The 56,991-nt window shown below is 71.8% G+C and carries 48 protein-coding genes and 1 rRNA gene (1 of these 49 only partly in view); 16 read left to right on the top strand and 33 right to left on the bottom strand.

What is annotated here, in order from left to right; all coding sequences use genetic code 11:
- A 16S ribosomal RNA gene (locus tag AB0J42_RS14330) occupies nt 1–1,243 on the bottom strand; the annotation flags it as partial.
- Between the two features lie 454 nt (nt 1,244–1,697).
- On the opposite strand from AB0J42_RS14330, the gene AB0J42_RS14335 reads away from it, so the two are divergent.
- Nucleotides 1,698–2,759 (top strand): AI-2E family transporter, encoded by a 1,062-nt coding sequence (locus tag AB0J42_RS14335; protein WP_364293361.1) that lies wholly within the window; start codon nt 1,698–1,700, stop codon nt 2,757–2,759.
- On the opposite strand, the gene AB0J42_RS14340 is transcribed toward AB0J42_RS14335, so the two are convergent.
- The 8 genes from AB0J42_RS14340 to AB0J42_RS14375 form a co-directional block, all read right to left on the bottom strand.
- The gene (locus AB0J42_RS14340) at nt 2,716–3,390 is read right to left on the bottom strand and encodes a helix-turn-helix transcriptional regulator (RefSeq protein ID WP_364293364.1); all 675 of its coding nucleotides are present in this window, start codon (nt 3,388–3,390) and stop codon (nt 2,716–2,718) included. The two genes, AB0J42_RS14335 and AB0J42_RS14340, sit on opposite strands and share 44 nt — an antisense overlap.
- A gap of 269 nt (nt 3,391–3,659) precedes the next feature.
- On the bottom strand, nt 3,660–4,514 hold the full coding sequence (locus tag AB0J42_RS14345) for a prenyltransferase/squalene oxidase repeat-containing protein (RefSeq protein WP_364293367.1): 855 nt from the start codon (nt 4,512–4,514) through the stop codon (nt 3,660–3,662).
- 136 nt (nt 4,515–4,650) lie between these two features.
- Entirely contained in the window at nt 4,651–5,859 is a 1,209-nt protein-coding gene (locus tag AB0J42_RS14350; RefSeq protein WP_364293370.1) for an ABC transporter permease, read from the bottom strand.
- The gene (locus tag AB0J42_RS14355; protein ID WP_364294033.1) at nt 5,856–6,518 is read right to left on the bottom strand and encodes an ABC transporter ATP-binding protein; all 663 of its coding nucleotides are present in this window, start codon (nt 6,516–6,518) and stop codon (nt 5,856–5,858) included. The genes AB0J42_RS14350 and AB0J42_RS14355 overlap by 4 nt, the downstream gene beginning before the upstream one ends.
- Nucleotides 6,518–7,552, bottom strand: coding sequence for a peptidoglycan-binding protein (locus AB0J42_RS14360; RefSeq protein ID WP_364293373.1), 1,035 nt, complete (start codon nt 7,550–7,552; stop codon nt 6,518–6,520). The genes AB0J42_RS14355 and AB0J42_RS14360 overlap by 1 nt, the downstream gene beginning before the upstream one ends.
- Nucleotides 7,549–8,058 carry a hypothetical protein gene (locus AB0J42_RS14365; protein WP_364293376.1) on the bottom strand — a complete coding sequence of 170 codons (510 nt, stop codon included), beginning with the start codon at nt 8,056–8,058 and terminating at the stop codon, nt 7,549–7,551. Before AB0J42_RS14365 ends, AB0J42_RS14360 begins: the two co-directional genes overlap by 4 nt.
- 45 nt (nt 8,059–8,103) lie before the next feature.
- Nucleotides 8,104–9,483: a HAMP domain-containing sensor histidine kinase gene (locus AB0J42_RS14370; protein WP_364293379.1), complete on the bottom strand. Its 1,380-nt coding sequence runs from the start codon at nt 9,481–9,483 to the stop codon at nt 8,104–8,106.
- Nucleotides 9,480–10,160: a response regulator transcription factor gene (locus tag AB0J42_RS14375; protein ID WP_364293382.1), complete on the bottom strand. Its 681-nt coding sequence runs from the start codon at nt 10,158–10,160 to the stop codon at nt 9,480–9,482. Before AB0J42_RS14375 ends, AB0J42_RS14370 begins: the two co-directional genes overlap by 4 nt.
- Before the next feature lie 366 nt (nt 10,161–10,526).
- Between AB0J42_RS14375 and erm the strand changes: the two genes are divergently transcribed.
- On the top strand, nt 10,527–11,348 hold the full coding sequence (erm, locus tag AB0J42_RS14380) for an ErmE/ErmH/ErmO/ErmR family 23S rRNA (adenine(2058)-N(6))-methyltransferase (protein WP_364293385.1): 822 nt from the start codon (nt 10,527–10,529) through the stop codon (nt 11,346–11,348).
- A gap of 82 nt (nt 11,349–11,430) precedes the next feature.
- Here erm and AB0J42_RS14385 read toward each other — a convergent pair whose 3' ends face one another.
- The gene (locus tag AB0J42_RS14385; RefSeq protein ID WP_364293388.1) at nt 11,431–12,798 is read right to left on the bottom strand and encodes a hypothetical protein; all 1,368 of its coding nucleotides are present in this window, start codon (nt 12,796–12,798) and stop codon (nt 11,431–11,433) included.
- Nucleotides 12,799–12,940: 142 nt separating this feature from the next.
- On the opposite strand from AB0J42_RS14385, the gene AB0J42_RS14390 reads away from it, so the two are divergent.
- The gene (locus AB0J42_RS14390) at nt 12,941–14,533 is read left to right on the top strand and encodes a molybdopterin-dependent oxidoreductase (RefSeq protein ID WP_364293391.1); all 1,593 of its coding nucleotides are present in this window, start codon (nt 12,941–12,943) and stop codon (nt 14,531–14,533) included.
- A gap of 36 nt (nt 14,534–14,569) precedes the next feature.
- Here the strand turns inward: AB0J42_RS14390 and AB0J42_RS14395 are convergent, their stop codons facing one another.
- The 3 genes from AB0J42_RS14395 to AB0J42_RS14405 all read right to left on the bottom strand — a co-directional run bounded on the left by AB0J42_RS14395 (nt 14,570) and on the right by AB0J42_RS14405 (nt 18,552).
- Nucleotides 14,570–15,997, bottom strand: coding sequence for a carbohydrate-binding protein (locus AB0J42_RS14395; protein WP_364293394.1), 1,428 nt, complete (start codon nt 15,995–15,997; stop codon nt 14,570–14,572).
- Between the two features lie 11 nt (nt 15,998–16,008).
- A complete protein-coding gene (locus AB0J42_RS14400; RefSeq protein ID WP_364293397.1) occupies nt 16,009–17,589 on the bottom strand; it encodes a cellulose binding domain-containing protein in 1,581 nt (526 codons plus the stop codon).
- Nucleotides 17,590–17,802: 213 nt separating this feature from the next.
- Nucleotides 17,803–18,552, bottom strand: a complete 750-nt coding sequence (locus tag AB0J42_RS14405; RefSeq protein WP_364293400.1) for a M14 family zinc carboxypeptidase — start codon at nt 18,550–18,552, stop codon at nt 17,803–17,805.
- Nucleotides 18,553–18,712: 160 nt separating this feature from the next.
- Between AB0J42_RS14405 and leuE the strand changes: the two genes are divergently transcribed.
- Nucleotides 18,713–19,372, top strand: coding sequence for a leucine efflux protein LeuE (gene leuE / locus AB0J42_RS14410; RefSeq protein ID WP_364293403.1), 660 nt, complete (start codon nt 18,713–18,715; stop codon nt 19,370–19,372).
- 208 nt (nt 19,373–19,580) lie between these two features.
- Nucleotides 19,581–20,222, top strand: coding sequence for a VC0807 family protein (locus AB0J42_RS14415; RefSeq protein ID WP_364293406.1), 642 nt, complete (start codon nt 19,581–19,583; stop codon nt 20,220–20,222).
- Here the strand turns inward: AB0J42_RS14415 and AB0J42_RS14420 are convergent.
- Nucleotides 20,130–21,131 (bottom strand): hypothetical protein, encoded by a 1,002-nt coding sequence (locus AB0J42_RS14420; RefSeq protein WP_364293409.1) that lies wholly within the window; start codon nt 21,129–21,131, stop codon nt 20,130–20,132. The two genes, AB0J42_RS14415 and AB0J42_RS14420, sit on opposite strands and share 93 nt — an antisense overlap.
- Before the next feature lie 75 nt (nt 21,132–21,206).
- Entirely contained in the window at nt 21,207–22,703 is a 1,497-nt protein-coding gene (locus AB0J42_RS14425; protein ID WP_364293412.1) for a histidine kinase, read from the bottom strand.
- 502 nt (nt 22,704–23,205) lie between these two features.
- On the opposite strand from AB0J42_RS14425, the gene AB0J42_RS14430 reads away from it, so the two are divergent.
- The 8 genes from AB0J42_RS14430 to AB0J42_RS14465 all read left to right on the top strand — a co-directional run bounded on the left by AB0J42_RS14430 (nt 23,206) and on the right by AB0J42_RS14465 (nt 32,652).
- A complete protein-coding gene (locus AB0J42_RS14430) occupies nt 23,206–23,823 on the top strand; it encodes a DedA family protein (protein WP_364293415.1) in 618 nt (205 codons plus the stop codon).
- A 37-nt stretch (nt 23,824–23,860) separates the two neighbouring features.
- Nucleotides 23,861–24,685, top strand: coding sequence for a DMT family transporter (locus tag AB0J42_RS14435; RefSeq protein WP_364293418.1), 825 nt, complete (start codon nt 23,861–23,863; stop codon nt 24,683–24,685).
- A 29-nt stretch (nt 24,686–24,714) separates the two neighbouring features.
- A complete protein-coding gene (locus tag AB0J42_RS14440; RefSeq protein WP_364294036.1) occupies nt 24,715–25,923 on the top strand; it encodes a glycosyltransferase in 1,209 nt (402 codons plus the stop codon).
- A complete protein-coding gene (locus AB0J42_RS14445; RefSeq protein WP_364293421.1) occupies nt 25,920–26,570 on the top strand; it encodes a DUF998 domain-containing protein in 651 nt (216 codons plus the stop codon). Before AB0J42_RS14440 ends, AB0J42_RS14445 begins: the two co-directional genes overlap by 4 nt.
- A 160-nt stretch (nt 26,571–26,730) precedes the next feature.
- A complete protein-coding gene (locus AB0J42_RS14450; protein ID WP_364293424.1) occupies nt 26,731–27,516 on the top strand; it encodes a hypothetical protein in 786 nt (261 codons plus the stop codon).
- Nucleotides 27,513–28,265, top strand: a complete 753-nt coding sequence (locus tag AB0J42_RS14455) for an isocitrate lyase/phosphoenolpyruvate mutase family protein (protein ID WP_364293427.1) — start codon at nt 27,513–27,515, stop codon at nt 28,263–28,265. Before AB0J42_RS14450 ends, AB0J42_RS14455 begins: the two co-directional genes overlap by 4 nt.
- An 8-nt stretch (nt 28,266–28,273) precedes the next feature.
- The gene (locus AB0J42_RS14460; protein ID WP_364293430.1) at nt 28,274–31,111 is read left to right on the top strand and encodes a BTAD domain-containing putative transcriptional regulator; all 2,838 of its coding nucleotides are present in this window, start codon (nt 28,274–28,276) and stop codon (nt 31,109–31,111) included.
- Between the two features lie 35 nt (nt 31,112–31,146).
- Entirely contained in the window at nt 31,147–32,652 is a 1,506-nt protein-coding gene (locus tag AB0J42_RS14465; protein ID WP_364293433.1) for an MFS transporter, read from the top strand.
- Nucleotides 32,653–32,656: 4 nt separating this feature from the next.
- Here the strand turns inward: AB0J42_RS14465 and AB0J42_RS14470 are convergent, their stop codons facing one another.
- The 7 genes from AB0J42_RS14470 to AB0J42_RS14500 all read right to left on the bottom strand — a co-directional run bounded on the left by AB0J42_RS14470 (nt 32,657) and on the right by AB0J42_RS14500 (nt 40,510).
- The gene (locus AB0J42_RS14470; protein WP_364293436.1) at nt 32,657–33,532 is read right to left on the bottom strand and encodes an alpha/beta hydrolase; all 876 of its coding nucleotides are present in this window, start codon (nt 33,530–33,532) and stop codon (nt 32,657–32,659) included.
- A gap of 61 nt (nt 33,533–33,593) precedes the next feature.
- Nucleotides 33,594–34,988, bottom strand: a complete 1,395-nt coding sequence (locus AB0J42_RS14475) for an FAD-dependent oxidoreductase (RefSeq protein ID WP_364293439.1) — start codon at nt 34,986–34,988, stop codon at nt 33,594–33,596.
- Nucleotides 34,989–35,070: 82 nt separating this feature from the next.
- Nucleotides 35,071–35,862: an ABC transporter permease gene (locus tag AB0J42_RS14480; protein WP_364293442.1), complete on the bottom strand. Its 792-nt coding sequence runs from the start codon at nt 35,860–35,862 to the stop codon at nt 35,071–35,073.
- Nucleotides 35,859–36,710 (bottom strand): ABC transporter permease, encoded by an 852-nt coding sequence (locus AB0J42_RS14485; RefSeq protein WP_364293445.1) that lies wholly within the window; start codon nt 36,708–36,710, stop codon nt 35,859–35,861. Before AB0J42_RS14485 ends, AB0J42_RS14480 begins: the two co-directional genes overlap by 4 nt.
- Before the next feature lie 3 nt (nt 36,711–36,713).
- Nucleotides 36,714–37,943 (bottom strand): spermidine/putrescine ABC transporter substrate-binding protein, encoded by a 1,230-nt coding sequence (locus AB0J42_RS14490; protein WP_364293448.1) that lies wholly within the window; start codon nt 37,941–37,943, stop codon nt 36,714–36,716.
- 6 nt (nt 37,944–37,949) lie between these two features.
- On the bottom strand, nt 37,950–39,032 hold the full coding sequence (locus AB0J42_RS14495; RefSeq protein ID WP_364293451.1) for an ABC transporter ATP-binding protein: 1,083 nt from the start codon (nt 39,030–39,032) through the stop codon (nt 37,950–37,952).
- Nucleotides 39,033–39,076: 44 nt separating this feature from the next.
- Nucleotides 39,077–40,510 carry a gamma-aminobutyraldehyde dehydrogenase gene (locus AB0J42_RS14500; RefSeq protein WP_364293454.1) on the bottom strand — a complete coding sequence of 478 codons (1,434 nt, stop codon included), beginning with the start codon at nt 40,508–40,510 and terminating at the stop codon, nt 39,077–39,079.
- A gap of 223 nt (nt 40,511–40,733) precedes the next feature.
- On the opposite strand from AB0J42_RS14500, the gene AB0J42_RS14505 reads away from it, so the two are divergent.
- Complete coding sequence (locus tag AB0J42_RS14505) at nt 40,734–41,228, top strand: Lrp/AsnC family transcriptional regulator (RefSeq protein ID WP_364293457.1); 495 nt, start codon at nt 40,734–40,736, stop codon at nt 41,226–41,228.
- On the opposite strand, the gene AB0J42_RS14510 is transcribed toward AB0J42_RS14505, so the two are convergent.
- From AB0J42_RS14510 to speB, 3 genes are read right to left on the bottom strand one after another with little or no spacing between them, the layout of a single operon-like run.
- Nucleotides 41,211–41,858 carry a cyclase family protein gene (locus AB0J42_RS14510; protein WP_364293460.1) on the bottom strand — a complete coding sequence of 216 codons (648 nt, stop codon included), beginning with the start codon at nt 41,856–41,858 and terminating at the stop codon, nt 41,211–41,213. The genes AB0J42_RS14505 and AB0J42_RS14510 overlap by 18 nt on opposite strands.
- Nucleotides 41,859–41,869: 11 nt before the next feature.
- On the bottom strand, nt 41,870–43,408 hold the full coding sequence (locus AB0J42_RS14515) for a cytosine permease (RefSeq protein WP_364293463.1): 1,539 nt from the start codon (nt 43,406–43,408) through the stop codon (nt 41,870–41,872).
- Nucleotides 43,405–44,340, bottom strand: coding sequence for an agmatinase (speB, locus tag AB0J42_RS14520; protein WP_364293466.1), 936 nt, complete (start codon nt 44,338–44,340; stop codon nt 43,405–43,407). Before speB ends, AB0J42_RS14515 begins: the two co-directional genes overlap by 4 nt.
- A gap of 69 nt (nt 44,341–44,409) precedes the next feature.
- On the opposite strand from speB, the gene AB0J42_RS14525 reads away from it, so the two are divergent.
- Entirely contained in the window at nt 44,410–45,879 is a 1,470-nt protein-coding gene (locus tag AB0J42_RS14525; protein WP_364293469.1) for a PucR family transcriptional regulator, read from the top strand.
- A gap of 20 nt (nt 45,880–45,899) precedes the next feature.
- Here the strand turns inward: AB0J42_RS14525 and AB0J42_RS14530 are convergent, their stop codons facing one another.
- From AB0J42_RS14530 to AB0J42_RS14565, 8 genes are read right to left on the bottom strand one after another with little or no spacing between them, the layout of a single operon-like run.
- A complete protein-coding gene (locus tag AB0J42_RS14530; RefSeq protein ID WP_364293472.1) occupies nt 45,900–48,596 on the bottom strand; it encodes a glycoside hydrolase family 38 C-terminal domain-containing protein in 2,697 nt (898 codons plus the stop codon).
- Nucleotides 48,593–49,672, bottom strand: a complete 1,080-nt coding sequence (locus tag AB0J42_RS14535; RefSeq protein WP_364293475.1) for a Gfo/Idh/MocA family oxidoreductase — start codon at nt 49,670–49,672, stop codon at nt 48,593–48,595. The genes AB0J42_RS14530 and AB0J42_RS14535 overlap by 4 nt, the downstream gene beginning before the upstream one ends.
- A gap of 22 nt (nt 49,673–49,694) precedes the next feature.
- Nucleotides 49,695–50,588 (bottom strand): TIM barrel protein, encoded by an 894-nt coding sequence (locus AB0J42_RS14540; protein WP_364293478.1) that lies wholly within the window; start codon nt 50,586–50,588, stop codon nt 49,695–49,697.
- A complete protein-coding gene (locus tag AB0J42_RS14545; protein ID WP_364293481.1) occupies nt 50,579–51,769 on the bottom strand; it encodes a CehA/McbA family metallohydrolase in 1,191 nt (396 codons plus the stop codon). Before AB0J42_RS14545 ends, AB0J42_RS14540 begins: the two co-directional genes overlap by 10 nt.
- Entirely contained in the window at nt 51,766–52,836 is a 1,071-nt protein-coding gene (locus AB0J42_RS14550; RefSeq protein WP_364293484.1) for an ABC transporter ATP-binding protein, read from the bottom strand. The genes AB0J42_RS14545 and AB0J42_RS14550 overlap by 4 nt, the downstream gene beginning before the upstream one ends.
- Entirely contained in the window at nt 52,837–53,655 is an 819-nt protein-coding gene (locus tag AB0J42_RS14555; RefSeq protein WP_364293487.1) for a carbohydrate ABC transporter permease, read from the bottom strand.
- A complete protein-coding gene (locus tag AB0J42_RS14560; protein ID WP_364293490.1) occupies nt 53,652–54,584 on the bottom strand; it encodes a sugar ABC transporter permease in 933 nt (310 codons plus the stop codon). Before AB0J42_RS14560 ends, AB0J42_RS14555 begins: the two co-directional genes overlap by 4 nt.
- On the bottom strand, nt 54,559–55,953 hold the full coding sequence (locus AB0J42_RS14565; protein WP_364293493.1) for an extracellular solute-binding protein: 1,395 nt from the start codon (nt 55,951–55,953) through the stop codon (nt 54,559–54,561). Before AB0J42_RS14565 ends, AB0J42_RS14560 begins: the two co-directional genes overlap by 26 nt.
- A 207-nt stretch (nt 55,954–56,160) precedes the next feature.
- On the opposite strand from AB0J42_RS14565, the gene iolC reads away from it, so the two are divergent.
- Nucleotides 56,161–56,991, top strand: the 5' portion of a protein-coding gene (gene iolC / locus AB0J42_RS14570) for a 5-dehydro-2-deoxygluconokinase (protein WP_364293496.1). 165 nt of this gene lie beyond the right edge of the window; 831 of the gene's 996 nt are visible here — the first part of the coding sequence; the start codon lies at nt 56,161–56,163; the stop codon falls past the right edge of the window.

Genomic DNA, 56,991 nt, shown 5'->3' on the forward strand with positions numbered 1-56,991 from the left:
CGGTTTAGCAGCCCTCTGTACCGGCCATTGTAGCATGTTTGCAGCCCAAGACATAAGGGGCATGATGACTTGACGTCATCCCCACCTTCCTCCGAGTTGACCCCGGCAGTCTCCCATGAGTCCCCACCACCCCCGAAGGAGCGTGCTGGCAACATGGAACAAGGGTTGCGCTCGTTGCGGGACTTAACCCAACATCTCACGACACGAGCTGACGACAGCCATGCACCACCTGTCACCCAGTCCGAAGAACACCACATCTCTGCGGCTGTCCGGGTGATGTCAAACCTTGGTAAGGTTCTTCGCGTTGCGTCGAATTAAGCAACATGCTCCGCCGCTTGTGCGGGCCCCCGTCAATTCCTTTGAGTTTTAGCCTTGCGGCCGTACTCCCCAGGCGGGGCGCTTAATGCGTTAGCTCCGGCACGGAACCCGTGGAAGGATCCCACACCTAGCGCCCAACGTTTACGGCGTGGACTACCAGGGTATCTAATCCTGTTCGCTCCCCACGCTTTCGCTCCTCAGCGTCAGGTAAGGCCCAGCAAGCCGCCTTCGCCACCGGTGTTCCTCCTGATATCTGCGCATTTCACCGCTACACCAGGAATTCCACTTGCCCCTGCCTACCTCTAGCCGGCCCGTATCCACCGCAGACCCGCAGTTAAGCTGCGGGCTTTCACGGCAGACGCGACCGGCCACCTACGAGCTCTTTACGCCCAATGATTCCGGACAACGCTTGCGCCCTACGTATTACCGCGGCTGCTGGCACGTAGTTAGCCGGCGCTTCTTCTGCAGGTACACGTCAACTTCGTCCCTGCTGAAAGAGGTTTACAACCCGAAGGCCGTCATCCCCCACGCGGCGTCGCTGCGTCAGGCTTTCGCCCATTGCGCAAGATTCCCCACTGCTGCCTCCCGTAGGAGTCTGGGCCGTGTCTCAGTCCCAGTGTGGCCGGTCGCCCTCTCAGGCCGGCTACCCGTCGTCGCCTTGGTAGGCCACTACCCCACCAACAAGCTGATAGGCCGCGAGCCCATCCCCAACCGATGAATCTTTCCACCACCAGGCCATGCGGCCGGTGGTCGTATCCGGTATTAGACCCGGTTTCCCAGGCTTATCCCAGAGTCAGGGGCAGGTTACTCACGTGTTACTCACCCGTTCGCCGCTCGAGTACCCCGAAGGGCCTTTCCGCTCGACTTGCATGTGTTAAGCACGCCGCCAGCGTTCGTCCTGAGCCAGGATCAAACTCTCCATAAAAGGATCTGTTGAATCCCAACCATAAGAATCCGTCACATACATGACGGGGTTGTGCATCATGCACTGGCTTTTAACACACTGTTGAGTTCTCAAGAAACGGACGCGTACATCCCGCTCGGACAGTAGGACACTGCCCGCGCCGGAAGGCGCTCATTTCGTCTTTGTGTTACCAATCTTCCCCGCGGCCCGAGTTTGTGTCAAATTGACGCTAACCCCGCCAAGCCGCTGGAATCGGCAACCGCCCCGCTTCCGAGGCAACCCCTCTACCTTACTCCGAACTTCAGCCAGTGTCCAACCAGACACTGATCAAGAACGGAGAGGAGAGGCGGAGCCGGTACGAGACCAGCCCACGAGCAGTGAATGCTACGAACGCCTCCCCCGCTCGTCAAATCGGCCCACCCAGGCGATGTCGCTGTGAGCACAGGGGTACGTACCGTCCGTGCACCAGCCATCCGTGCCGAGAGCGCTCATCGTCCTGGTCGGCATCGCCGGGGCGCTGATCGTGCTGTACGGCCTGCGCGAGGTGTCGTCCGTAGCCGGGCCGTTCGTGCTGGCACTGGTGCTGGTCATCGCCGTGTCCCCGGTGCGCGGGTGGCTGGCCGGGCAGGGCGCGCCCCGATGGCTGCAGGTCGCGGTGCCGTTCGTCATCCTGCTGCTCGTCCTGCTCAGCTTGTTCGCCGTGCTGACGCTGGCGGCGGTGCAGCTCAGCCTGCTCACGCCCGCGTACGCCGCCCAGTTCCAGGAGTTGGTCGCCGAGGCGCGAGCGTTCGCCACCGGCCTGGGCGTCAGCGGCGAGCAGCTCGACCGGGCCATCGGCAGCTTCGACGCGGAGCGGATCATCGGGATCGCGCAGAGCCTGCTCGGCGGGGTGATCGGCGTCTTCTCCGCGCTGTTCCTCATCGTGGTCCTGCTCCTGGCGATGTGCCTGGACGCGCCCATCACGTCCCGGATCCTCGATTCCGGGGAGGGCCGGAAGGTCGCGCTGGTGGAGGCGCTGAGCCGGTTCGCCAGCAAGACGCGCCGCTACCTGGTCGTCTCGACCGTGTTCGGGCTGATCAACGCCGTCCTGGACGTGATCGCGCTCTACCTCATCGGGGTGCCGCTGCCGCTGCTGTGGGGAGTGCTCGCCCTGATCGCGAACTACATCCCCAACATCGGCTTCGTCATCGCCCTGCTCCCGCCCGCGACCCTGGCGCTGCTCGACGGCGGGGTGAACGCCCTGCTGCTGGTCGTCGTGGCCTACGTGGCGATCAACGTGGTGATCCAGTCGCTCATCCTGCCGAAGTTCCTCGGCGACGCGGTGGGGCTGTCGACGACGATGACGTTCCTGTCGCTCATCATCTGGACGTTCGTGCTCGGGCCGCTGGGGGCGATCCTGGCCATCCCGCTGAGCCTGCTGGCCAAGGCGCTGCTCATCGACAGCGACCCGGCGGCGGCGTGGGCGGGGGCGCTGATCTCCAACGAACCGCCGGTCATCCCAGGAGCCGGCTCAGCGTCACCCCGCTCAGGCGCTTGACGTCGCGGGCCAGGTGAGCCTGGTCGGCATAGCCGGCGACGGCCGCCACCTCGGCGGGCCGGACCCCGGAACGGGCCAGGCGCAGGGCGCGCTGGAACCGGACCACGCGCTGCAAGGTCTTGGGACCGTACCCGAAACCGGCGACGCATCTGCGGTGGAGCTGGCGCTCGCTCAGCCCCAGCTCGCGCGCGACCTCCTGGACCCTGCGGCCCCGCAGGAGCGCGGCGGCGGCGGCCGGGGCTGCCGGGTCGGGCGGCGGGGTACGGCGCAGGCGGTCGTGGAGTGCGGCTTGCATGGCGGGCAGAGGGTCGGGGGCGTCGTCCAGCGGCGGGAACGCGTCGAGGGCGGTCAGCGGGACGCGCTGGTCGCGCAGCTCGGACAGGGGGACGCCGAACACCTCGCCGGCGGCTCCCGGCTTGAAGCGGATGCCGGTGAAGGTGTCGCCAGGGGCCAGCCGGGTGGGAGCTGGGCCGGTGTCGGGGCCTGCCACGAACGGGCCGGACGGGCCCCAGATGAGGTCGACGCATCCGTCGGGGACGACGAGCTGGTGCCCGGCGTCCTCGCTCACCCGCCGCCACAGGCAGGCGATCCGCCCGGCGAGTGCGGGCTCCGGCGGCCACTCGACGTACATACCTCCACGTTATGCCGCCCCACCGACAGAACCCCTCGGGGTGCAGCCCTGCCACCAGAACCCCTCGGAAACTCGCTCTCAGAAGGGGGGAGACCCGCGAGAAAGTGGTACTCACTGTTCCCGCGAGAAAGTGGTCCTCACTGTTAAGGACGGGGAAGGTCCCGGCGAGGAAGTGGCCGCCACTCTCAAGACCGGCGGGAACTCCCCGCGAGGATGTGATCCTCACTGTCAGGCCGGGGAACCTCTGGGCGGGAAAGTGGGCGTGGTTCTCAGGTGGGGAGGCGGTCGTACGAGCGCAGGGTTTTGAGGCGTTCGACCGTGATGAAGCCGCCCCATTCGTGTTCGACCAGGGGTGTCCACATCGGCCAGTTGCCGTTCCAGCCGCCTTCCTCCGACTGGGAGGCGGCCAGCGCGTCCAGGTGGCGGGCGAGCACGTCGGGCGGGAACAGGGGCAGCCGCAGCGGGGCGGGGGCGAAGTCCAGAGGGAAGTGAGCCTCGCCGGTGGCGGCGGGGTCGAGGGTGACGGTGGCGAGGATGGCGTCCTTGAGCCGGTGGAACTCCGCCTCCGCCCGTTCCCTGTCGTCCACGAGGCTGAGGAAGGTGACGATGGCGCGGGCCTCGTACGGGGTCGTCTTCTCGACGGCGGCGATGGTCCGCCAGCAGAAGTCGGTGGCCGGGCCGCGCCACGGGTGGTCGACGCCGTGCGCGTGCAGGAGGCCGGCGATGGAGGCGGTGGGGATGAGGTTGCCGGGCGGGTCGTCGGGCGTCTCCCACCAGGGCGCCCGCGGGGTCTCGCGCACGCTCGGCAGGCAGAAGGGGACGCCGCCGTCGGGCGTGGTGATGGACGCCAGGTAGTCGCAGGCGGCGTGGACCATGGGGTCGCCGAAGGCGTCCAGTTCGTCCAGGATCCAGAAGGCGACCTCGACCGGTTCGGGCTGGCTGGCGGCGCCGCGCAGGTCGGGTTCGAGGGCGTGACCGAAGCCGCCGTCCGGGTTCTGGTAGCAGCGCAGCGCGTCGAGGACGCGCTCGCGGGAGCCGCCGGCGAACAGGGCCGCGAAGCGGAGCCGGTCCAGCAGTCTGGCGTGGCTCAGCAGGTAGCGCTCCGCACGTCGGAGTGTGTCCATGTGCGGGACGCTACCCGCGCCTCGCGGCCCGGTTCTTGTACGAATCGGACGTACGAACGCGCACGAACCCCAGCTCTTGTACGAATCGGGCGTACGAACGCACACAAAGGGCGTACGAACTCGTACGAATCGGATGTCACGGGGTGGCGAGGGCCTCGGTCGGGGACATGCGGGAGGCCCGCACGGCCGGGTAGAAGCCCGCGATACCGCCGATGACGAGGGTGGCGGCCAGGCCGCCAGCCGTCGCCCACACCGGCACGATCGCCGGCCAGCCTTGGAAGCCCGCGTAGGCGGCGGTGACGGCGATGCCGAGCGCCACCCCGCCCACGCCGCCGATGGCCGACAGCAGCAGCGACTCGGCGAGGAACTGCAGCCTGATCTGCCCCCTGGTCGCGCCGAGCGAGCGGCGCAGCCCGATCTCGGCGCGGCGTTCCAGCACGGAGATCACCATGGTGTTGGCGACGCCGACCCCGCCGACGACCAGGGCGACGCCGCCGAGGCCGAGCAGGAGGGCGTTGAGCGTGGCGTCGGTGGCCTGTTTGGCGGCCAGCACGTCGGACGGCCTGGACACCTCGACCTCGTTCGGAGCCTGCGGGTTGGCGGTGGCGGCGAGCACGTCGCGTACGGCGGTGACGTGCTCCTCGTGGGCCCGTGTGTAGACGGTGGTGGGGTAGCCGTCGAAGCCGAGCCGTTCCTCCGCGACCGGCCAGCCGACCAGGGCGGTGGTGTCCAGTTCGGGCGCGAGCGGCACGGGGGCGAGCACGCCGACCACGGTGAACCACTGCCCGCCGAGCCAGACCCGCTGGCCGGGGCCCGCGTGGACGACGCCGAGCCGGTCGGCGGCCTTGGCGCCGAGGACGGTGGCCGGGTAGCGGTGGGTGGCGGCGTTCAGCCAGGTGCCGCTCGCCAGGCTGGCGCCGACGCCGGCGGGCAGGCCGAGCCGGGCGGCGGCGACGCGGATGCCGCCGGTCTCGCCCGCGGGGATGTGCCGGTTGCGGTAGACGCGGGCGGAGGTGGTCCCGGTGGCGGTGACGGAGGTCACCGGGGCGATCTGGCCGATCATGTCCTCGGCCTCGGCCGGCAGGTGCGCGGTGTCGCCGAACAGGGTCTGGCCGGGGGCGACGGTGAGCAGGTTGGTGCCGAGCGCGGACAGCTGCCGGTTCAGGTCCTCCTGGCTGGAGGCGGAGATGCCGACGACGCCGAGCATGGCGGCGATGCCGATGGCGATGCCGAGCGCCGACAGGAACACCCGCAGCGGCCTGGCGCGCAGTCCGGCGCCGCCGGTGCGGAGGACGTCGCGGGGGCGCAGGCGGGCGGGCGCGAGCACGGTTGCCTGGGGTGTCACAGCCGCGCCCCCTCGACGACGCGGCCGTCGAGCATCTCCACCCGGCGGGGCAGCCCGGCGGCGAGTTCGCGGTCGTGGGTGATGACGACGACGGCGGTGCCGGCGGCGTTGAGCTCGCGCAGCAGTTCCATGACGCCGGCGCCGGAGACGGAGTCGAGGTTGCCGGTGGGTTCGTCGGCCAGCAGGAGCAGCGGGTCGCCGACGACGGCGCGGGCGATGGCCACCCGCTGCCGTTCGCCGCCGGACAGTTCGTGCGGGCGGTGGCCGAGCCGGTGGCCGAGGCCGACCCGGGCCAGCGCCTCGGCGGCCCGTTCGCGCCGCTCACGCAGCGGCGGTCCCGCGTACAGCAGGCCGTCGGCCACGTTGTCCAGCGCGGACACCCCGGCGGCCAGGTGGAACTGCTGGAAGACGAAGCCGATGACCTGTGCGCGCAGCGCCGAGAGCCGGCGGTCGGAGAGCGCGCGCACGTCGTGTCCCGCGACGCGCACGGTGCCGCTGGACGGCCGGTCCAGGGTGCCGATCAGGTGGAGCATGGTCGACTTGCCGGAGCCGGAGGGCCCGACGATGCCGGCCAGTTCGCCGTGCCGGATGCCGAGGGTGACGCCGCGCAGCGCGGTGACGTCGCCGTACGACTTGCTGACGTCTTCGAGTTCGGCGATCACTTCGGCACCGCCACGGTGGTGCCTTCGGGGAGGCCGGTGATCTCGACCTGGCCGTCGGCGAACATGCCGGTCTTCACGGCGGCGTACCGGGTGGTGCCGCCTTCGACGACCTGGACGCCGTGGCCGCCCTCGGCCAGGGCGAGCAGGGCGCCGACGGGCACGGCGAGCACGTCCTCGCGGCGGGCGGAGACGAAGGTGACCTGGACGGGGGCGGCGTCGAAGGTCTTCTTCAGGCCGGGCACCGCCACCTCGACCTCGATCGTGGTGCTGGTGCCGCCGTTCTCTCCGCCGGTCTGGCGGGCGACCCGGCCGACCCTGCTCACCTTCCCGTCGGCCCGGGTGCCGTCGGGGAGTTCGACGGTGGCTTTCAGGCCCTTGCGGACCAGGTGGCCGTCGGCGGCGTCCAGGTCGACGAGGACGCGGCGGGCGGTGCCGGTCACGGTGAGCACCGGGCCGGACGCGGCGGCGCCGGGTGTGGTTTTGAGTTCGGCGACCCGGACGCGGCCGGGGGCGATCACCACGTCGCCGGGCTCGACCTTGCCGGTGACCGGGAGGCCGAGGTCTTCCTGCCAGCGTTCGACGGCCCGGCGGGTGGCCCAGGTGTAGGTGTCGTCCACGTCGAAGCCGTCGTAGCCGAGCTTGGCCAGGTTGCGTTCGAGCAGCGCGACGTCCTTGCCCTCGGCGCCGTCCTGGAGGGTGCGGTAGAGCGGCGTCGTCCCGTACAGCAGGACGCGGCGGTCGGCGTCGACGCTGTAGACGGCCTTGCCGCGGGTGATGACGGCGCCCTCGCGGGGGAGCCAGGTGATGGTGCCCGGGGTCTTGGCGGTCACGGTGGTGGGGTCGCCGTGGCCGAGGGTGCCGTCCACGGTCTTGGTCTCGGTGAGCGTGGTCCTGGTGACCTGGGCGGTGGCGGGCGGGGTGCGCACCGCCGCGGCGTCGCCGGTGCCGTCGCCGCCGAAGCCGACGGCGGCCGCGGTCACGGCGGCGGCGAGCATGGCCGCGCCGCCGGTCCACGCCAGGCGGCGGGTCATGGGCGCCTCCTGTTTCCGGGCAGCAGGTCTTCGCAGGCTTCGCGGGCCTTCTTGAATTGCGGGCTGTCGGGGCGGACTTTCCTGATCATGGCGCCGCCGCCGTCGGGGTCCGGGTCGGGCATGTCGACGCCGTTCTCGCGCATGCACTTGGCGAAGGCGCGCATCCGCTCCCGGTCCTCCTCGCTGATCTCGGCGCGGTCCTTGACGGGGGCGTACTGGCGGCAGGACTCCATCGCCTCCTCGACCTTCTTGATGTCGCCGGAGCCCTTGCGGAAGACGCGGACGCCGCCGTCGCCGCCCGGGTCCTCCATGTCGACGCCGTTCTCGCGCATGCAGGCGGCGAACTTCCGGCCCTGCTCCTCCGGGTCGGCGGAGGCGACGGGCGAGACTGAGCCGACGGGGGCGGCGGGGGCGGTCGCCACGGAGGCGACGCCGGCGGGCGGCGCGGCGGATCCGCAGGCCGGGACCAGCGCGAGCAGGCCCGCGGCGAGGAGTGTTCGTCTCATGGGCCCGAATCTGGCGGGCGTTGATCGGAGCGAGCTGGGAGCGGGCTAGGAGGCGGGTAGGAGAACCCGGAAGGTGGCGCCCTCTCCCGGCGCGGTGTCGACCTCGACGGTGCCGCCGTGGGCGCCGGCGATCGCGGCCACGATGGCCAGGCCGAGCCCGGCGCCGCCTCTGGTGCGGCCGGCGCCGACCCGGTAGAGCCGGTCGAACAGGTGCGGCACGTGTTCGGCCGCGATGCCGGGCCCGGTGTCGGCGACCTCCAGCACGGCCAGGCCGTCGCGCCTGCCGACGCGTACCGTGATCGAGGCGCCGGGCGGGGTGTGCGTGAGCGCGTTGCCGACCAGGTTGGCGGCGACCTGGCGGAGCCGGGCCTCGTCGCCGGGCGCGGTGACCGGGGTGAGGGGGCCGTCGAGCCCGGCCAGCCGCACCTGCCTGCCGGGGACGCGGGCGCGGGCGTCGCGGATCGTGTCCGCCGCCACCTCCAGCAGGTCGACGGGCGTACGGTCGAGCGGGCGTTCCTCGTCGAGCTGGGCGAGCGTGAGCAGGTCGTTGACCAGGACGCCCATCCGGTCGGCCTCCTCCTCGATGCGGCCCATCATCTCGTCGGTGCAGCGTCCTCCCCTGCGGTACAGCTCGGCGAAGCCGCGCACGGAGGTGAGCGGGGTGCGCAGCTCGTGCGAGGCGTCGGCGAGGAAGCGGCGCATGCGCTCCTCGGAGGCGGTCCTGGCGGCGATCTCCGACTCGACCCGGTCGAGCATGACGTTCATCGCGGTGCCGAGCCGCCCGGTCTCGGTGTGCGGGTCGGGCGCGGGCACCCGGCTGGCGAAGTCGCCTCGGGCGATCTTCCCCGCGGTGCGCTCCATCCTCGTCAGCGGGCGCAGGCCGAGCCGTACCACCGCGTCGGCGGTCAGCCCGAGCAGGAGCAGCACGAGCGCGCTGACGGAGGCGGCGATGGCGATGTTGGAGGTCTGGGTCTGCTCGACCTCGGCCAGCGACTGGGCGAACACCCAGATGTCGTGGCCGGGGCGGGGGACGGCGAGGATCCGCCAGGACGAGCCGTCGGTGCCGGGCACCGTGTACGGCGCGCCGAAACGGAGGTCGCCGATGACGGGGCCCGGTTCCTCGCCGCCGGGCAGGGTGCCGAGGAGGCGTCCGTCGGCGGAGTAGACGTTGATGCGGATGACGGAGGCGACGCGGCGCCGCAGGACGTCGGGCATGCCGCCCTCGCCCACGGGGAACGGCCGGGTGGCGGCGATCCGCTCGGCGCCGGCCCGGGCGAACGAGGTGAGCTGGGCGTCGACCCGGCGGACCATGTTCTCGCGCAGCAGCGCGATGCCGAACACGTTGGCCAGCGCGAGCGCCAGCGCGGTCAGGGCGAGGACGGCCACCACCAGGCGGCGGCGGAGCGTCCAGGTGGCGGGTCTCACCGGTGGGTCCTGAGCGTGTAGCCGAAGCCCCGCACGGTGTGGATGAGCTGCGGCTCCCACCTGTCGATCTTCTTGCGCAGGTAGTAGATGTACGACTCGACGATGCTGGAGTCGCCGTCGAAGTCGTAGCGCCAGACGCTGTCCAGGATCTGCGCCTTGCTGACGACCCGGCCGGCGTTCGTCAGCAGGTACTCCAGCAGGTTGAACTCGGTGGGCGACAGCTCGACCGGCACCCCGGCCCGGCACACCCGGTGGGCGTCCACGTCCATCTCCAGGTCGGCGTAGCGCAGCACCTCGGCGGGGCGCGCGTCGCCGCGGCTGCGGCGCAGGATCGCGCGGATGCGCAGCACGACCTCCTCCAGGCTGAACGGCTTGGCCACGTAGTCGTCGGCGCCTAGCGTGAGCCCCCGGACCCGGTCCTCGACGGCGTCGCGGGCGGTGAGGAACAGGACGGGGACCCGCTCGCCGAGCCGCCTGGCCACCTCGAACCCGTCGAAGTCGTCCAGCATCACGTCCAGCACGACGATGTCGGGGGCGAACTCCGTGGCCGCCCTGACCGCCTCGGTCCCGGTCGCCGCCGTGCGCACCTCGAACGACACCAGCCGCAGCGTCTGCGACAGCAGGGCGCGGATGTTCGGCTCGTCGTCCACGACGAGCACCCTGGCCGGTCGGTCCATGGCCCCAGCATTACCGGCGCCACATCAAAGCCAGATCAAAGCGGATTTATCCGGTGGTTGCCGCAGGGGAGTGCTCGTACATACGGCGGATTTATCGGTGAGTGAGTGCTCGTACGTACGGCGGATTTATTCGGTGGCTGCCGCAAGTGAGTGCTCGTACGTACGGTCGGCGGATTTATTCGGTTGCCGCAGGTGAGCGCTCGTGCGTACGGTCGGTCGCATGTCTTGTGTCGACTTCTACGCGATCCGCATCCGCAGCAGCCGGCCTCTGGCCCGCTAGCGGACGGCATCTTCATGTAGCGCGTCCGCGGCGCGCCCGGGGCCCTTCGAGATCCCCATCGACCTCGAGGACCCGGAAGGGCAGCTGTGGCGCAGAACTTCGCGCACGGAAATCATTCACACACGCAGAAGAAGGCCAGGATCTCGGGCGGCCGCACGCCCAGAGACAGGGCGAGACGCGTGCTCTCCCAGAACTTCCTGGCCGACAGGCATGCCCTGGAGCTGGTGGTCAAGGCCGCCGCTCCCGAGGGCCTGGTGCTGGAGCCCGGGGCGGGCGAAGGCGTGCTGACCGTGGCGCTCGCCGAGGCGGGCGCGCGGGTGGTCGGCTACGAGATCGACCCGCGGCTCGCGGGCCGGCTCCGCTCCCGGCTCCGCGACGACCCGCGTATCGAGGTGGTACGCGGCGACTTCGCCGCCGCGCGGCCGCCCGGCGAGCCGTTCGCGGTGGCCGGCAACATCCCGTACTCGGCGACGTCGCGGATCGTGGGCTGGTGCCTGCGGGCGCGCTCGCTCACCTCGGCGACGCTGGTCACCCAGTTGGAGTACGCCCGCAAGCGGACGGGCGGCTACGGCCGGTGGAGCCTGGTCACGGTGGAGTCGTGGCCGTGGTTCTCCTGGCGGATGGGCGACCGGATCGGCCGGGAGTGCTTCCGGCCGGTGCCGTCGGTCGACTCGGCGATCCTGCGCATCGAGCGCAGGCCCGAGCCGCTGGTGGGCTCCGGCCGGAGCTGGCGGGAGCTGGTGGAGCTGGGCTTCAGCGGTCTGGGCGGGTCGGTGCGCGCCTCGCTCAGGACCCGCTACGACGGGGTGGACGCCGCCCTGGCAGCGGCCGGGGTGGCCCGCGACGCGGTCGTGGGCCACGTCCATCCCGACCAGTGGCTCACCCTGTACGACCGGCTACACCGGTGACATCCGGGCCGGACTCGGGCCGGGCGGGGTGCCGGCTACACCGGGGACATCGGGGCCGGGCTCGGGCCGGGCAGGGTGCCGGCTACACCGGTGACATGCGGGCCGGGCTCGTCGGAGCGGCGGGCCCGGCCTGTTCGGGGCCGGGCGGGGTGCGGCGCCCCCACGGCATCGCGGCCAGCAGGACCGGCAGCAGCACGATCGACGCCCTCGACCAGTCGCGGTGCAGGAGCCACCAGGCGGTGTCGGTGTACTGGGTCATGTAGAGGTAGCCGTAGCCCGCCCAGACCGACACCCCGATGATCACCGGCCAGGCGAACCGGGTGGGCCGGGCGACCAGGAACGGCATGAACCAGAGGAGGTACTGCGCGCCCAGCCGGGGCGTGACCACCATGAAGATCAGCAGGATGGCGAGCGTCATGTCGATCGGGTCGGCCCGCCACCACAGGAAGATCGCCGCCACCACGCAGGCGTAGATGAGGTAGGTGCCGAAGGTCGCCAGGTCGTCGCGGAGCGCCCAGTCGCCGCCGGTGAAGTGCGGGGTCCAGCCCCACTCGCCGACGATCGGGCGGATGGCCCGGATGGTGTCGATGACCTCGGGGATCTGCTGGATCGAGGTGCCGGCGAAGACCGGCAGCGTCACCAGGAAGAAGACCGGCACCGCGCCCGTGCAGAACAGGGCGGTGATCCGGTACCGGAGCCGCGGCAGGAGCAGCAGCATGCCCGGGACCAGCCAGATGGGCCAGCTCTTCGCGCAGAGCGCCAGCCCCATGAGCACGCCCGCCCAGGCGCTCCGCCTGAGCTCGGCCCGGTCGCCGGGGCCCGGCCGCAGCGACTGCCCGAGCGTGCGCAGCCCCCACCGGGGCAGGCCGGACCAGCCGTGCTCGGCCACCGCCTGGCCGACCGTGGCGCGCACGTCCATCCGGGCGGGTGTGGCGGGACTGCGGGCCACCACGAACGCGGCCACGCCGAACACCAGCGCCACCGGCTCGACCTGGCCATGGAGGCAGGCGACCATCAGGGCGAGCGGGTTGAGCGCGTACTGGAAGGCGCGGAGCGAGGCCTTCGGCCCGCCGGCGAGCTTGGCCACCAGCGGGATGAGCACGATGTCGGACGCGACGGTGACGATGCGGCCCGTCCACTCCCAGGGGATGCCCAGCCAGAGCAGGATGCCGTACACGTAGGGGATCGTCGGCAGGAAGTGCCAGCCGCCGTTGCTGGCCAGGACCGGGTCCTGGCCGTTGAGCACGGCCTCGCCGGCCGGCTTGAAGCTGTTGACGAAGTCGACCGGCTGGTGGGAGTCGCCGGCGGCGAAGAACATCAGGACGACGCGGACGACCACCCCGGCGGCCAGGGCGGCCCAGAGCGGCGGCCGCCAGTCACGCCACTGGGCGACGATCGCGAGCACCAGGCCGGTGACGAGGATGATCCCGATGGGGAGTGCAGTTTCCATGGCGGGACCTAGACTGCCCTACCCCCTTCCCCGCTGCCACACGACCCGGCGTCCGCGCATCGCGAGGTGGCTTTCCTGACGGATCTCCGACATGCGGGGTCGTAAGGCGTCAGAACATGACCGTCTGTGCTGAACTTTTCGCATGGGGGGATCCGAAGTCAACCAGGCGCTGGTCAGGCTCTATTTCGAGGTGCGCGAAGAGATACGGGACCCGGTCGCCGCGTGGGCGAGGCTCGCCGCCGACTCCGCGGCCTACCGCCAGGCGCGGGGCGGCCGCCGGGTTCCTCTTGACGACGCGTCGGCGGCCGAGCTGGCCGCCGCGGCGATCGTGCACACCGCGTCCGAGCACGGCCCCGACCAGGTGGCGGCGCTGGCGACCTCGCCGCTGGCCGGGCTGGTGCGCGGGCTGGGCGGCGCGATCCTGACCGAGGAGTCGACCGCGCCCGGCCAGCTGCTCGGCCCGGGGTTCCGCGGGCCGCGGCAGGAGGACTGGGCGGACGCGGCGTACGTGCTGCTCTGGGGTGAGAACAACCGGAACGTCCGCGCGCCCGGCTCGCCCTGGGTGATCGCCGGGCGCTACAAGGGGCAGAAGGTGGTGGCCGTCGGCCCGCACCCCACGCGCCTGTCGGACGAGACGCTGGTGGTACGGCCCGGCACCGACGGGGCGCTGGCCATGGCGGTCGGGCACGTGCTGCTCAAGGAGTTCTACCTGGACCGGCCCGCCTTCGCCGCGCACGCGATGGCCTCCACCGACCTGCCGGCGCTGGTGCGGCTGCGCGAGCTGGAGGAGGGGCTGGTGCCCGCCGGGCTGCTCGGCCGGGCCGCCGGCCGGCTCAGCCTGTACGGGGGCGACGGGGCCACGGCTACGGAGGTGCTGCTGCCGCGGTTCGACGTGGGGCCGGGCGTGCTGCGCCGGGGCGTGCCCGCGATGCGTGACGGCGACGACCTGGTGACGACCGTCTTCGACCTGCTGCTCGCCGTGTACGGGCTGGCCCGGCCGGGGCTGCCGGGCAGCTGGCCGGGCGGTTACGACGACCGGAACGCCCCGTACACGCCGGGCTGGCAGGAGGCGCACACGGGGGTGGCGGCGTCGCGGGCGCTGAAGCTGGCCAGGGAGCTGGGGGTGACGGCCGAGAAGACGGGCGGGCGGTGCCTGGTGGTGCCGGGCTGGCTGGACACGCCGCACGCCGACACCGCCTACCGGGCGATGCTGACGCTGCTGGTGCTGACCGGCTGCCGCCGGGGGTGGGCGCAGGCGTCGGGCGGCGCCGGGGTGCCGCTCGTGCCGTACCTGGTGCTGCACGCGTGCGGCGAGGACCGGTCGGATCTGGGGGCGCTGAGCTGGGCGCTGGCGGGCGGCACGTTCGACCGGCGGTCGTCGCGGGCTGTGCTGCTGGACGCGGTGCGCGGCGGGCTGCCGATGGCGCCGCCGCCGCGGGTGCTGGCCCTGCCGCGGTGGATCTATCCGCTGCCGCCGCAGGTGGATCTGCTCATCGGGCCGGACGAGCGGTGCGACCTGGCCGCGCCGGACGCGCGGCTGGTGGCCGACATGGTGGCGAAGCTGTCGGACGGGCAGGTGGAGCCCGCCGCCGAGGAGCCGCGGGCTGACGGGCACGCGATGCGGACGGTGGTGGACCACGCCTGGATGTACGAGTACGGGGAGGCGCTGCCGGTCTACCGGCCGCCGGGGGTGGGGGTGCCGCTCAAGCCCACCCAGCTGGTGCGGGTGCCGTGAGCCCGGGGCGAGGGCGCCGCCCCGGGCCCGGTCCGGTCAGAACCCGGCGGTGATGCGGGTGAACTCCCACTCGCCCTGGGAGATGCCGCTGCAGTGGGCGACCACGCCGCCGCCCGGGCAGGAGCGGTCACGGTTGACGCCCCAGTAGGCGAGCCGGGTCAGGCCCTTGGACGTGGCCCAGTCGCGGATCTGGGTCCAGGTCTGCGGGGTGGTCATCTCGTGCTGGTCGGACAGGCCGTTCATGCCGGAGATGCCCATCCGGGCGTAGGCCTGCGCGTCGGTGTAGCCGTAGGCGTTCTTGAGTGCGTTCTTCAGGCCCTCGGCCGCGTTGATCGTGTCCTGGTAGATGTTCGGGCTGCCGAAGTCGAACGGCATGATCGTGAAGTTGTCGATCGGCACGTTCAGGGCCCTGGCCTGGTTGATCAGGCGGACGCCGTGCGCGTTCGGGCCGGTCCTGGAGGTGCCGAAGGTGACGACGACCTTGACGTTCGGGTTGTTCTGCTTGACGATCTTGAGGCCGTTCAGGATGCGGTCCTGCACGGTGTGGTTCTCGAACTCGTCGTAGTTCTCGATGTCGAAGTCGACCACGGCCGGGCCGACGGCGTTGATGACCTGCTGCACGGCGCCGGCGAAGGCCTGCGGGGTGGCGCAGTTCGGGCCGAGCTTGTTGCCCTGCCAGCCGCCGAAGGAGATCTGGACGCTGCCGCCCTTCGACTTGATCGTGTTGATGGCCTGCTGGTCGGGGCCTCCGGTGAGCGGACGCTGGCCGTCCCAGGCCGGGTTGCAGCCGCCGCTGGACAGGATGAACGCCATGGTGAACGACTTGACGCCGGTGGCGTCCATGACGGTGCCCGGGTTGGGCGGGTTGCCCCAGCCCATCCAGAGGTAGGGGGCGCCGGGCATGCGGCCCGGGTTCGGGCCGGGGTTGGTGCCGCCGCTGGAGGTGCGGGCGGTGGCGGAGCCGCTGTGGCCGGACAGGTTGCCGGCGGCGTCGCGGGCCCGGACGGTGTAGCTGTAGCTCGTGTTCGCGGCCAGGCCGGTGTCGGTGTACGAGGTGCCGCTGACGGTCGTCACCAGGTTGCCGCCCCGGTAGACCTGGTAGCCGGTGACGCCGACGTTGTCGGTGGAGGCGTTCCAGGCCAGCGAGACGCTGCTGGAGGTGACGCCGGTCGAGCGGAGGTTGCCCGGCACGGACGGGGCCTGGGTGTCACCGCCGCCGCCTCCGCCGCTGACGGGCTTCCACAGGGCGGGCACGATGTCGGGCTCCCAGCCCGGCAGCGAGGTGTGGGCCTGGATGCACTCGTAGTCGACGCCCTTGTGGGTGACGCGGGCGCCTGCGGCGTAGGCGGTGTAGGTCGCCCAGGCCGGGTGGGCGGCGGTGGTCGCGCCGTAGGCGGCGGGGGCCGTCACCGTGGCCAGGCCGGAGAGCGTCATGGCCAGGGAGGCGAGTAACGCAAGGAACATGCGCCGAAATTTCATGACATTCCTTGGAGGTGCGGCTTGACGGTCTTGGAGAAGTTCCAGTTGTGGGTGGCGTCCCAGTTGATGGACCAGGTCATCGCGCCCCTGATGTCGGGGTAGGCGCGCGGCGGCACGAACGAGCCGCAGCGGGTCCGGGTGGCCAGGCAGTCGAGCGCCTGGTTGACGACGGCGGGTGAGACCACGCCGCCGCCCGCGGCGCCCGGCCCGGCGGGCAGGCCCAGCGCCACCTGGTCGGGCCGGAGCCCGTTCTCCAGCTGGATGCAGGCGAGCGCCGTCAGGAAGTCGACCGAGCCCTGGGGGTAGGCCCACGCCTGGTCGCAGCCGAGCATCGCGCCGGAGTTGTAGTACTGCATGTGGACGACGGTGAGGATGTCCTTGATCGACAGGGCGAGCTTGAAGTACTCCATCCCGGTCGACTGCATGTCGATGGTCTGCGGCGCCATCGTGATGATCAGGTCCGGGCCGGTCCTGGCGTGCAGCGACCTGAGGGCCTGGGCCATGTAGGTGGCGTTGAGCCCGTTCTCCAGGTCGATGTCCACGCCGTCGAACCCGTACTCGTTCATGATCGCGTACACCGAGTCGGAGAACCTGGCCGCGGCGGCGGCGCTCGCGACCTGCACCCGCCCGGTCTCGCCGCCGACAGAGAGGATCACCTTCTTGCCGCGCTGCTGGAGCGCCCGCACGTCGGCCTTGAACTGGGCGTCGGTGTAGCCGCCGAGCGCCGCGGACAGGCCCGGGTCGACGCCGAAGACGACCTCGCCGGGGTTCGCGGTGGCCTCGCCGAACGCGATCGCGACCAGGTCGTACTCATCGGGTACGGCCGACAGCCGCAGTTCCTCGGCCGGGTTGACGAAGTTGTGCCAGTAGCCGGTGAGGAAGTGCTTGGGCAGCCCTTCCCCCGGCTGGCCGGGCTGGCAGCCGGCCGTGGTGGCGGTGGCCGGGTCGCTGGGCGCCGACTCGCCCGCATCGTTGTGGGCCCGGACGGTGTAGGTGCGGGTCGCGCAGTCGCCGAGGCCGGTGATGGTGGCGGTGGTGCCGCTGACAGCGGCCTTGACAGCGGTGCCCTCGTAGACGCGGTAGCCGTCGACGGAGCCGCTCGCGGCGGTCCAGGTCAGGGTGATGGAGCCGGTGCCGCCGGTGGCGGAGAGCCCGCCGGGCTTGCCGGGGACTCCGGGCCCGGGGCCGCCGTCGCCGTCGCAGGGGGCGCCGTTGAGGGTGCAGCCGGTGATGCCGGGGAGGTTGCCGGGGCTGCCGGTGAAGCCGAAGCTCGCGCTCGCTCCGGGGGCGAGGGCAGGCGCCCAGGAGGGGTTGGTGAAGGTGTAGTGCTGGCCGTTCCTGGACTGGACGGCGTCCCACGCGGAGGCGATGGAGAAGCCGGCCGGGAGGTCGAACTGGACGTTCCACCCGTTCATCGGGCTGGACGTGCCGTTGGTGACGGTGATCTTGGCTTCGAAGCCGGTGCCCCAGTCGGACACCTTGGTGAAGGCGGCGGTCGCCGAGGCCGCCTGGGCGGGGGATGCGGTGAGTCCGAGTGCGAGGGTCGCGAGCGCGACCAGGATCACGCGTAGTTTCACATCGTCGTCCTTGTCGGTGGCGTACCGTGCGGCCCGTGCCCGGGGGGTGAGGGCACGGGCCGCGCGGCACGGCCCGCGGAGGCAGGCGCAGGCCGTCAGGGGGTCCCGAACTGTTAGGAAAGTTTCCTAAGAGTTGACGCGATCGTAGCCTTGACATCCACCGCTTACAAGACCCAATGTGCAGCCCCGCCGCCCGGGAGCGGCGGGGACCGTTCAGCTCTGCCGCGTGATCCGCACGTCGTCGACCGCCGCCTCCACCAGCGAGGCGCCGGCCGCGTCCGCGGCGTCGATCAGGATGCGCACCGTCTGCCCGGCGAACGGGCTCAGATCGGCGGTGGCCACGCTCCACGCCCCGTCCCGGTCGGACGCGGCGCCCGCCTGCTGGAACACCGTCGCCGTGCTGTTCCCCACGACCCTGACCCGGAAGTAGTCGGCGCCGCTCGCGTTCGACCCGTGCGCCAGGTACCAGGAGAACGACAGGGCGGTGGTGCCGCCGGCGGGCAGCGTGATCGGCGGCGACTGGATCGAGGTGACGCCGCCGTCGATGTCGTACGCCAGGAACCGCAGCACCGCCTCCCTGTTGCGGGTGGTCTGCGGCCCGATCTGCTCGTCCGGCGGGTAGAAGCCGGGCATGATCCAGATCTCGCGGGAGTTCACCAGCGAGGTGATCCGGGAGTCGGCGCCGTACCAGTCGGTGAGCAGGTCCATGATGTACAGCGCCATCTCGACGGTGAGGTGCTCGCGGGCGTGCTGGTGGGCGGTGAACAGCACCCCCGGCTCCGCCTCGTCCGTCCCGACGTTGTCGCTGATCTTGAGGCCGACCAGCTGACGCCCTTCGTACGAGGTCCCGTACGAGAACTTGCTCGCGATGGCGGGATGGTCGGCGACCAGCCCGTCGATGAACGCGATCATCTCGGCGTAGGTGTGGTAGCCGGAGTCCGACGGCGGACGCGGTGATGACAATCGGCGATGCACCTCGTCCTCCTCGGCGCGCGGGCTCGGGTGGACGCGCGCCTGACCTGAGCGTGAGGACGCGCCCCTCCCGGGGAAGGCCCAATCTCGGCCGCGCGTCCAGGGCCGGTAGCCTGGACTGTCACCACGGCTGGCCTGGAGCGAGGGCGGGATGTTCTTCGGCATCACGGATATCTGGACGTACGTCATCGGCGCGTTTCTGATCATTCTCCTGCCGGGCCCGAACTCGCTGTTCGTGCTCGCCCAGGCCGCGCAGCACGGCGTGCGGCAGGGCTACCGGGCGGCGGGCGGGGTGTTCGTCGGCGACTGCGTCCTGATGCTGTTCTCCGCCGCCGGCGCCGCGTCGCTGATGCGCTCGGCGCCGCTGGTGTTCACCGTCGTGAAGTACGCGGGCGCGGTCTATCTGGCCTGGCTGGGGCTCCAGATGATCCGGGGAGCCAGGCGGGCGTGGCGGAACAACGACGTCGCGGCGGCCGTGTCGAGCGGCCCCGAGCGGGTGGCGCGCGACCCCCGCCCGTTCGGCAAGGCCCTGGCGATCAGCCTGCTCAACCCGAAGGCGATTCTGTTCTTCGTGTCGTTCTTCGTCCAGTTCGTCGACCCGGGATACGCGACGCCCGCGCTGTCGTTCCTCATCCTGGGGGCGATCATCCAGGTGTTCAGCGCGCTCTATCTCACCGCGCTGATTTTCGGCGGCTCCTTCCTGGCCGACCAGTTCCGCGCCCGGCGGCGGCTCAGTGCGGGCCTGACCTCGGGTGTGGGCGCGGTCTTCCTCGCTTTCGGGGCGTCGCTGGCGGCCTCATCGCTCAGCTGATCGTCATTCTCAACGTGTCAAAAGTGGCAGTCGCCCTCAGAGGGGTCAGGTACGGTAAGCCACCGGAAAGCTCCCGGCAACCCCCGGATGCGAGGGTCGGAGTGTGCCAGGGTGGCCGCGAGGTGACGTTCAGCGGTCCGCCCGGCAAGGCTGCCGGCCCGGCGCCTGGGTAGTCCCCTGCCCGTCGGCCCCAACTGCGGAGCGAGCGTTGAACCACCCTCCCGTCACCCTGCCCCGTCTGACCTTGCTCGCATGGCAGGCAGCCCCCCGGCTGCTCGAAGCGGTCGTCGCCCCGCTGGTGGTGTTCTACGCCGCGATGACGCTGCTCGGCCTCAACTGGGCGCTCGTCCTGACCTGCGCGTGGGTGTACGTGGGCGTCGGCTGGCGGCTCATCAGGCGGATCCCGGTCCCGGCCACGATGTACCTGGCCGCCGCCGCGATCACCCTGCGCACGGTCATCGGGCTGTGGACCGGCACCTGGGTGTGGTACTTCATCCAGCCCGAACTCGGCACCATCTGCATCAGCATGGCCTTCCTGGCGTCCGTCCGGCTGAACCGGCCGCTCGTGGAGAAGCTCACCCTCGACTACATCCACCTGCCCAACGCGGTGCTCAAGCACGAGCGGGTCCGCAGGTTCTTCGCCCGGATCACACTGCTGTGGGCGTTCGTCCTGCTGATGAACTCGGGCGTGAGCATCGCGCTGGCGATCTACGAGTATCTGGCGGGCTCGCTCGGCGGCTACATCCTGCTCCGCACGTCAGCGGTGGCCGTGATGAGCGGGCTGGCGATCACCGTGTCGATCTTCGCTTTCAAGCGGCTGCTGCGGCGGCTGCACATCACCCACGCCTGACCGTTCGGCCAGCAGGAACGCCCCGTACATCGCCATGACCAGCCCGGTCAGCATGCCGAACAGCAGCACCAGATCGGGCAGCGCGCCGCCGCCCCCGCCGAGCGGCCCCGCCGACACCCGGACGATCATGCCGTAGAGCCCCCACCCGAACAGCGCCCCCGACCCCAGCCAGGCCACCACCAGCGGCTGCCAGAACGGCCTCCTCCCGCGCGCCCGCACCAGGACCACCAGCGCCACCCCCGCGCTCAACGCCAGCAGCCCCTGCGTGCCCTGCTGCAGCGCGCCTGCCGGGGTCATCGCCTCGGCGGCCCCCGGCGGCAGCCCTCCGGCGCCGCCCAGCGCCCAGTAACAGCGGACCCCGGCGATGACGGCCGTCACCGCCAGCGAACCCCACGCCACCACCCGCTGGAACGGTCTCGTGAACGACCGGTACGGGTGACCGGTCAGGGTGGTGAAGACGGCGGGCCAGCGGTCGCGGGCGTAGAGCACGAACGCCGCCATGAGGCCGACGCCCTGCCCGATGAAACCGCCGTAGACCATCAGGTAAACCCACGGCTCGATCGGGCCGCCGAAGGCGAACAGGGACTCCCCCTGGATCAGCAGCCCCAGCGGGGTCGTGATCACGATCACGCCGAGCAGGCCGGTGCCGACCCAGAGCGGCAGCAGCACCACCCAGGCGGGCAGCCGCATCCCCCACCGCATGGTGAACCCGAGCGCCAGGATCAGCGCGACGGCGTCCATCCCGAACGTCAGCAGGTTCATCCCGTACATCGTCGGGTCGTCCATGAGCGCCGGGTCGGTGACGCCGACCGAGCTGCCGGTCAGCCAGAGGACCTTGAGCGTGAGATAGGGCAGCATGGCGGCGATGGCCACGACCGCCGCGATGATCCGGCCGGGTGTCGTCTTCATACCGCCGAGCCTGCTCTTCCGGCCTGCCTCGGCGCCTCACGCTGTCAGGTGATCTCCCTCCCCCGTACGGGTGACTCACGGCAGCTCGACGACCACCTCGAAACCCCCGTCCACAGCTCCGGCCCGCAGAGTGCCACCTGTTCGGCGCGCCCTCTCACTCAGCCCCACCAGCCCGAACCCACCAGTCGGCGCATTCAACGGAGCGTAGGCAGGCGGCCCATTACGGACCACCACCCGCTTCGGAGTCACCGCGACCTCGACCTCGGCACCCGGCGCATGCTTGGCGGCGTTCGTCAGCCCTTCCCGCACCACCGCATACGCCACCCCGGGCACCGGCTCCTCAACCCGGAAACTGATCGCCATCCCGGAATCCCGCGCCCTCTCCACCAGCCCTGCCACATCCGCATGCACGCCCTGAGCGGGGTCGAAGTCCACACGCCCGGCCTGCGTAGATGCAGGGTCAACGTCTCCGTGCGCGCCTGATGAGTGCATGACGGAGAGGTCCACCCCGGACGACGTGGTGGCGAGGCCCTCAGGAGTGAAGGCCGGGTCCTCCGACGGAGAGGGGCTGGGGCGCTCGGACGGACTGGGGGCAATGTCCTCGGACGGAGTAGGGCTGGGGCGCTCGGACGGAGGGGAGGCGGAGTCCTCAGACGCAGTAGGGCTGAGGTGCTGGGGCGGAGAGGGGGCGGGGCGCTCGGACGGAGTGAGGGCAAAGTCCTCGGACGGAGAGGGGGCGGGGTGCTGGGGCGGAGTGCGGGCGGGGGCTTGGGGTGCGGGCTGTGGTGCTGCGGGGTCGGGGTCTTCGCGGAGGACGCCGATGATCTGGTGGAGGCGTTCGATGGCGTCGGCGGTGGCGGCGCGTAGTTCGCCTGCCGCTTTGGCGTGGGCGGGTTCCAGGGTGGGTGAGAGTTCGAGGCCGGCGGCGCGGACGGCGATGAGGGCGAGTTCGTGGCCGAGCGAGTCGTGCATGTCTCGGGCGATCCGTGCGCGTTCGCGGAGGCGCGCCTGGGCCTCGGCGGCCTGCCGTGCCTGGTCTCGCTGGTGCAGGAGGCGGCGGCGGAGGAGGCCCAGGAGGTAGGGGATCAGGTAGGTGCCCAGGAGCCAGCTGACCAGGGTGATCCAGGGGCCGACCGTGGTGCCTCTGGTGAGGGTGGGGGCGACGCCGACGGCGGTGATCAGGGCGCCGACGCCCAGGGCGGGCAGGGCGCGGGGGACGCGGCGTCCGGCGAGGTAGGCGTACCAGATCACGAACGGCGAGACCGGGCCCAACGGGAAGATCTTCACCTCGGTGGCGCCGGGCTGGAACCAGGAGACGTCGGACGTGGCCAGGCCGTAGGAGAAGTCCAGCGGCGCGAGCGGCAGCAGCAGCGCCACCGCCGCCAGTGGCCACGGGCGGCCGACGAGCACGACGAGCCCGGTGAGCACCAGCCGGGGCACCGTGACGGCGCCGAACGCGCCGAGGTCCCGCAGCGGGTCGGGGCCCATGGCGGTGACCGAGATGGCCAGCAGCACCCAGAGGATCAGGTCTTTGACCACCTGACGGCGGTCGTCTCGGCGCAGTCGGTTCACGCCCTCGAACGTATCCGCCACCCGGCGCTGACCGCTGCCCCCGAAGGTCTATCCCCGACCCTGACGAAAGTCAGGTGACCCGCCGACTCGGGTGAGCGCTCCGGCCGAAGGTCGCACTGCCGAACTCGATGAGAGTCGAGTGGCCCGCCGACTCAGATGACCACAACGGTCCACTGTCAGCCGCAGGTCATAACGCCGAACCTGACGAAAGTCAGGCGACCCGCCGACTCCGGCCGGCGCCCCCAGGATTCGGGTGGCCCGGCGGCTCCCGTGAGCGCGCCCTCGTCACCCGAAGGTCGTACCCGCAACCCTGACGAAAGTGGGGGGTACCCCGTACCGATCGTCCGATGTGGGATGACCTGCGAGGATTCTAGGTTCGGAAGGCGCGGCCCTGATCCCGCTAAGGGAAGAGCCCGCGTTCCACCCGGGACATCCCCGATGTCCGCAGGTATCCGGCACCGCCAGAGTGAAGGTGCCCACCGATCGATCGGAGTTCTCGCTGATGTCACATGCCGTCCTGGAGTTAGTCCAGCAGGTGATGTCGTCTCCCTGGCTCTACCTGGCGCTGTTCGCGCTCGCGCTGCTCGACGGGTTCTTCCCGATCGTGCCCGCGGAGACCTCGGTGATCACCGCGGGGGTGTTCGCGGCGACCGGCGAGCCGAACCTGGCGCTGGTGATCCTGGTGGCGGCGCTCGGCGCGTTCGCCGGTGACCACATCTCCTACCTGCTCGGATACAAGGGCGGCCGACGGCTGAGGGAGCGCAAGGCGATGGTGTGGGCGCGCCAGGCGCTCGCCGAGCGCGGTGGCCTGGTGCTGGTGGTGGCCCGGTACATCCCCGGAGGCAGGACGGCGGTCACGCTCACGATGGGCGCGGTCCGCTACCCGCGGCGCTCGTTCGCGTTCTTCGACGCGATCGCGGCGGTCTCGTGGGCGCTGTACTCGGCGTTGATCGGTTTCTTCGGCGGGATGGCGTTCGAGCAGGACCCGATCAAGGGGCTGCTGCTCGGGCTGGGCGTCGCGGTGTCGATCACGTTCCTGGTGGAGGCGGTCCGCTGGGTGCGGAAGCGGCGCGCCATCAACGCTTCCCCGGAGCGCCTTCCCTCGGACACGTCGGTTTGACCCTGCCGGGCGACCATCCAGCTGAAAGGAGTGGGGCATGACCGTGCCGGCCGCGCTGATCGCTCTGGTCGGCTCCCTGTTCTTCGCGCTGGGGGCCGCGCTGCAGCAGTTCGAGGCGGCGGGCACGGACCAGCCCGGGATGGTGGCGCTGCTCCGCAGGCCGCGCTGGCTGTTAGGAGGGGTGTCCATCGTGGCGGGCGGCGGGCTGCACGTCGTGGCGCTCGGGCTCGGCCCGCTCACCGTGGTCCAGCCGATGGGGGTGGCCAGTCTGCTGTTCGCGCTGCCGATCGCGGCGACCCTGCACGGCCGCCGCCCGGCCACGTCCGAGCTGGCCGCGGCGTCCTTGGTCGCGGCGGGGCTGGTCGGGCTGGTCCTGCTGGTGCCGGAGTCGCACGGGCCGGTGCGGCTCGACCCGGCGGAGCTGTTCACCCTGCTCGGCGTCTCCGGCGCGGCGGCGCTGCTGCTGTGGGCGGGGGCGCGGGCGGCGGCCCCGGCGGGCCGGGCGGCGCTGCTGGCGACCGCCGCCGGGGTGCTGTACGGGGCGACGGCGACGCTGGTGCGGGTGCTGATGGACGGCGGCTGGAACTGGGCCTACCTGGTGGCCCTGCCGGTCCCGGTGCTGCTGGCGCTGGTGATGCTGCAGCGCGCCTACGCCGTCGGCCACTTCGGCGTCTCGTTCGCGGCGCTGCAGATCGCCGACCCGATCACGGCGGTGGCATTCGGCGCGCTGCTGCTCGGCGAGCCGCTCCCCACCGGTCTCGCCCCGGTCGTGGCCGCGGCGGTGGCCGCCGCCGGAACGGTCGCGCTCGCGCGTACGACCCCGCTGGAAACCCGGTCTCCCCGGGCCGGAACGCATGTCTAGAAACCCTGAGGAGTTCACCCATCATGGCGATGCCCCTGCACAAGACCCGTCCCGACGCCGGACTCTCCCCCGTTCCCGTGCGGGCCCGGCGCATCATGATCTCGACTGATACGTACCCACCGGACGTGAACGGGACGGCCTATTTCGCGCACCGTCTCGCCACCGGGCTGGCGGCCCGCGGCAACGAGGTGCACGTGGTGTGCCAGTCGGACGCGGGCCCGGCCGGCACCGGCGTGGAAGACGGCGTGGTCGTGCACCGGCTGCGGTCGGCGCCGCTGCTCGTCCACCCGACGATGCGGGTCACCGTGCCCACCCGGCTGGACCGGCTGATGGCGGAGGTCGACCCGGACGTGCTGCACACCCAGGGTCACTTCGTGGTGGGCCGGGCCGCGCTGGCCGCCGCGCGCCGCCGCGGGGTGCCGGTCGTGGCCACCAACCACTTCATGCCGGACAACCTCTTCCAGTTCGGTCACATCCCGGACCGGCTGCGGGAGGGCGTGGGCAAGCTCGCCTGGCGCGACTTCGGGCGCGTGTTCCGCAAGGCCGACCGCGTCACCACGCCCACCCCGCTGGCCGCCGCGCTCCTGGCCGAGCAGGGCTTCGACCGCCCGGTCGAGCCCGTCTCCTGCGGCATCGACCTGGCCCGCTTCCACCCGCACGCCGAGCCGAAGGCGTGGGCGCGCAAGCTGTTCGGCCTGCCGGACCGGCCGACTGTGCTGTTCGTGGGCCGGTTGGACGAGGAGAAGCGGCTCTCCGACCTCGTCCGGGCGATGCCGTACGTGCTGAACGAGACCGACGCCCAGCTCGCGATCGTCGGCCGCGGGCACCAGCGCGAGCCGCTGGAGAAGCTCGCCGCCCGGATCGGGGTGGGCGAGCGGGTGTCGTTCCTCGGGTTCGTGCCGGACGAGAGCATGCCGCAGGCGTACGCCACCGCCGACGTGTTCGCCATGCCGAGCGTGGCCGAGCTGCAGAGCATCGCCACCCTGGAGGCGATGGCGACCGGCCTGCCCGTCGTGGTGGCCGACGCGATGGCGCTGCCGCACCTGGTCAACGGCGGCAACGGCTACCTGTTCCCGCCCGGTGACGTGCAGGCCCTGGCCGGTCACCTCACCCGGATCCTCACCGACGACGCGCTGCGCGAGCAGCTCGGCCAGGCCAGCCGCGAGCTCGCGCTCACCCACGACCACCAGGCCTCGCTCGCCCGGTTCGAGCAGATCTACGACGAGGTGACGCGATGACCCGTGCCGCGACCGTCACCACCGTCACGGCGACGCTCGCGTCCGCCGGCGCGCTCGGTTACGCCGAGCTGGCGCTGCCCGCCCAGCCGCTGCTCAGCCACTACGCGGTGGTGCCGGGCGGGCTGCCGCCGACGCTGCTGGGCATGCTCGCGCTGGCGGTGGCGTGCGTGTCGCTCGCGTACGGGCTGGCCACGGCGGATCCGCGGGCCACGGCGGCGACCCGGGTGCTGCTGCTGGCCGCGGCGGCCGGGCTGATGCTGAGCGCGCTCTTCCCGACTGACCCGCCCGGGACCGAGCTGAAGTCGCTGGCCGGGGAGATCCACCGGTGGTCGGCGGCCGTCGTCTTCACCACCCTGCCGGTGGCGGGCTGGACGCTGGCGCGGGGGCGGGCCCGGATGGCCGGGTGGACCGCGGTCCGGGCGCTGGCGGTGACCGCCGCGCTGGTGCTGGCGCTGTATCTGGCGGCGCATCCGGTCTCGTTCACCTCGGCGTGGATCGGCGGGGCGGGCTACTACGGGCTGCTGGAGCGTGCCCTGGTGGTGGCGGAGATGGCGCTGCTGATGGCGATGGCGCTCGCCGCGCCGCGACGGCCCGCCGCCGTGACGGCCCCCGCCGACGAGCCCGGAACGCACCGGCTGGCCGCCTGACTCGACCCCGCCGTCCTGCCCCCTCTCACCACCCGCCCTCCTCCCCCTCTCATCACCGGCCGTCCTGCCCCCCTCTCATTGATGGGCTGCGACGCTCGGACACTTCGGGCGCTCGGACATTTCGATCGGCGACGAAAGGATGCCGATCTAGCGTGGACGCATGGTCATCACCCGCCGTGCCGGCGCTCTCGCCGTGCTCGCCGACACCCGTTACATCCCGCCTCCGGTCCGGCAGGACGCGCCGGAGGGCACGCTCGCCTGGCTGCGCGCCCGCGTCTCCCGGTTCAGCGCCGGGGAGGTGCACGCGCGGCGGCGGCGCCTGCTGGAGGACCTGCTCTCCGGCCTCGACCCGGACGCGCTGCGGGACGCCGCCAGAGACCTGACGCTGGAGCGCGGCGGCCGGTGGGAGGGAGTTCCGGTGACGGTGCTCGGCCGGGCGCTCGGTTTCCGGGACAGCGGGCTCGCCGACGCCGTGCGCGCCGCCGCCTCCGGATATCTGTCCGGTGAGGAGACTCCGGAGGCCGACGCGGCAGTCCGCACCCTGCTCTCCCTCGCCGCTTCTCCAGTCACGCCGCCACGGAACGACCCCGTACAGGAAGCGGTGGCGCGGGTCACGCTGCTGCTGCAGGCGCACGACGCCACCGAAGGGCTGGTACGGAACGCGCTCCGGCATGCGGAGAGCGACCTCGTACCGGAACCACCCCCCGCACACGGCGCGGACCTCGTACCGGAGGTCCTGGAACGGACGCTCAGGCTCGACCCGCCGGTCAAGGTGATGCGGCGGGTGGATCGGGAGACCGGGGGCGAGGTGCGGATCGAGCTGGCCGAGGTGAATCTGGACGGGGAGGGGCATCTGACGTTCGGGGCGGGGGTGCGGCCCTGTCCTGCCGGAAGGCATGCGAGGGCGCTGGCGGCCGGGGTCGTGGCGGGGGTGCTGGGGCGATGAGCGAGGAGTTCCGGGCGCTGCACCGGCCCGGTGATCCGCTGCTGCTGCCGAACGCGTGGGACTACGGGTCGGCGGCGGTGCTGGCCGGGGAGGGGTTCGCGGCGATCGGCACCACCAGCCTCGGGGTGTCGGCCGTGCACGGCAAGCCCGACGCCGCCGGGGCCACCAAGGCGGAGACCGTGGCGCTGGCCGGGGCGATCACCGGTCTGAGGGTGATGGTCAGCGTGGACGTGGAGGGCGGGTTCAGCGACGACCCGGCCGAGGTGTCGGAGCTGGTCGCCCGGCTCGCCGCGTTGGGGGTGGTGGGTGTCAACCTGGAGGACGGGCGCGCAGACGGGTCGCTGCGGCCGATCCGCCTGCACCAGGAGATCATCGAGGCGGCGAAGGGCCACGGCGTGTTCGTGAACGCCCGTACCGACACGTGCTGGCTCAAGACGGGCGACCCGATCGAGCGGGTGCGGGCGTACGGGCACGCGGACGGGATCTTCGTGCCGGGGCTGAGCGACCTGGGCGCCGTCGCCGAGCTGGTGGAGGCCACTCCCCTGCCGGTCAACGTCCTCTATCAGCCGGGCGGGCCGTCTCTCGCCGCGCTGGCGCTGGCCGGGGTGGCGCGGGTCAGCACGGGGTCGCTGCTGTACCGGGCGAGCCTGCGGGGTGCGCTGTCGGCGCTCGCGTCCGTACGGGGGTCGGAAGCGCCGCCGCTGCCTGGCTATGCGGACATCGTCGCCATGCTGCCGGAACCCCGATAATCGGAGGCATGCGCTTCGAGATCCTCGGCCCCACCGAGGTGCTGGGTGACGACGGGACCGGCATCCCGGTCGGTGGTCCCCGGGTGCGGGCGCTGCTGGCTCTGCTCGCGCTGGAGCCGGGGCGGGTGATCGGAGCCGGCCGGCTCGTCAGCGGGCTGTACGGGGCGGAGCCGCCCGACGGGGTGGCCAACGCGCTGCAGTCGCAGGTGTCGCGGCTGCGCAGGGCGCTGGGGCGGGACCGGGTCGAGTTCCATCCGGCGGGGTATCGGCTGGTGGCCGATCCGATGGACGTGGACGCGAGCCGGTTCGAGCGGCTGGCCGCGGAGGGGCGGCGGGCTCTGGGCTCCGGCGACGCGGCCCGGGCGGCGGAGCTGCTGCGCGAGGGGCTGCGGCTGTGGCGGGGGGCGCCGCTGGCCGACGCGCCGCACGCCCGCGCGGCGGCGGCCCGGCTGTCGGAGCTGCGGCTCGCGGCGCTGGAGGACCGGGTGCAGGCGGATCTGGAGCTGGGCCGGCATCGCGAGCTGGTCGCCGAGCTGCGCCAGCTCGTCGCCGACCATCCGCTCCGGGAGCGGCTGCGCGCCCAGCTCATGCGCGCCCTGTACGGGAGCGGTCGTCAGGCGGAGGCGCTGGCCGCCTACGCCGAGGCCCGGCGCATCCTGGACGACGAGCTCGGCATCGAGCCGGGTCCCGAGCTGACGTCCGCCCACCTGGCCGTCCTCCGCGCCACGGCGAGCTCCCCTGATCCGTACGCGCCCCGCGCCAACGGAACACCGGGCGGGACCGTGCCGGATGGCGGGGTGAAGGCCGGGCTCCGGGCGCAGCTGACCAGCTTCGTCGGGCGTGAGGCGGAGCTGCGGCAGGTCGGGGCCGAGCTGGCCGCCGCCAGGCTGGTGACGCTCGTCGGGCCCGGGGGTGCGGGGAAGACGAGGCTCGCGCTGGAGGTGGCCGCGCGGGCCGCGGGCGAGGTGTGCGTGGTGCAGCTCGATCCGGTGAGCGGGGACGCCGGGGTGGCGGCGGCGCTGCTGGGGGCGCTGGGCATCCGGGACCGGCACGGGCCGGATGTGCCTCCGGTGGAGCCGGTCGAGCGGCTGGTCGCCGCGCTGGCGGGCCGCGAGCTGCTGCTGGTGCTGGACAACTGCGAGCACGTGGTCGAGGCGGCCGCCCGGCTGGCCGACACGCTGCTGGGGTCGTGCCCGGGGCTGCGGGTGCTGTCCACCAGCCGGGAGGCGCTGGGCATCACCGGCGAGTCGCTGGTGCCGGTGGCGCCGCTGCGGCTGCCCCCTCCGGACGCGCCCGACCCGCTGGGCTATCCGGCGGTACGGCTGTTCGCCGACCGGGCGGCGGCGGTGCGGCCCGCGTTCGCGGTCACCGGGGAGAACGCCGGGCTGGTGACCCGGATCTGCCACGCTCTCGACGGCCTGCCGCTGGCGATCGAGCTGGCGGCGGCCCGGCTGCGGACGCTGTCGGTGGCGGAGGTCGCGTCAAGGCTGGACGACCGGTTCCGGCTGCTGGCGCGCGGCAGCCGGACGGCGCTGCCGCGCCATCAGACGCTCCGCGCGGTGGTGGCGTGGAGCTGGGACCTGCTGGACGACGACGAGCAGCGGATGGCCAGGCGGCTGACGGTGTTCGCGGGCGGCGCGACGGCGGAGGCGGCCGAGCGGGTCTGCGGGCTGCCCGAGGAGGTGCTGTTCTCGCTGGCGGAGAAGTCGCTGGTGGAGAACGTCGACGGCCGTTACCGGATGCTGCGGACGATCCACGCGTTCTGCGCCGAGCGGCTGGAGGAGGCGGGCGAGACCGAGGCGATGCGGGACGCGCACGCCGCCTTCTACCTGGATCTCGCGATCACCGCCGACGGTCACCTGCGCCGGGCCGAGCAGCTGGAGTGGCTGGCCCGGCTGGACGCGGAGAGCGACGACCTCGACGAAGCCGTGCGCTGGTCGACCGGGTCGGGGCGGCTGGAGACGGCGCTGCGGCTGCTGGGCTACTGCGCCTGCTACTGGTGGATGCGCGGCCACCGGACGACCAGCGCCACCCTCGCCCGGGAGCTGCTGGAACGGCTCGGCGACGCCGCGCCGGAGGGCCTGGAGGAGGAGTACGCGATGTGCGTGCTCGTCGCGGCGTGGACCGGCGTGCGCGACGACCGGCTGGCCGCACGCCTCGACGAGCTGCGCGGCGCGCCGCCCGAGGCTTTCCTGCCGTCCAGGCTGGAACTCCTGACCCTGCTGCTCGCCATGTACACCGGCCCGCCGGACGGCGTGGGCGTGCCGACGGAGCTGCGGCGGAGGACGGACGCGCTGGAGCTGTCTCCCTGGTCGGCGGCGCTCACCGGCTGCGGCTACGGATTCATGCTGCAGATCGAGGGCGAGGCCGACCAGGCCCGGGCGGAGTTCGAGCGGTCGCTGGCCTCCTTCCGCGAGATGGGCGAGCGCTGGGGCACCATGCTGGCGCTGGCCGCGCTCGCCGATCTCGCCTCCGAGCAGGAGGATCACGCGACCGCGATGGCGATGGCGGACGAGGCGCTGCAGGTCGCGCGGGAGCTGGGCGCGCCGGCGGACGTCGCGGAGAATATGTGCCGCCGCGCCGACACGCTGGCCCGGACCGGCGAGCCGGCGCGGGCGCGGGCCGACTACGAGGCGGCGGCGGAGCTGTCCCGCCGCGTCGGCTCGCCCGACATGCTGGCCAGGGCGCACTGCGGGCTGGGCGAGGTGGCGCTGGCGACGGGCGACCCGGCCGCCGCCCGCGGGTGGCTGGAGCAGGCCCGCGAGGAGTGCCCCGCGGCGTGGTACAGCGCGAACGAGCTGCGGGAGCGGATCAGCGCCGGGCTGGCGGCGGTCAGCGGACGGTAGGCCCGCGGTCAGCGGCGGGCGCGACCGTGGAGCCCATGACCAAGAAATGGGCCTCTCTGGCGCTCTGCTGCCTGGCCGCCCTCCTGCTCTCCGTGGACCTTACGGTCCTGCATCTGGCTCTGCCGCATCTGGTCGCCGACCTGGGCGCGTCCTCGACGCAGCTGCTGTGGATCGGCGACGTCTACGGGTTCGCGCTGGCGGGCCTGCTCATCACGATGGGGAACGTCGGGGACCGGATCGGCCGCAAACGGCTGCTGCTGATCGGCTCGGCGGCGTTCGCCGCGGCCTCGGCGGTGACCGCGTACGCGCCGAACCCGGAGCTGCTGATCGCGGCGCGGGCGCTGCTGGGCGTGGCGGGCGCGACGATCATGCCGTCCACCCTTTCGATCATCAGGAACGTGTTCACCGAGCCCGCGGAGCGGACCACCGCGATCGGCGTGTGGAGCGGGATGAGCGCGGCGGGGTTCGCGCTCGGCCCGGTGGTGGGCGGGCTGCTGCTGGACCACTTCTGGTGGGGTTCGGTGTTCCTGATCAACCTGCCGATCATGGTGGTGATCGTCATCGCCGGGATCCGGGTGCTGCCGGAGTCGCGCGACCCGCGGCCGGGGCGGATCGACCTGCTGAGCGTGGCGCTGTCGTTCAGCGGCATCGTGGCCGTCATCTACGCGGTCAAGGAGGCCGCCGACAAGGGCCTGGCGCAGCTGGACGTGCAGGTGACCGGGGCGCTGGGGCTGGCCGCGCTGCTGGTGTTCGTGGTGCGGCAGACCCGGCTGGCGGAGCCGCTGATCGACGTGCGGCTGTTCAGGCGGCGGGCGTTCTCCGCGTCCATCGGCACCAGCCTGCTGGCCATCTTCACGATGATGGCGATGTCGATGTTCTTCGCGTGGTACTTCCAGCTCGTGCTGGGCTGGTCGCCGCTGATGGCGGGGCTGGCGGGCCTGCCCGGCGGGCTGAGCGGCGCGATCGGCGGGGTGCTGGCCGCGCCGCTGGTGAACCGGATCGGCAGGAACGCGGTGGTGGCACTGGGCCTGCTGCTGAACGCGGTGTCGTTCTTCTACTACTCGACGCTCGGCCTGGAGGTCAGCTATCCGGTCATGGTCTGCTTCATGATGCTGGGCGGCATGGGCATCGGGCTGGCGTTCACCGTCAACAACGACAACGTGCTGGCCACCGCGCCCAGGGACCGGGCGGGCGCGGCGGCGGCGGTGTCGGAGACCTCGTTCGAGCTGGGCGGCGCGCTCGGCATCGCGATCCTGGGCACGGTGCTGAACAGCACGTACGCCGCCCGCCTGGAGGTGCCCGCCGGGGTGCCGGCCGAGCCGGTGCGCGAGTCGATCGCCGGGGCGCTGGCCGTGGCCGAGTCGCTGCCCGCCGCCCCGGCCGGTGAGCTGGTGCTGGCGGCGCGGGAGGCGTTCGTGCAGGCCATCCAGGTCACCGCCGCCACCACGTCGGTGATGCTCGTGGTGGTGGCGGCGCTCGCCCTGGTCGGGCTCCGCGGGGTGCCCAAGGTCATCCCTGAAGAGGTTCTCGTCCGTACCTGAAGGCCTACAGGTGCTCGCGGAGGAACTGCGCCGTCGTCTCGGCGGCCTGGGTGACGTACGGCTCCTGGTCGTACAGGTCGATGTGGCGTTTCGCGTCCAGCCAGACCAGCTTCTTGGGCTCGTCGAGGCGTTTGAACGCCTCCTCGGCGCCTTCGGGCGAGGAGAAGCGGTCGACCACGCCGTGCACGATGAGCGCCGGGGTGGGCGACAGGAAGTCGGCGCCCATCATGTTGTCCAGGGTGAGCAGTTCGCGCAGGCTGGCGCGGGTCACGCGGTTGTCCCAGTGGGGGGAGGCGGCGCGGCCGGTGCCGTAGTAGGCGTGCGGCTCCTCGCCCGGCATGGCGGCCTCGCCCTCCGGCGCCACCGCCGGGAGGTACGCGACGGGCCCGCCCTGGTCCTGCCGTTCCACCGCCTCGGTGAGGGAGGCGAGGGCGGACTGGTAGTCCGTGCCGGTCCGCGCCGTGTAGGGGTTGTGGTACGCGCCCGCGATCCCGGCGAACGCCTTCACCCGGGGGTCGAAGGCGGCGAACCTGAGCGCGTAGCCGCCGCCCAGGCCGATGCCGACGGCGCCGATCCGCTCCCCGTCCACCTCGGGCCGGGAGCGCAGGAACGACACCGCCGCCCGCAGGTCGTGCAGCTTGCCCTGCGGGTCCTCGTGGCAGCGGGGCTCACCGCCCGACTCGCCCCAGTTGCGGTGGTCGAAGGCGAGGGTGACGAACCCGTGCGCGGCCAGCCGCTCCGCGTAGCGCCCGGTCGCCTGGTCACGCACCCCGGTGAACGGGCCGGTGAAGACCAGGGCCGGGCGCGGGCCCGTACTCGGCTCGGGCACCCGCAGCTCGCCCACCAGCGTCACGCCGTCGACGGCGAATTCGATCCTCATCGTTCAAGTGTGGGGGAAGAATCGGCGGCGCCGTGCCGCGGGTCCCTGCCACCAGGAGCCGCTAGGAGTCGAAGCCGAGCCCCATCCGGTCCAGGGTGCGCAGCCACAGGTTGCGCTTGCCCTGCCGCTCGTCGGCCCTGGCGATCGACCAGCGGGTGAACTGGATGACGCCCGAGCGGACCGGCTCGGGCGGGAACGGCACCGGCTTCTCCCGTACCATGCGCAGCTCGGTGCGCTCGGTCCGCTCGCCGGAGAGCAGGTCGAGCATGACGTTCGCGCCGAACCGGGTGGCGCCGACGCCGTTGCCGGTGTAGCCGACCGCGTAGGCCAGGCGCCCGCCGTGCGCCTGCCCGTAGAAGGCGCTGAACCTGCTGCAGGTGTCGATCAGGCCGCCCCACCGGTGGGTGAAGCGCAGGCCGTCGAGCTGCGGGAAGGTCTCGAAGAAGTGCCCGGCCAGCTTGACGAAGGTCTCGTCGCGCTGCTCGTACTCCCGTTTGACCAGGCCGCCGTTGTAGTAGACCGCGTCGTAGCCGCCCCACAGGATGCGGTTGTCGTCGGTGAGCCGGTAGTAGTGGAACTGGTTGGCGCCGTCGGCCACGCCCTGCCGGTTGCGCCACCCGATCTCGGCGAGCTGGGCGTCGCTGAGGGGCTCGGTCATCAGCGCGTAGTCGTACACCGGCACCAGGTAGTGCTTGAGCCGGCGCAGCAGCGGCGGGAAGACGCCGGTGCCGAGCGCGACCCTGGCCCCGGTGACCGAGCCGTGCGGGGTGCGCAGGGTGATCGCGGTGCCGTCGTCGTCGAGGGCGCGTACGGGGCTGCGTTCGTGTACCCGTACCCCGAGGCGGACGCACGCGTCGCGCAGCCCCCACGCCAGCCGGGCCGGGTCGAGCATGGCGCAGCCGCCGCGGTCCCAGACGCCGCCCAGGTAGGTCGGCGAGTCGAGCTGGGCGCGGACCTGGGCGCGGTCCAGCGGCACGTGGTCCAGGCCGAGTTCCCCGACGACGTCCAGGTGCTCGTGGAGGGCGTCGAGCTGCCACTGCTCGGTGGCGACGATCAGCTCGCCGGTGCGTTCGAAGGAGCAGTCGATGCCGTGGCGGCGGATGGTCCGCTCGATCTCGTCGAGGTTCCGCGCGCCCATGCGTTCGATGCGGTCGATCTCGTCCGGCCAGCGCTCCAGCCCGTTGGCCAGGCCGTGGGTGAGGGTCGCCAGGCAGAACCCGCCGTTGCGGCCGGAGGCGGCCCAGCCGATCCTGCGCCCCTCCAGCAGCACCACCTCGCGCGAGGGGTCGCGTTCCTTGGCCATCAGGGCCGTCCACAGGCCCGAGAAGCCGCCGCCGACGACGACCAGGTCGGCGGCGGTGTGTCCGACGAGCCTCGGGAGCGGCTCGGGTCTGGCCGGGTTGTCCAGCCAGTATGGCGTGCGCTCCGCGTCAGCCAGCGCCTTCAGCGGATCCACAGATCCCACTTCCCTTACGAATGTCCGTATTTATTTGGCGGGAGCGCCGGAGCCCCCGCACCCGGCGGGGACCCCGAGGGTTCTAGGCGCGGCGCCTGGACGCGATCGTGTTGATGATCGCGATCAGCACGCCGACCGAGAAGATGAGCGTGCCCATGACGTTCACCTGGGGCGGGATGCCGGTCTTCACCGAGCCGACGATCCACAGCGGGAAGGTGAGCGTGGAGCCGTTGACGAAGCTCGTCACCACATAGTCGTCGATCGACAGCGCGAACGCCAGCATCGCCCCGGCCAGCACGCCGGGCATGATGGCGGGCAGGGTGACCTGGCGGAACGTGGCCCACGGCCCCGCCCCGAGGTCCCGGGCCGCCTCCTCCAGCGACGGGTCGAGGGTGCCGACCCGGGCCCGCACGGTCACGGTCACGAACGACAGCGAGAACAGCACGTGCGCGATGGTGATCGTGACGGCGTCGCGCGGCAGGTTCGCCGAGACGAACAGCGACAGCAGCGAGGCGCCCATGACCAGCTCGGGCGTGGAGATCGCGGCGAAGACCAGGAAGTTCGTCGCGCCGTGCGCGCGGAAGCGGTGGCGTCCGAGCGCCAGGCCGAGCATGGTGCCGATGACGACGGTGACGACGGTGCTGACGATCGCGATGGCCAGCGAGTTGACCAGCGCCTGGGTCAGGTCGGTGAGCGCGAACAGCTCCCCGTACCACTTGAACGTGAAACCCTGCCAGGTGGCGTTCGACTTGCTCTTCTTGTCGTTGAAGCCGAACATGATCATCACGGCGATCGGCGAGACCAGCCAGAGGATCACCAGCCAGGTGTAGGCGTGCAGCAGCCGGTCGCCGATCCGGGTCCGGGCGTCCCTCATCGCGCCGCCGCCTCCAGCACGTTCTCGGTGCCGAGCACCCTGGCGTAGGCGAAGATGCCCACGAGCAGCACCGCCATCAGCGTGAACGACAGCGCCGAGGCCGTCGGATAGTCGTTGTTGATCAGGTACTCGGTCTGGATGATGTTGCCGATCATCGTGTTGCTCGTGCCGCCGAGCACCTGGGCGTTGACCGGATCGGCCGTGGCGGGCACGAACGTCATCAGCACCCCGGCGAACACCCCCGGCAGCGACAGCGGCAGCACCACCTTGCGGAAGGCCGTGCCGCGTCCCGCGTACAGATCCTGGGCCGCCTCCACCAGCCGCGGGTCGACCCGTTCCAGCGCCACGTAGATCGGCAGGATCATGAACGGCAGGAAGTTGTAGGTCAGCCCGGCGACCACCGCGAACGAGGTGGCCAGCACGCGGAAGTCAGGGTGCAGCAGCCCCCAGCTCTTCAGCGTGCCCAGCAGGATGCCGTCGTCGGCCAGCAGGAATCCCCAGGAGATCGTGCGCAGCACGAACGACACGAAGAACGGCAGCAGCAGCAGGAACAGGTAGACGGACTTGTGCCTGCCGCCTTTGAACGCGATCCAGTAGGCGACCGGGTAGCCGATCACCAGCATGGCCAGCGTCGCCACGCCGCCGTACACCAGGGAACGCACGAGCTGGATGCTGTAGCCGCCGATGGCGTCGGAGTAGTTGGAGACGCTGAACGTCATGACGAAGCCGTCGATGGCGTTCCCCGTCTGCAACGACACCGACGCCATGGCGCCCAGCGGCACCACCAGGAAGATCGCCATCCACATCCAGCCCGGCAGCGCGAGCAGGTAGGGGGTGAGACGTCTCATACCTCAGGCCTGGGTGATCGACTGGAAGATCGGGTTGAACACCTGCTGCTGCGCGGTGGTGAGCGGGGTGTAGCTGCGGAGCTTGGCGTAGTCGGCCTCGGTCGGGAACATCAGCGGGCTGTCGGCCATCTCCAGCAGCGACTCCTTCTCCTCGCCCGACGCGCTCTCGGCCTTCTGGCGGAGCATGTCCTGGACGGCGGGGACCGGGGTGACGTACTGGATGAACTCGTCCAGCTCGGTGGCGATCTCCGGCTTGTAGAGGTAGTCCATCAGCATCATGGCGTCGACCGGGTTGGCGGCGCCCTTGGGGATGAGCAGGTTGTCGGTCCAGATCGTGCCGCCCTCCTCGGGGACCACGAAGTCGACCGGCTCGCCCGCGAGCTGGCGCTGGAAGATGTCGCCCGACCAGGCCATGGTGATCCAGATGTCGCCCCGGGAGACGGCGTCGATGTAGTCCTGGGCGTAGTACTTGCGGACGATCCCGGCGTCGCGCTGGGCCTTCAGCTTCTCGCCGGCCTTGCGCCAGTCGTCCTCGGTCGACTTCTCGGGGTCGATGCCGAGGGCGAACATGCCGAAGTTGCCGATCTCCTGCGCGTCGGCCATCATGCCGACCCGGCCCTTGTACTTGGGGTCGAACAGGGCCTCGATGCTGGTGATCTTCTCCTTGACGTACTTGGTGTTCCACGCGATCCCGGTGAAGCCGGAGGCGTAGGGCACCGAGTACTTGTTGCCCGGGTCGTAGGCCCGGTTCTTGTAGGACTCACCGGCGTTGGCGTTGAAGTTCGGCAGCCGCGACTGGTCGAGCGGGATGGCGTGGCCCAGCTCGATCATGTGCTGGAACTGGATGCCGTTGGTGATGACGACGATGTCGTAGCCGAGCGGCTGGCCGGCGCGGAGCACCGGGTCGATCTTGCCGAAGAACTCGGCGGTCTCCTGGATGACCTCCTTGTACTCGTAGGAGATCCCGGTTTCCTGCTGGAACTTCTTCAGCGGGCCGTGGTCGGTGGGCATGTAGTCGGGCCAGTTGGCGAAGACGACGTGGCCGTTCTGCTTCTGGTCGGCCCAGAAGTCCTTCATCTCGTCTTCCTTGGGCGGCGCCGCCTTCTGGCCCTGCACGCCGCAGGCGGCCAGCGCCAGACCGGCCGCGGACAGGCCGGCGATCTTGAAGACGTCGCGACGGGTACGGGGCTGGGTCATGCCGCGCAGGAGGGCGGGGGGGTGCAAGGGGTTCATGACGTGCTATCTGCCTTCGATTACGTACGAGTACTGCGCCTGCCAGGAAAGCCACACGGAGTCGCCCCGCTCGGCGGTGACCGTGGCGTCGTGGGAGTTCTGCTGGAACACCGTCATCTCGGTGTCGTCGGAGAGGCGGACGGTGTAGCTGTTGGCGGTGCCCAGGTACACCACCTCGGCGACGGTGCCGGGCAGCGCGCTCAGCTCGCCTTCCGGCTCCTCGGCGGAGAGGACGATCTTCTCCGGCCGTACGGTCACGGTGACCTCGCCGTCGTGCCCCGGCACCAGGACCCGGCCGCCGCCGACCTTCAGCACTCCTCCGGCGGCGGTGCCGGTGAGGAGGTTGGAGGTGCCGATGAAGCCGGCGACGAAGGTGGTGGCCGGCTTCTCGTAGATCTCGTGCGGCGTGGCCAGCTGCTCGACCAGGCCGTCCTTCATGACGGCGATCCGGTCGCTCATGGTCAGCGCCTCGCTCTGGTCGTGCGTCACGTACACGAACGTGATGCCGACCTCGCGCTGGATGCGTTTGAGCTCCAGTTGCATCGCCTGGCGGAGTTTGAGGTCGAGGGCGCCGAGCGGCTCGTCGAGCAGCAGCGCCCTGGGCCGGTTGACCAGCGCCCGGGCCAGGGCGACGCGCTGCTGCTGGCCGCCCGACAGCTCGCGGGGGCGGCGTTTCTCCCGGCCGGTCAGGTCGACGATCTCCAGCATCTCGCCGACCCGCCGTCTGAGCTCGTCCTGCGGCGTCTTCTTCTGTTTCAGCCCGAAGGCGACGTTGTCCCACACGCTCATGTGCGGGAACAGCGCGTACGACTGAAACACCATGTTCACGTCGCGTTTGTTGGGCGGGACGTCGGTGACGTCGCGGCCGTGCAGCCGGACGACGCCCTTGGACGGCTCCTCGAACCCGGCGATCATGCGCATGGTCGTGGTCTTGCCGCAGCCGGACGGGCCGAGGAGGGAGAAGAACTCCCCCTCGGCGATGTCCAGCGTGACACCCTTGACCGCTTGGACGACCTCGCCATGCGAGACGTACTCCTTGACGACGTCGACTAGCTCGATCGCGCTGCCGATCGGACTCTGCTCGGCCATACAGGGGGGTCCTTTTTTTGTACGCTCTTACCGGGATATTTCGGCTATTCGCCGAAGTAGTGCATGACGTGCTTGACCCGGGTGTAGTCGTGCAGCCCGAACACCGACAGGTCCTTGCCGTACCCCGAGTGCTTGAAACCGCCGTGCGGCATCTCCGAGACGAACGGAATGTGGGTGTTCACCCAGACCGCGCCGAAGTCGAGCTTGCGCGACATCCGCATCGCGCGGCCGTGGTCGGAGGTCCACACCGAGCCGCTGAGCCCGTAGTTGACGTCGTTGGCCTTGGCCAGCGCGTCGGCCTCGTCGGTGAAGGTCTGGACGGTGATGACCGGGCCGAACACCTCGTTCTGCACCATCTCGTCGTCCTGCTTGAGGCCGTCGACCACGGTCGGGGCGAAGAAGTAGCCCCGGTCGCCGACCCGGTGGCCGCCGGTGAGCACCTTGGCGTGCGCGGGCACGCGGTCGATGAAGCCCTGGACGCGGGCGAGCTGGTCGGCGTTGTTGAGCGGGCCGTACAGCGCGTCCTCGTTGGACAGGTCGCCGGTGACCGTGTTCTTGGCGGCCTCGGTGAGCGCGGCCACGAACTCCTCGTGCACGCTCTCGTGGACGAGCACCCGGCAGGCGGCGGTGCAGTCCTGGCCGGCGTTGTAGAAGCCGGCGACGGCGATGTCCTCGGCCGCCTTGCGCAGGTCCTTGACGTCCTCGAAGACCACGACCGGGGCCTTGCCGCCGAGCTCCAGGTGGACGCGCTTGAGGTCGTCGGCGGCGCTCCGGGCCACCGACATGCCCGCGCCGACCGAGCCGGTGATGGCGACCATCGCGGCGGTCGGGTGGCTCACCACGGTCGCGCCGGTCTCGCGGTCGCCGGTGACGACGTTGAAGACGCCGGGCGGGAGCACGCTGCCGACGATCTCGGCGAGCTTGAGCGTGGAGGCCGGGGTGGTGTCGGAGGGCTTCAGCACCACGGTGTTGCCGGCCGCGAGCGCGGGGGCGATCTTCCAGACCGCCATCATCATCGGGTAGTTCCACGGCGTGACCTGGCCGATCACGCCGATCGGCTCGTGCCGGATGAGGCTGGTGTGGTCGGCCAGGAACTCACCGGCGGTCGGGCCCTCCAGCGTGCGGGCGGCGCCGGCGAAGAAGCGGAAGTGGTCGGCCGCGACAGGCGTCTCGTCCTCGGCCATCCTGGCGCGCGGCTTGCCGGTGTTGAGGCACTCGGCCTCGTTGATCTCCTCGGCCCGCGCCTCGATCGCGTCGGCGACCTTGAGCAGCAGGTTCGCCCTCTCGCCCGGAGTGGTGTCGCTCCACGACTCGAACGCGGCGACGGCCGCGGCGTAGGCGGCGTCCACATCCTCGGGGCCGGAGATCGGGGCCTGGAGGTAGGCCTCACCTGTGCACGGGTCGATGACGTCGGAGAATCGGCCGCTCTTGGCGTCCACGAACTCACCGTTGACGTAGTTCTGCAGACGGACGGTCAAGGGATGACCTCCTGGTGAGATGGCTTGGTGATGCCGCAGGTGGCTGAGTTGCGGCGACTCTTACAGAGTAACTGCATCTAAACAAGGGATTTCGTGGCGAAGATATCAAATTGCTACGAATTCGCTTGACAGACCGATCAGAACTGACAGCATGTCGCACCAGGACGGCAATACGGCGGGACCGCCGCCGTGTCAAGCCGGACCGCTGGGAGGATCCTTCGACATGACATCGCCGCCGCGCGTACGCCGCACCAAGGACGCGGCAGACGGACCGGTCGTGCTGGACGAGCTGTCCAAACAGATCATCGAGCAGCTCCAGGCCGACGGGCGCAAACCGTACGCCGCGATCGGCAAGGCCATCGGCCTGTCGGAGGCGGCCGTCCGCCAGCGCGTCCAGCGGCTGCAGGAGACCGGAGTCATGCAGGTCGTCGCCGTGACCGACCCGCTGACGCTCGGCTTCCCCCGCCAGGCCATGATCGGCGTCACCTCGGAGGGCGACCTGGAGATGGTGGCCGACGAGCTGGCCGCCATAGAGGAGATCGACTACGTGGTGCTCACCGCGGGCTCCTTCGACCTCATCGTCGAGGTGGTCTGCGAGGGCGACCGCCACCTGCTGGACATCCTCAGCAAGATCCGGGCCATCCCGGGGGTGCGGACCACCGAGTCCTTCGTCTATCTCAAGCTCCGCAAGCAGACCTACTCATGGGGCACCCGATAGCCGGGCCACGGCCCTGACCGGCGCCCCGTCGGCGCCCGCCAGCCGGATCGGCAGCATCGACACCTCGACGCCGCGCCCGGCCGCCTGCGCCGCCACCAGCCGGTCCAGCCCGGTGAGGTTCTCGGCGATCACCGCGTGCGCCCCGCACAGCACCCGGTGGGCGGGGAAGTCCTCCGCCGGGGTGGGATCGACGCTCAGCGCGTCGATCCCGACCGTCCGCACGCCCCGCTCGACGAGCAGCCGCGCCGCCTCCTCCGTCAGGTACGGATGATCGAGGTACGCGCGAGTCCCCCAGTGGGCCGACCACCCGGTGGCCACCAGCACGATCGGGCCGAGCCCGCCCGCGAAGAAGGCGGGCCCGATCGGCGCCTTCGGGGCGAGCCCGCGCGCGTCCACCACCACGGCGGGCCCCGCGAACCGCTCCAGCGGCAGCTCGTCCAGGCGGGGCAGGGCGTCGTCCAGGTGGTACGGCGCGTCCACGTGGGTCCCCGACTGCGACCCCAGGTGCAGCGCGAGGACGTTGACCCCGTCGCGGGCGGCGGTGAGCGCCGGGCCGATCGTCACCTCGGGGTCGCCCGGGTAGACGGGCATCCCGCTGACGATCGGCACCGACAGGTCGACCAGCTCCATGCGGGCCATCCTCACACGCCGGCCGCCCGCCGCGCCTCGGGAACCACCGGGGCGCCGGCTGGCACGATCGGCGGCACGGGCGTGTCCGCGGCCCGCACCCAGCGCGGCCCCTGGGGCCCGTAGACCTCGCGCGGCTCGGGGAAGGCCCACAGCAGCGCCAGGTAGAGCACCGCGGCCGTGCCCAGGCCGAGCGGCAGCGACACGTCGACCCCGCCGGCTAGGTCGCCGAGCGGCCCGACGAACTGGCCGGGCAGGTTGACGAAGGCCAGCGCCAGCAGCGCCGAGGCGAGCCAGGCGGTGATGCCGCGCCAGTTCCAGCCGTGGTTGAACCAGTAGCGCCCGCCCCGCTGCCGCCGGGTGAACACCTGCAGCGCCTCGGGGTCGTACCAGCCGCGGCGCGTCACGTACCCGAGCATCATGATCACCATCCACGGCGCGGTGCACGTGATGATCAGCGTGGCGAAGGTGGAGATGCTCTGCGTGAGGTTGGCCGCGAAGCGGCCGACGAAGACGAACACGATCGACAGCGAGCCGATGAACAGCGTCGCCCGGACCCGGGTGAAGCGGGCGAACACGCTGGCGAAGTCCAGCCCGGTGCCGTACATCGAGGTGCTGCCGGTCGACATCCCACCGATCAGCGCGATCAGGCAGACGGGCACGAAGTACCAGGTCGGCGCGATGGCAAGCAGGCCGCCGACGTAGTTGGGCGCGGACGGGTCCATGTACTCGGCGGCCTTGGTGGCGATGATCGACGCGGTGGTCAGGCCGAACAGGAACGGCAGGATGGTGGAGGCCTGCGCCAGGAAGGCGGCCGCCATCACCCGGTGCCGCGGCGTGTCCGCCGGGATGTAGCGCGACCAGTCGCCGAGGAAGGCGCCGAACGAGACCGGGTTCGACAGCACGATCAGCGCCGCGCCGATGAACGACGGCCAGAACAGCGGGTCGCCGGGCGCCAGCATGCCCGGGTAGGACGGGTCGAAGTCGCCGGCGAAGGCGAACACGCCCAGCACGAACAGGGCCGACGCCGCGACCACCGCGATCTTGTTGACGAACAGCATGAACCGGAACCCGTACACGCAGACCACGAGCACCAGGCCCGCGAAGATCGCGTACGCGACCGCGTACATGAACTCGTTCTGCGGCAGCCCGACGAGCCGGTGCGCGCCGCCCACGAGCGCGTCGCCCGAGGACCACACGGAGATCGAGAAGAACGCGATCGCCGTCAGCAGCGACAGGAACGAGCCGACGATCCGGCCGTGCACGCCCAGGTGGGCGGAGGAGGAGACGGCGTTGTTGGTGCCGTTGAGCGGCCCGAACAGCGACAGCGGCGCCAGGATGAGCGCGCCGACCAGCAGGCCGAGCACGGTCGCGGCGAACCCCTGCCAGAACGACAGGCCGAACAGGATGGGGAAGGCGCCCAGCACGCAGGTGGCGAAGGTGTTCGCGCCGCCGAAGGAGACCCGGAACAGGTCGATCGGGCGGGCGGTGCGCTCGGCGTCGGGGATGCGGTCGACGCCGCGCGTCTCGATCTCGGTGATGGGGGTGGTCATGGCTCGTTCTTTCGCAAGGCCAGCAGGCTGACCAGGTCGTAGGCGACGTGGGAGGCGGCGATCGAGGTGATCTCGGCGTGGTCGTAGGGGGGCGCCACCTCGACCACGTCCGCGCCGACGAGGTTGGCCCCGGCCAGGCCGCGCAGGATCTCCAGCAGCTCGCGGCTGGTGAGCCCGCCCGCCTCGGGGGTGCCGGTGCCGGGGGCGTGCGCCGGGTCGAGGACGTCGATGTCGACCGACACGTACAGGGGGCGGTCGCCGATGCGCTGGCGCAGCGCGTCGATCACCTCGTCGACGCCGCGCCGCAGCACGTCGGCGGCGGTGACGATGCCGAAGCCGAAGCGCCGGTCGTCCTCCAGGTCCTTCTTGCCGTACAGGGGGCCGCGGATGCCGACGTGGGCGAGCGCCTCGGTGTCGAGCAGCCCCTCCTCCACGGCCCGGCGGAAGGGGGTGCCGTGGGTGTACTCGGCGCCGAAGTAGGTGTCCCAGGTGTCGAGGTGGGCGTCGAAGTGGAGCAGCGCGACCGGCCCGTGCTTGCGGGCGGCGTCGCGCAGCAGGGGCAGCGCGATCGTGTGGTCGCCGCCGATGGTCACCAGGCGGGCGTCCAGTTCGCCGGCCGCCGCCTCGATGCTCTCGATGGCCTCCTCGATGTGGAAGGGGTTGGCGGCGATGTCTCCGGCGTCCACCACCTGGGCGCGGTCGAACGGGGCGACGTCCAGCCCGGGGTGGTAGGGCCGCAGCAGCCGGGACGCCTCGCGGACCGCGGCGGGGCCGAACCGGGCGCCGGGCCGGTAGGAGACGCCGCTGTCGAAGGGCACTCCCACGACCGCCACGTCCGCGCGCTCGACCTCGTCGATACGGGGCAGCCGGGCGAAGGTCGCGGGCCCGGCGAAGCGCGGGATCTTTGCTGAGTCGACAGGGCCTTTATACATACCCACAGTGAAGGCGACGCCTCTGACCTGCGGCAATTGTCCGGTTCACGAACTCCTAGAGTGGGTGTTGTGGCTGAACACAAACTGACGGTGCTCGATCTGCTGAGCCTGCCCGCCCTGCAGCTCCGCCTGCTGGCCGGTGAGGCGGGGCTCGGCCGGTCGGTCTCGTGGGCGCACGTGAGCGAGCTGGCCGACCCGACCCCGTGGCTGCTCGGCGCCGAGGTGATCATGACGACGGGCCTCGGCGTGCCGCGCTCCGCCGCTGATCAGCGGGCCTATCTGGAACGGCTGGACGACGCGGGCGTGTCGGCGCTGGCCGTGTCGGCGCAGCTGCACGTGCCGCCGCTGCACCGGGCGTTCTTCGAGGCGGCGGAGCGGCGCGGCATGCCGGTGCTGGAGGTGCCGCTGGCGGTGCCGTTCATCGCCGTGTCGCAGGAGGTGGCGGCGGCGGTGCAGGAGGACGCCCGGCACCGGCTGGGCGCGCAGCTCCAGGTGTTCGGGGCGCTGCGCTGGCTGGCCGCCGAGGACCTCGACACGGCCACGCTGTTCAGGCGGCTGGAGCGGCTGTCGGGCTACCAGGTGTTCCTGTGCACGCCGCAGGGGCGGCCGCTGCTGCCGGGCGTGCCGGTGCCGCCGTCACTGGACGTGCTGCCGTCCCAGACCGACGCGCCGCCGACCGTCCCGGGCGGTTTCGTGCTGCCGGTGCCCGCGCCGGGCGGGCCGGCCGGGTTCGTGGTGGCGTTCGAGCGGGAGGGCGCCCGCCCGGCCGGGCTGGCCGTGGTGCAGCACATCGCCACCGTGGCCGCGCTCCAGGTGGCGATGGCCAGGCACGAGCGGGAGACGCTGCGCCGCGAGGGCGCCGAGACGCTGTCGGAGCTGCTGCAGGACGTGCTCGACCCGGCGACCGCGCGCCGCCGCCTGGCCAGGCTGGGGCTGCCGCTGGACGAGGACGCCGTGCTCGTCGTGGTGCGCGGCGCGGGCGACGCGGACCTGCGGCGGGCGCTCGCCGACCATCCGCACCTCATGCTGCGCTGGGGCGAGGACCTGTACGTGCTCGGCCCGCCCTCGCTGACCGCCCCGATCGGCGATGTCGCCGGGGCCAGGGCGGGCGTGAGCAGGCCGTTCCCGCCTGGCGCCTCCACCCGGGTGGCCCGGCGGGAGGCCGAGTGGGCGGCCACCCGCGCCGCCGAGTCCGGGCAGCCGCTGGTCGTCTACGGTAAGGACCCGACCGGGCGGTGGCTGCCGGACGACACCGACACCCTGGCCGCCCTGGTCGAGCACGTGCTCGGCCCGGTGATCGCGTACGACACCGCGCACGAGTCGCGGCTGCTGGCGACCGTCCGGGCGTGGATGGAGCACGACCGCCGCAGCGAGGACACCGCGGCGCACCTGCACATCCACCCCAACACGCTGGCCTACCGGCTGCGCCGCTTCGCCTCGCTGACGGGGCGCGACCTCGGCTCGACGGCGGCGTTCGCCGAGGTCTGGCTCGCCCTCCAGGCCGCCCGCCAGCTCGGCCTGCTGGATCAGGCGTACTGAACACGCGCAGCGGGACCGGATCAGGCGAGCTGCACCGTGGCGATCTCCCAGGCTCCGAGCGGCAGGCGGAGGGTGCCGCCGGCGACCTCCAGCTCCTCGCCCGGGCGGCCGCGCAGGTCCGCCCGGCGGGCCCGGGTGAAGTCACCCCGGACGACGGCCTGCGTGCGGTCGTCCGTCAGGGCCACCACCCGCAGCTCCTTCCAGTCGTCCCGGGCCCGCAGCGAGGTCATGACCACGCCGTCGCCCTCGACCGCGAGCCCCGCCGCGGGTTCGGGCAGCGGCAGCGCCGCGTCGCCGGTACCCGCCACGGTCAGCAGGTCGTGGCGGAACTCCTCCGCCGCCCCCGGCACCGCCTCCCACGAGCCCGCGTACGGCATGAGCGCCAGGCTCACCGACCGCAGCCCGCGCGACTGCGCGGCCGGGGTCGCCAGCTGAGGTCCGGCCGGCTCGGGCCGCAGGACGTGCCGGTTGCGCGACAGGAAGCCGACGGAGCGCAGCAGCGTGAGCGCCAGCTCGCCGCCGGTCAGCTCGTACTCGGTGACGTGCTCCAGCAGCACCGCCACTCCCCCGGCGGCCACCCAGGAGGAGGCCGGGAAGGTGGGCAGCGGCTCCTCGCCGCAGCCGCCCTCGGCGGTCAGCCCCCGGGTGACGACCGCGAACTGGCCCTCGGCGTGCGAGACGGCGGCCTGCTCGGGCAGCGGCACGTGCAGCCGGACCCGGTGGTCGGCGCAGCGGTTGTCGAAGTCCAGGCTGAGCCGGACGAACGGCTCGCCCGCGCGCAGCTCCACCCGCGTGCGGACGGCGATCTCCTCGGTCGCCTCGGTGCGGGACGGCGCGGGGATCTCCGGCGTGCCCTCGATCCCGTCGCCCGCGGCGGGCCAGCGGTAGGTGCGCCACACGTCGAACGCCGCCACCAGCGGCCCGGCGCACACCATCTCCACGTGCACCGACTCCGGGTCGGAGACGAGCCGGTCCTCGGCCGGGGGCGCGTAGTTGTAGCTGTCGCCCACGTCGCCGCCGTCGACCAGGCGTCCGGCGCCGCTGAGCGTGACGCCGTCCTCGCTGGTCAGGGTGAGGGTGCCGTCACGGGCCACCTCGACCCGGAGCAGCCCGTTGTCGAGCGTCCCCTCGTCGGCCCTGGACGGCCGGACCGCCCCGGGCAGATGGGCGCCGGGGCCGCCGCCCGGCGCCGGGCGCACGCTCGTGTGGCCCAGCGGCGGCGCCTCCACCAGCGCGGCCACCTTCCGGCGCGGCTCGGCGAGGATGCGGACCCGGGTCACCCCGGCGAGCGCCCCGCGCACCTCGGCCACGTCGAACGGCAGGCCCGACTCGCGGGCGACGGTGAACGTCAGCACGCCGTCCTCGACGGACCAGCCGGTGATCTGCTGGCCGTACAGCTCGGTGCCGTGGATGAAGGTGAGCGCCGTGGCCGGGTCCATCTCCTCGTCCAGCAGCAGCGTCGGCGCGTACTCCAGCGGCTGGATCGGCACCCTGGCCCCGTCCGGGCCGGTGATCGGGTCGTCGCCCGCCACGTCGAGCACCACCACGCCGCGCCGGGCGGCCGGGGTGGGGTTGACCACGAGCACGCCGCCGGACGGCACCGACGCGGCCAGCCGGGCGGTCACCATGTCGCGCACGGCCTGACCCAGGTGCTCGGCCTCGGCGATCCGGGCGGCCACCTGCTGGGCGGTCTCGTCCACGCCGCAGCCGGTCACCGAGTCGTGGCCGCTGGCGTCGACCAGCCGCCACCAGGCCATGTCGAGGAACCGGCCGGGCCACTCGGCGCCCCAGAGCGCGGCCAGCGGCTCGGCGTACCGCTCGACCATCCGCTCCGCCCGGCCCATCGCCTGCTTCAGCGCCGGGCGCACGGAGATGACGCCGGGCAGGATGTTGGCCCGCGCGTGCGACCGCAGCTCGCCCGCCACCCGGGGCAGCCCGTCCACGCCGGGCGGCTGGTCGGCCAGGTAGCCGGAGAGGGTGTCCATCCGGGCGCCGAGCCCGGCCACCATCCCGGGCAGGCCGCGCACCGGGGCCGAGTGGTCGGTGCCGTACATGGCCAGCAGCTCCCCGTCGGGGCCGTGCCAGCGGCGCATCGTCTCCACGAACGCGGCGCCGCGCTCGGCCAGCCGGTCCGGGTGCTCGAACAGGTGGGCGCCGTTGCCGTACCCGCCCGCGGGCAGGTACTGGGTACGGATCGCGGTGCCGTCGGGGGCGACCCAGGCGAACGCGTCGGTGGTCACCGACCACGGCACGCCCCGGTACACGCAGGCGTGCTCCAGCCCGGCCCGGCGCAGGATCTGCGGCATCTGCGCGGTGTGGCCGAACATATCGGGCAGGTAGCCGACCGGCATGGCGCCGCCCAGCTTGTCGGCCCTGGCCATGCCCAGCTCCAGGTTGCGCACGATGTTCTCGCCCGAGCAGAGGAACTCGTCGAGCAGGATCTGCCACGGCCCGACCGCGAGCCGGCCGGACTCGACCAGGGCGGCCACCCGGTCGCGGTTCTCCGGCCGCACCTCCAGGTAGTCGTCCACGCAGGCGAGCTGCCCGTCGAGGGTGAAGTGGTAGCCGGGCTCGCGCTCCATGGTGTCGAGCACCTCGTCCATGAGCGCCACCAGCCGCAGCCGGAAACGCTGGAACGGCTCGTACCACTCCCGGTCCCAGTGGGTGTGCGGGACGACGACGATCTTCCCCGTCGTCGCGGTCGGCTCGGCGGTCACGCTGCTTCCCCTCCGATAGGCAGGTCATGCTGTACGGCGTAGCGGGCGGCCACGCGCTGGGCGGTGACGATGTCCTCCAGCGCGCCGGCCCGGTCGGTGAGCGGCGGCGTGCCGCCGGTGACGAAGGCGTGGAAGGCGGCCAGCTGCGCCTCGAACGCCTCGGTCACGTCGCGCCACTCGGCCCGGCTCTCGCCGCCGGACACGACGGTGAGCACGGTGGGCGCGTTCAGCAGGTAGGGCGACGGGAAGACCAGCTCCAGCGTGCCGGCGTCGTGGTGGACGGCCACGGTCTCCCGGTACGCGGGATAGTCCTCCAGGTAGTGCCACCGGATCGCGAACCGCCCGGCGGCCGGGAGCCGCCCGGAGATCTCCACGGACCCGGGCGCGTCCCCCCAGGTCTCGACGTGCGAGATCTCCGCCGGCGAGCCGGTGAAGCGGCGCAGCAGCGACAGGTCGTGGCAGACGGAGCCGAGCGTGATCGCGTACAGGTCGCGGACCGGCGCGGGGGCGTCCTCGCCGAGCGCCCGCGACACCAGCGCGTCCTCGCGGGCGCGGAGCGCGGCGAGCAGGTCGGCGGGCACGTCGCGGGCCTGGGCGAGGTGGGCGAAGGCGAGCTGCGACTCCCCGCTCGGGTGCAGCACGGTCACCTCGACGGACCTGATCCGCTCCGGCCCGCCCAGCTCGGCCAGCAGCGCCTCGGCCCGGCGCACGGCCGGGTCGTACTGCTTCATGTAGCCGACCATCAGCCGACCCTCGGGCAGCGCGGCCACCTCGGCGCGGGTCAGCGCGAGCGGTTTCTCGCAGAGCACGGCGTGGCCGGCGGCGAGCGCCCGCCGCACGGTGTCACCGTGGGAGCCGGAGGCGAGCACGAGCATGGCCTCGAAACCGCCCGCGTCCAGCATCTCGTCGACGGAGGTGTGGCGGCCGGGCGCGCCCAGGCGGTCGCCGGCGGCGTCGGCCAGCGTCCGCGACAGGTCGCAGACGGCCGTCACCTCGAACAGGTCGCGGCGGCGCGACAGCAGCGGAGCGTACACCGCCTGTGTGACGGCGCCGCACCCGACAAGGGCGATCTTCAAGACCAGCTCCTCCAGAGGGGCGTCAGAGTCCGAGTTCCCGTAGCTTCTCGCGGTTGACGGCTTGATCGGCGATGTTCTGGGCAACTGACCGCCTTCCGGGCAGGGTGTCCTGCTCGATGATCACCCAGCCGGTGTAGCCGATCTCGTCCAGCGCCCGTACCACGCCGGGCAGGTCCAGCTCGCCCTCGCCGAGCGGGGCGAAGCCGCCGCGGCCCATGAGTTCGCGCAGGTCCACGCCGTCGGCCAGGGCCCGGGCCAGGATGGCGCGGTCGCCGTCCTTGACGTGCACGTGGCCGACGCGGCCGGCCCAGTCGCGCAGCGCGGTGACCGGGTCTCCCCCGGCGAGCAGCAGGTGGCCGGTGTCGAGGCAGAGCTGGACGTCGGTCAGCTCCAGCAGCCGCTCCACGTCCTCGGGGGTCTCGACGTAGGTGCCGAGGTGGTGGTGGAAGGCGGGTTCGAAGCCGGCGTCGCGGCAGCGGTCGGCCGCCTGCTGGACGCGGGCGGCGTAACCGGGCCACTCTCCGGGCTCCAGACCTGGAGCGTTCCCGCCGGGGCGGGCGAAACGGGCGGGCGTGCCGGAGCAGCCGAGGGTGGGCCGGGGCTTCAGGTGATCGGGGGCGGGCGGGGCTTTCGCGAACACCTCCAGGGTGGCGTCCAGGGCGGCCAGCCCTTTCTCGAACGCGCCGGCGTCGGCGAAGCGCAGGTCGGCCCAGCCGCCGGCGAGCAGCAGCCCGCCGAGCCTTTCCGCCAGGTCGTCCTTGGTGCCCAGGTAGCCGAGGGGGCCGAGGTCGATGCCCTCGTACCCGGCGGCGGCGATCGCGGAGACCATCTCGGCGGAGGTCAGGGGCGGCGGCGCGTCGCTCAGTTCGAACACGCCGAAGCTCACCGGGGCGTTGGCGACACTGATCAGGCGCATAGCGCCATCACCTCGTTCTCGTGGGTTTCCAGGCGGTGCCGTCCTTCGGCGGCGGGCAGCAGCACCCGGTCGCCGCGGACGACCAGGCGCTCGCCGTCCGGCCGGACCAGGATGAGGCCGTCGGCGTCCAGGGCGAGCAGTTCGTCGCCCAGGCGCAGCAGCAGGGGCGCGTCGGGCTCGGCCGAGACGGCGGTGCGGCCTTCGGCGACGGCGGCGAGCACCGCGCCGGTGTCCTCGGCCAGGACCCAGGTGGTCGGCGAGCCGGGCAGGCCGTCGGCGCCGGGCCGGTGGAAGTCGCTGCCGCCGATCGCCACCAGGTCCGGATGCCAGGCGTCGGCCCAGGCCAGCGGGGCGCCCCAGCGCCGGTCCCACCAGCCGGAGTGCCACACCTCGGCGATCCGGGGCCGGCGGGTGACCGGCTGCAGCCAGGCGCAGTCGCCGCCGAGCGGATGGTTGATCGAGATCAGGCCGCCCTCGCGCTCGGCGTGCGCCACCCAGGAGTCGACCGGCTCGCGGAAGTCGACCCAGCCGACGTCGCCGAAGACGTTGGCGTGCCCCCGGTCGGTGGTGACCTCCTGGCCGGGCAGCAGCGTGATGCCCCGGTCGGTCTTGCCCAGCTCGGGGTGGTGGCTGACGGTGTTGTGGTCGGTGACGGCCAGGAAGTCCAGGCCGCGCCCGCGCGCCAGCTCGGCCAGCTCGGCGACGGTGAGCTGGCCGTCGCTGTGCACGGTGTGGGAGTGGAAGTCGCCCGCGAACCACCGCAGGCCGTCCACGTCGGGGATGTCGCGCCGCGGCGGCCGCTCGCCGTGCGCCGGCCCGGCCTCCTCCGGCGGCGGCGCGGGCGCCGTGGTCTCGGTACGGATCTCCAGCGTGTAGTCGAGACCCCGCGGCGGGATCCGGTGCAGCCGCAGCCAGACCTGCCACTCGCCGGGTTCGGGCTCGCCGGGCAGGTAGCCGGGCGTGGCCCAGCCGGGGGTGATGGTGTACTCGTCGCGGGCCCCGCCGGACCAGCCGCGGAAGCCGCCCGGCCCGGCGCAGCCCAGGTCGAGCACGCCCTGGGAACGGTCGTACGACAGCCGGACGGTGACGGCGGCGGTGCCCGGCGGCACCTCGAACGGCACCTCCCGCAGCATGCGCTCCAGCCGGTCGTCCAGGCTCCACTGGCCTCTGATCACGGTCATGCCGCCACCAGCTCTCCGTCTCGGTAGACCAGGGCGCGGTCGTGCCGTGGCAGTACGGTGCCCTGCTCGCCCAGCGCGGGCTCCTGTCCCTCGGGTACCACAGCCTGCACGGAGACGCCGCCGACGTCGAGGGTCACCAGGTGGGAGGCTCCGAGGTTCTCCAGGATGGCCACCCCGCCGGTCAGCCCGCCTTCGACGGTCCCGTCCCGGTAGGTCATGTATTCCGGGCGCACCCCGTACACCAGCTTCTCCCCATCGGCCAGGAGTCCTTCTGCCGAGGCGGGGACGGGCACCTTGCACCCGGCCACCTCCAGCGTGTCACCCCTGGCGACGGCGTCCAGCAGGTTCATCGGCGTCGAGCCGATGAACCCTGCGACGAACGTGTTGGCGGGCCGCTGGAACACCTCCGAGGGGGTGCCGATCTGGCGGATCAGCCCGGCCTCCATGATCGCCATCCGGTCGGCCATCGCCAGCGCCTCGGCCTGGTCGTGGGTGACGAACACGGTGGTGACCCCCAGCTCGCGCTGGAGCTTCTTGAGGAACGTGCGGGCCTCCAGGCGGAGCCGGGCGTCCAGGTTGGACAGCGGCTCGTCGAAGAGGAACGCCTGCGCCTGCGTGGCCATCACCCGGGCCAGCGCGACCCGCTGCTGCTGCCCGCCGGACAGCTGGCCGGGCCGCCGGTCCATCAGCTGCTCCAGGCCCAGCCGGGCGGCCACTTCCCCGGCCTTGGCCCGCCGGTCGGCCCTGCCGACCTTCTTGATCTTGAGGGGGTAGGCGATGTTGTCGGTGACGTCCATGTGCGGGAAGAGCGCGTAGTCCTGGAAGACCATCGCGACGTCGCGGCCGCCCGGCTGCACGTTCGTCACGTCCCGGCCGCCGATGACGACCGCACCGGCGGTCGCCGTCTCCAGGCCCGCGATCGTACGGAGTAACGTCGTCTTCCCGCAGCCGGAGGGACCGAGCAGGGCGAAGAACTCGCCGTCGGGGATCGTCAGGTCCAGCGAGTCGAGGGCCTTCACTCCGCCGGGATAGACCTTGGTCAGGCCCCGAAGTTCGATAGCGGCCATTTAGCGCTTGATCCCTCCGTGGAAGCGGAAGCCGTACTTCTTGCTGACGAACAGGTACATGAGCACCACGGGGACCGAGTAGAGCAGACCGAAGGTGGACAGCACCTTCAGGTTGGCCTGGCCGCCCTCGGTGTAGAGGGTGTACATGATCACCGCGGCGGGCTGCTTCTCGACGTCGCTGAGCAGCAGGTACGGCATGAGGAAGTTGCCCCACACGTTGGCGATGGTCCACACCGCGATGGTGGCCAGGCCGGGCCGCACCACGGGCACGACCACGTGGCGGACGATCTGCAGCGGGGAGGCGCCGAAGACCCGCGCCGACTCCTCGTACGACTTCGGCGTCGTGTCCATGAAGTCCTTGATCATGAAGATCGCGGCGGGCAGCAGGCCGCCGGTCATGATCAGGATCAGGCCGGTGTGCGAGTCGATCAGGCCGAGCTCGATGGCGAGCTGGAACAGCGGCACCATCGCCGCCGTGCCGGTGATGATCGACGAGAGCAGCAGCAGGGCGTAGAGCAGCGCGTCGCGGCCCGGCAGCCGCACCCGGCTCAGCGCGTACGCCGCCAGCGCCGACAGCACCACCACCAGGATCGCGCTGCCGATCGCCAGGATCAGCGAGTTGACGAGCGAGCCGAGCGCGTACGGATGCGCCAGGATGATCTCGAAGTTCTCCCAGGTGAAGTCCGGCATCCGGACCTCGTAGGTGGGGTTCGAGGTGAACGGCGCGGAGGCCAGCCAGAGCAGCGGGATCGTGAAGAAGGCCAGCAGCAGCGCGATCAGCGTGTAGAAGCCGATCCGGCCGACGACGAACCGCGTCATTTCCGGCTCCTGAGCAGCCGCAGGTAGAAGATCGCCACGACCAGGTTGATGAGGAGGATGATCGTGGAGATGGCGGCGCCGTATCCCAGGTCGCCGGCCTGCAGCGCGGTCTTGTAGACGTACACGGCCAGGATCTCGGTCTTGTTCTCCGGGCCGCCCGCGGTGAGCAGGAACGGGCCGAAGTCGTTGAACGTCCACAGGCTGATCAGCAGCAGGTTCGTCAGGATGTGGCCGCGGATGTGCGGGAAGACCACGTCGCGCAGTTGCTGTAAGCCGGACGCCCCGGCCAGCCTCGCGCTCTCCAGGTGCGAGGGCGGCACGTTCCCGAGCGCGGCCCCGTACAGCATCATGGAGAACGCGGTGCCGCGCCAGGTGTTGAAAACGATGATCGACAGCATCGGGTAGTCGAGCAGCCAGGCGAAGCCCGGGATGCCGAGCAGCGCGTTGAGCGTGCCGCTGTCGCGGTCCAGCAGCGCCACCCAGAGGAACGCCACGACGGCGCTCGGCAGGATCCAGGCCAGGATGACGATGCCCTCGACGACGCTCTTGAGCGTGCCGCGGCGGTTGCGCATCAGCCAGGCCAGGGTGAAGCCGAGCACCGCCTGCCCGATGACGGCCGACCCCAGCACGAACTGGAAGGTCAGCACCGTCGAGTTCCAGAACCCCGGGTCGGACAGCGCCTTGAGGTAGTTGTCCAGGCCGACGAAGCCCGGTTCGGCCGCCGCGATCCCGGTCAGCCGGTAGTTCATCAGCCCCAGGTAGATGACCCAGAGCGCGGGGAAGACCAGGAAGACCGCGATGAGCGCCAGGGCGGGCGCCACGAAGGCCCCCGCCCGCAGCCTGCCCAGGCCCGCGGCGTCGGAGCTGTAGCCGCGGGCGGGCGCCGCGTCGAGGGCCTTCGGATCAGGAGGCGACGTTGTCAGCGCCACCGACGATTCCTTCGAGCTTCTGCTGGTACTCGGCCGCCGCCTGGTCGGCCGCCGTGCCGCCGACGACCGCGGCCGTGGCCTCCTGCAGCGCGACCGACACCTGCGGGTAGACCGCCACCGGCGGCCGGTAGGCCGTCAGCGGGAGGACCTCCTCCGAGATGTAGCTCAGCAGCGGCTCGCCGGAGAGGATCTCCTTGTTGACGTCGTTGCGCGGGGTGATGCGGACGTTGCCGTCCTTGGTCTCCTCCTTCAGCGCCTCCGCCGACAGGGTGAAGGCCAGCAGCTCGAAGGCTTCCTTCGGGTGCTTGCTGTTGGGGTTGAGCGTGCGCAGCGCGCCGCCCGACATGCTGACGAAGTCCTGGCCGCGGATGCCCTTGCCGGGCTCGATCGCGGGGATCTTGGCGTAGCCGACGACCTCCTCGCGGTCGGCCATCGGGGCGATGCCGGTCTTGGGGTTGACCACGCCGCGCCAGAAGTAGTCGCCCTCCAGGAGGATGCCGACCTTGCCCTCGGCGAACTGCTGGAACGACTTGTCGCGGCCCTTGGCCTCCTGCTGGAGCCTGGGGTCGCCGAGACCGCTGCCGCCGTAGATCTTCTGGTAGAGGCCGAGCACGTCCTTGAGCGGCTGCGAGGCGCCGGTCCACTTGCCGTCCTGCTGGACCTCGCCGCCCGCGCCGGCCAGCAGCGGGAGCACGCCCTGCATGGTGGTGGCCTCGCCCATCGCGGTGCCGGCGTTGATCTGGATCGGCACCTGCACGCCGGAGGCCTTGAGCTTCTCGCCCGCATCGAGGATCTCCTGCCAGCTCGCCGGCTGCCAGTCGGCGGGCAGTCCCGCCTTGGCGAAGAGGGTCTTGTTGAAGTAGAGGACGCGGCCGTCGGTGCCGATGGGCAGGGCGTACTTCTGGCCGTTGTAGGTGGCCAGGCCCTGCACGGCCTCGGGGATCTGCTGCCAGCCTTCCCAGCTGTCCGCCTCGGGGCCGGCGACCTCCGAGAGCGGCTTGATGTAGCCCGCCTCGGCGAACTCCCCGGCCCAGATGCCGTCGATGTCCATCACGTCGGCGCCCTTGCCCGACTTCAGGTCGAGGGAGAGCTTGGTCTTGTACTGCTCGTCGTCGACGCCGCTGGGGATGAACTTGACCGTGACGTTCTTCCCTTGGGCCTTCTGGGCCTCCTCGAACTTGGGGATCACCCAGTTGGCGATGTGGTCGGCCGCCGCGGCGTTCTTGCCGCCTGCGATGGCGTTCTGGGTGATCGTGAGCTCGATGGCGCCGTCTTCACCGCCGTCGCCGGACGACTGGCCGCACCCGGCCAGTGCCAGCGCGCCGGCGGCCAGCACCGCGACCACGCCCCTCGACCTGTTCCGCACCATTATGCAAACCCTCCGACACGTCCATAAAGGGGAGGAAGTCACGGCCAATATGTCATGACATGTATATGACGTAAAGTCCTGGCTGAATCCGGACGCGTGCCCGCTGGGCCCTTCGGAGTTCGACGATGGGCACACGGAGAACATAGCGGACATCCATATGTCATGACAATATGCCATAGTGTCTGAAGCTCCGGCTCTGGAGGTGCGTTGTTCGACCTGATCACGATGGGACGCTGCGGCGTCGACATCTATCCGCTGCAGACCGGTGTGAGCCTGATCCACGTCGAGACCTTCGGCAAGTTCCTCGGCGGCAGCCCGACCAACGTCGCGGTCGCCGCGGCCCGGCACGGCCTGCGCCCCGCCGTGGTCACCGCCGTCGGGGCCGACCCCTTCGGAGAGTGGGTACGCCAGGCGATCCGCGGATTCGGCGTCGACGACGTCTTCGTGGAGACGGTCGAAGGGCCGCCCACGCCGGTCACGTTCTGCGAGATCTTCCCGCCCGACCGCTTCCCGATCTACTTCTACCGCGGCGAGCACCCGCCTGACCTGCGCATCACCCCCGCCTCGCTGGATCTGGACGCGATCCGCCAGGCGCGGGTCTTCTGGTTCACCGGGACCGGCCTGAGCCAGGAGCCCTCCTTCTCGGCGCACGCCGCGGCCCTGGATGCGCGGACCTCCGGGTGGACGGTCTTCGACCTGGACTACCGGCCGATGCTGTGGGAATCGCGGGAGGCCGCCGAGCGCGCCTACCGGAGCGCGCTGCCCCACGCAAGCGTGGCCGTCGGCAACCTGGACGAGGTGGAGATCGCGGTCGGCACCCGCGACCCGGAGGCGGCGGCCCAGGCGCTGCTCGACGCCGGGATGGAGGTGGCCGTCGTGAAGCTGGGCCCCGACGGGGTGCTGGCCCGCACCAAGGACGAGCACGTGGTGGCCGAGCCGGTCCGGGTCGAGGTGGTCAACGGGCTCGGCGCCGGAGACGCCTTCGGGGGCGCGCTCTGCCTCGGGCTGGTGCGCGGCTGGCCGCTCGATCGTACGGTG

Source organism: Nonomuraea sp. NPDC049649 (assembly GCF_040675175.1).
Lineage (GTDB): Bacteria > Actinomycetota > Actinomycetes > Streptosporangiales > Streptosporangiaceae > Nonomuraea.

Bases quoted from the DNA above. Each gene is read 5' to 3' on its own strand.
- AB0J42_RS14340 (WP_364293364.1), bottom strand. From the start codon at position 3,390: ATGTACGTCGAGTGGCCGCCGGAGCCCGCACTCGCCGGGCGGATCGCC.
- AB0J42_RS14345 (WP_364293367.1), bottom strand. From the start codon at position 4,514: ATGGACACACTCCGACGTGCGGAGCGCTACCTGCTGAGCCACGCCAGA.
- AB0J42_RS14360 (WP_364293373.1), bottom strand. From the start codon at position 7,552: ATGACCCGCCGCCTGGCGTGGACCGGCGGCGCGGCCATGCTCGCCGCC.
- AB0J42_RS14365 (WP_364293376.1), bottom strand. From the start codon at position 8,058: ATGAGACGAACACTCCTCGCCGCGGGCCTGCTCGCGCTGGTCCCGGCC.
- AB0J42_RS14375 (WP_364293382.1), bottom strand. From the start codon at position 10,160: ATGGACCGACCGGCCAGGGTGCTCGTCGTGGACGACGAGCCGAACATC.
- AB0J42_RS14385 (WP_364293388.1), bottom strand. From the start codon at position 12,798: ATGGAAACTGCACTCCCCATCGGGATCATCCTCGTCACCGGCCTGGTG.
- AB0J42_RS14390 (WP_364293391.1), top strand. From the start codon at position 12,941: ATGGGGGGATCCGAAGTCAACCAGGCGCTGGTCAGGCTCTATTTCGAG.
- AB0J42_RS14395 (WP_364293394.1), bottom strand. From the start codon at position 15,997: ATGTTCCTTGCGTTACTCGCCTCCCTGGCCATGACGCTCTCCGGCCTG.
- leuE (WP_364293403.1), top strand. From the start codon at position 18,713: ATGTTCTTCGGCATCACGGATATCTGGACGTACGTCATCGGCGCGTTT.
- AB0J42_RS14420 (WP_364293409.1), bottom strand. From the start codon at position 21,131: ATGAAGACGACACCCGGCCGGATCATCGCGGCGGTCGTGGCCATCGCC.
- AB0J42_RS14430 (WP_364293415.1), top strand. From the start codon at position 23,206: ATGTCACATGCCGTCCTGGAGTTAGTCCAGCAGGTGATGTCGTCTCCC.
- AB0J42_RS14435 (WP_364293418.1), top strand. From the start codon at position 23,861: ATGACCGTGCCGGCCGCGCTGATCGCTCTGGTCGGCTCCCTGTTCTTC.
- AB0J42_RS14440 (WP_364294036.1), top strand. From the start codon at position 24,715: ATGCCCCTGCACAAGACCCGTCCCGACGCCGGACTCTCCCCCGTTCCC.
- AB0J42_RS14445 (WP_364293421.1), top strand. From the start codon at position 25,920: ATGACCCGTGCCGCGACCGTCACCACCGTCACGGCGACGCTCGCGTCC.
- AB0J42_RS14450 (WP_364293424.1), top strand. From the start codon at position 26,731: ATGGTCATCACCCGCCGTGCCGGCGCTCTCGCCGTGCTCGCCGACACC.
- AB0J42_RS14455 (WP_364293427.1), top strand. From the start codon at position 27,513: ATGAGCGAGGAGTTCCGGGCGCTGCACCGGCCCGGTGATCCGCTGCTG.
- AB0J42_RS14460 (WP_364293430.1), top strand. From the start codon at position 28,274: ATGCGCTTCGAGATCCTCGGCCCCACCGAGGTGCTGGGTGACGACGGG.
- AB0J42_RS14465 (WP_364293433.1), top strand. From the start codon at position 31,147: ATGACCAAGAAATGGGCCTCTCTGGCGCTCTGCTGCCTGGCCGCCCTC.
- AB0J42_RS14470 (WP_364293436.1), bottom strand. From the start codon at position 33,532: ATGAGGATCGAATTCGCCGTCGACGGCGTGACGCTGGTGGGCGAGCTG.
- AB0J42_RS14480 (WP_364293442.1), bottom strand. From the start codon at position 35,862: ATGAGGGACGCCCGGACCCGGATCGGCGACCGGCTGCTGCACGCCTAC.
- AB0J42_RS14485 (WP_364293445.1), bottom strand. From the start codon at position 36,710: ATGAGACGTCTCACCCCCTACCTGCTCGCGCTGCCGGGCTGGATGTGG.
- AB0J42_RS14490 (WP_364293448.1), bottom strand. From the start codon at position 37,943: ATGAACCCCTTGCACCCCCCCGCCCTCCTGCGCGGCATGACCCAGCCC.
- AB0J42_RS14495 (WP_364293451.1), bottom strand. From the start codon at position 39,032: ATGGCCGAGCAGAGTCCGATCGGCAGCGCGATCGAGCTAGTCGACGTC.
- AB0J42_RS14505 (WP_364293457.1), top strand. From the start codon at position 40,734: ATGACATCGCCGCCGCGCGTACGCCGCACCAAGGACGCGGCAGACGGA.
- AB0J42_RS14510 (WP_364293460.1), bottom strand. From the start codon at position 41,858: ATGGAGCTGGTCGACCTGTCGGTGCCGATCGTCAGCGGGATGCCCGTC.
- AB0J42_RS14515 (WP_364293463.1), bottom strand. From the start codon at position 43,408: ATGACCACCCCCATCACCGAGATCGAGACGCGCGGCGTCGACCGCATC.
- speB (WP_364293466.1), bottom strand. From the start codon at position 44,340: ATGTATAAAGGCCCTGTCGACTCAGCAAAGATCCCGCGCTTCGCCGGG.
- AB0J42_RS14540 (WP_364293478.1), bottom strand. From the start codon at position 50,588: ATGCGCCTGATCAGTGTCGCCAACGCCCCGGTGAGCTTCGGCGTGTTC.
- AB0J42_RS14545 (WP_364293481.1), bottom strand. From the start codon at position 51,769: ATGACCGTGATCAGAGGCCAGTGGAGCCTGGACGACCGGCTGGAGCGC.
- AB0J42_RS14550 (WP_364293484.1), bottom strand. From the start codon at position 52,836: ATGGCCGCTATCGAACTTCGGGGCCTGACCAAGGTCTATCCCGGCGGA.
- AB0J42_RS14555 (WP_364293487.1), bottom strand. From the start codon at position 53,655: ATGACGCGGTTCGTCGTCGGCCGGATCGGCTTCTACACGCTGATCGCG.
- AB0J42_RS14565 (WP_364293493.1), bottom strand. From the start codon at position 55,953: ATGGTGCGGAACAGGTCGAGGGGCGTGGTCGCGGTGCTGGCCGCCGGC.